Genomic DNA, 56,724 nt, shown 5'->3' on the forward strand with positions numbered 1-56,724 from the left:
GATGTGCACGCAGCGAACCGGGCCGCGCGGGACTGGTGTGTCGAGGTCAACACCCGCCGCCACAGCGACACACTGTGCGTGCCTGCTGAGCAACTCGATGTGGAACGAGAAGTGCTGTCGACGTTGCCATCTCTGCGGGCCCAAGTCGGCCCACCGCCGGTCACCCGAAAGGTCGATCGCCTCTCATGTATCCGGTACGCCTCGGCCCGCTACTCGGTACCCAACCGGCTCATCGGCACCACCGTGACCCTCATCCAGGACGGTGAACGGCTCCTGATCGCCGAACCCGCCTCAGGCGAGGTGATCGCCGAACATCTGCTGGCCGCACCCGGAGAGGTCGTCCTCAACGATGACCACTACGGCGGGCCACGCACACCGCCCAGTCGTGCACCACGACCCAAAACCGCAGCAGAGAAGCAGTTCTGCGCTCTCGGTGAGGTTGCTGAGCAGTTCCTGGTCGGTGCCGCCGCGATCGGTAACACCCGCCTAAGCGGTGAACTCGACGACATCCTCGGGCTCGTCACCTCCCACGGCCACGAACAGGTGCTCACCGCCCTGACCAGGGCGGTGGCATTCCGACGGTTCAAGGCCGCCGATGTGCGTTCGATCCTCGATGCCGGAGCCGGCACCCCCAACCCGCGACCGGCCGGCACAGCACTGCTCGGGCACCTGCCTACCGCGCCCACCCGCTCGCTGGATGCCTACAAGCTCGGCGCCGGCGACAAGGAGGTGTCATGACCACCACAACATCGACATCAGTTGCACCAACAGTGCCGCCACTACCGGCCGACCTCGACCAAGCGCTACGCCGATTGAAGCTCGCCTCGATCCGCCGCACCGCACCCGAGGTACTGCTCACCGCGAAAACCCAGCGATGGACACCCGAAGAAGTGCTGCGGACCCTGGTCGAAGCCGAGATCGCCGCTCGTGATGCCTCCAACATCCGCAACCGACTCAAAGCTGCCGGGTTCCCGGTCACCAAAACCCTGGAATCGTTCGACGTGGCCGCATCCTCCATCCCGGCCAACACCTTCGAATACCTATCCTCACTGGAATGGGTTCGAGCCCAACACAATCTGGCCTTGATCGGCCCAGCCGGGACTGGCAAGAGTCACACCCTGATCGGGCTGGGGATCGCCGCAGTACACGCCGGACACAAAGTGCGGTACTTCACCGCCGCCGACCTCGTGGAGACCCTGTATCGCGGACTGGCCGACAACACCGTCGGCAAAACCATCGACACCCTGCTACGCCAAGATCTGCTCATCCTCGACGAGATCGGATTCGCACCACTCGACGACACCGGCACCCAACTACTGTTCCGGCTCGTCGCCGGCGCCTACGAACGCCGCTCTCTCGCGATCGCCAGCCACTGGCCCTTCGAACAATGGGGACGATTCCTGCCCGAACACACCACCGCCGCCAGCATCCTCGACCGGCTCCTACACCACGCCACCATCGTCATCACCGACGGCGACTCCTACCGCATGACACACCGAACGGAGGTACCACCCACCTAGAACATCCCGCACAGGGTGGGGACTTTTACCTGGCCACCAGCGGGGACATCAAACTGGCCGTTGACACAGGCAATGTGGGCGCTGGCGCCCAGTGGAAACTATGGCTTTGACGACCGTCTCGCAGATCAGCCGATGCTCTTCGAAGACGAGGCCAATACCGCTCCGCTCCAGGATGAACTTGCTCAGCATTTCGCTGGCAGGACCGTGCCCATCGATGAGATTTCCCGTTATGTCGTCACTCAGACGGCGTTTCACAGTGGCCAGGTGAAGATGAAGACGCTCCGTCCGATGCAGTCTGCTGGACGCATTTCTTCTCCGAATCAGAAGCGGCCGGGACAGTTCCCAGCCGGAACCCTGATCACGTTCCCGGCCTGGGGATGACGGGCCTCAGCGCGCCACTGCAAGTTGCGGCATGTCATCCCACGTGCGCCCGCCGAGCTCGCGGCCGTTCGCTTTTGGCGTCCGCCCACCCCACTGCTTGAAGAAGAACGCCACGCCAGCCTCCATGCTCTGGTCGCGGATCTCCTCTACCCAGGCCGGGTCCATCGGACGGGCCCGCGGCCCGGACTCGCCGCCCGCAATCACCCAGTCGATGCCAACCAGGTCCAAGTCCGGCAGTGCGGTGAGAAGCGGCTCGCACGAGAGGAACCTCGTCGCTGCTGGAACCGACCGAAGGCGGTCGATGCGATCCACTACGTCGGCGGACTCCACCGACACGCCCATCCAGAGGTTGTCGGGCCATTCGAGCTTGTCGGCGACGCGGGCGAGCCGATGCGCGCGCTTGGTCAGCACCTGGTAGGTGTGCTGCGGAGTGGCGCGGATGACATCGAACACGTCCTCAATGAAGTCCAGCGGCACCTTGGCATGGAATAGGTCGCTCATCGAATTCACGAATACGACCTTTGGTGCCCGCCACCGCAGCGGCTGCTCTAGTGCGCGCGGATGGATCGTGACGCCGAACCCCGGTCCGGAGGTCCGCGGATCGCCGTCGATCTGGTATTTCGCAGCGCCCATCGCTTTGAGTCTCTTGGCCAGCGCGAGCGCATAGCAGTTGTCACACCCCGCGGCCACCCGGTCGCAGCCGGTAACCGGGTTCCAGGTGACCTCGGTCCACTCTATCGCGCTATTGGTCGCCACAGTCCCGCCTCTCACACCAGTCACAGGCAGTCTGTACGCCATCCGTTTATCTGGCAACACCGGGCGCGCAGTCACATTGCGTCTCGCATCCGAAGTGGGCGCCCGTCCGGGCTCAGGACAGCAGTTCGTCGTCGATCCATTCGCCTCCGCGGTAAATCGCGTCGACCATCATGCCCATTGACGTGTACCCCGTCGCAGTCATCGGCCCCAAGTCACCGTCGGTCGAATTACTCGAACCGTCGGGTGTTGCTCCCGCATCGATCTTGAGGAACTTCATCCGCGAGTCTGACCGGCAGTGCACCGCCACGGTCCCGCCGTCAGGGAAGTAGTGCTTCACGCGCTCGCCCACGACGTCGTCGGCCGGATCGTCGTCTATGCACACCACGGTGTTGCGCACCCATGGGTACTTGACATCGCGGAACTCCGCGTCGCGGTTGTGCTGCGCGAACCCGAACGTCGCGACCGCGCGCGGGGCCCGCGTCTCGTGCCGCGCGTCCCATTGGTCCGCGAGCTGCTTTAAGAAGAAGTCGTAACCCGAGTCCACCACGGCCCCGTCGCCGGCGTAGAGCCGCCGGACGACGGTTGTCTCGAAGTCGTCGGGACCGGGGCCCGTGCGCACCCGGTGCACGACGGCTCCCGGCTCGACCGAGAAGGAATCCATCACGTAACGCACCGGGTGCTCGCCTGTGGCGCGGAACGAGTCGACGTCACCCTCCCGTGCGATCAGCTCGATCGTCCAGTCGTAGTATCGGCCGCCTCGGACCCCGTACCGCACGTGCAGCTCGGTGTTCACCGGGTTTCCGTTGCCGTAGGGGCCCAGCGACCCGACGAATTCGTTGTGCTCGATACCGGCCACCGGCACTGCGTATGGCTTCTTCCCATTCATGCCGCCACGATATGACCGGCCTCCGACAATTCGGCCACACCTTCCCCCAATCATGTGTGCTACTGGGGTACACCCGTGCGGGACGATGCGCCGCCGGCAGTCGCTGCTGTGTCACAGGGTCTAGTTTGATACTTATGAAACGTTCTCCCGGGGGGTCTAGGATCTATTGATACAGATTCCGGGCGAAAGGGTCCCCTCATGGCTGATCGGATCGGGACGTTGCTGAATCGTTCGGGTGGCGAGGAGGTGCTCATCGTCAGCCGCGGGAAGGTGCGGACTCGGTTCCGTCGTCGGGATGAGTTGGGTTGGAACTTTCGGGTGGAGTCGACGGACTCGGAGAACGTCATCGAGGTAACGCCAAAGCCGAAGCCAGATCCGAAGCCGGCTCGCCGATCTTCGCATGCGCGTGGGCAGCGGGTGGCGTACGTGCGGGTGTCAGCCGCGGATCAGAACGAGGCGCGTCAGCTCGAGGCGGTGGGGGAGTGCGACCGGGTCTATATCGAGAAACAGTCGGCACGCTCGCGCGCTGATCGCGTAAAGCTCGAAGAGTGCATCAGGTATCTGCGGGACGGTGATGAGCTGGTTGTCGCGTCGATGGACCGACTCGCTCGTTCCCTGGTTGATCTCAAGCAGATCGTCGGCGAGGTCACCGCGAAGGGTGCGAGTGTGCGGTTCGTCCACGAGCGGGCCACCTACGCTGCCGGTGCCCAGGATCCTCGAGCCGACCTGATGCTCTCGCTGCTCGGGGCGTTCGCAGAGTTCGAGCGGGCCATCATTCGCGAACGCCAGGCCGAGGGTATCGCCATCGCCAAGGCGAAGGGCAAGTACAAGGGACGCAAACGCGTCCTGACTGAGGAGCAGATCGACAAGGCCCTTGCCCGTATCGAGGCGGGGGAGGGGCCGTCAGCTATCGCCCGGGATCTCGGGGTGGGTCGATCCACGCTCTACCGCGCACTCCAGCGAGTAAGGAAGTAGGCGCCGCCGACACGTCGCGTTAGCCCGCCCACTGCGCGACGAAGCTGGTGCGACACCCTTACATGACACCGAAGTCGTAGCCCTTGCGTCGAGATGCCGCGTTCGGAGATCCCCGCTACGGCATGGACGACGAGGGTTCGAGCACGCGTCAGTGAGTTCCGGTTGGAATGAGCTCCACCGTCTCGTTCGGCGCGACCTAGTGCGCGCCCGGGTGACCACCACTCGCCAGTGAGACCGCCGCGAAACGTCCGTAGACCACCGCCACCGCCACTTACCCGCGAAAGTCACAATCACAACCCTGCATAGCCACAGGATTTCACGCCAGCCACCACACCGGGCTCCTGCCACGAGGATTGTGCAGCAGTCTCCTAGTAAGCGGGGTGGTCCAGCTCGTCGAGCACGCGCTGGGCGATGCGGTAGGCCGCGTTGGCATCGGGCACGCCGCAGTAGATCGCCGTCTGGAGCAGCAACTCTTTGATCTCGTCGTTGGTCAGCCCATTGGTACGCGCGGCCCGCACGTGCATGGCCAGCTCCTCGTGATGGCCGCGGGCCACCAGGGCGGTCAGCGTGATGAGTGAGCGGCTGCGCCGGTCAAGACCCGGACGCGTCCACACCGACCCCCAGGCGTACTGGGTGATGAAATCCTGGAAGTCGGCGGTCAGATCGGTGATCGCCGCGGTCGCGCGGTCGACATGGGCGTCGCCCAGGACCGCCCGGCGCACCGCCATGCCGGCGTCGCGCACCCCGGCGACGGTCGTGGGAGCGGCAACCGCCTGCCCCGCGTTCGCGTGATCGCGGATGAGTTGGCCGACCTCGGACGGTTGCTCGGCCGGGGGCAGGTGCGCGACGCCGTCGAGGACGACGAGCCGCCCGTTCCGGACTCCGGAGGCGATAGCCGCGAGATCGGCCGGCGGAGTGGGGACGTCGAGCAGACCCGACACCGCCAGCACTCGCGGTTCGATCTCGCCGAGGCGGTCACGGACGTCGAAGCCCGCCAGCGCCTCGCACACCAGCGCATAGCCCTCGTCGTCGGCGTCCCGCAGGTCGTGCAGCAGGGCTGCGCCGATCTCCGGCTCCCGCTCCAGGAATCCGGGTGCGAACCAACGCTGGGCCGACCCTTCGATCATCGACGGGGTGCCCGACGCGCGCACGGACGTGGCCCGTGTCCGCCAGGCATCCGGCTCGCCGATCCGTGCGCCCGTCGACAGCAGGACAGCGGAGTCGATGCGCGCGGGTGCGTCCAGCAGCAGCTGCAGCCCGACGGCGCCTCCCACCGAGTCGCCCGCGTAGGTGAAAGTGCTGGCGAACGTGTCGCGCTGGGCCACCACGTCGTCGACCATCTCGAGGACACCGGCGGCCAGCTCGGCCATCGTGAACGGCTCGGCCGAACCGACATTGGATCCGTGCCCGGGCAGGTCCCACGCGAGGACCTCGAAGCGATCGGTGAGGCCGGCGGCGCAGCGCGCCCACAGTGACTGAGCCGACGTGCCCAACGAGGGCCCGAGGACGAGCAGGGGCATGGCGGGTGAACCGCCGAGCTGGACGGCTGTGATGCGAGGGACGGTCACTCGTTCTCCTCCAAGAAGGTCTGGGCCCGCTCCACGGCGCCCACGATGAGGTCCTCGGAGAACCCGCGGTAGGTGGTCGGGTCGGAATCGGCGGTCTTGTCCAGCAGCCCGGCGATCGTGCGGCGCTCGGCCAGCACGCTGTCGGTCGACCGGTCGAGCGTCGCGCGCATGCGCTCGGCGTCCACGTGCAGACCTTGCAGCAGCTCGGTGGTCTGGGACGCGGCGACGACGCTGCGTCGACCGAGCATGTGCAGGGTCGACCACTCGACGTGCCACGCGCCGTCCGGGCGCTGGTCGCCCGCGGTGGCGGAGGCGAGGTGCATCGTCGCGGCCAGAGCGGGGGCTCCCAGGGCTGCGCGGCGCACCAGTACGGAAAGAATCGGGTTGTTCTTGTGCGGCATCGTCGACGAGCCACCGCGGCCCTCGGCCGTCGGCTCGGCCAGCTCGCCGATCTCGGTCCGCGCCAGCGTCGCGACATCGGTCGCGACGTGTCCCCAGGCGTCCGTGCACGAGACCAGCGCGTCGGACGTCCGGGTGACCGTCGCCCGCGAGGTGTGCCACGGGCGGAGTTCCCGTAGCCCCAGGGCCGCGGCGGTGCTGGCGACCAGGTCGGCGCTGGTCCCCTGGGGATCCTCGTGCCCCCGCAGGTTCGCCAGCTCGGTGGCCGCCGACAGAGTGCCGACCGCCCCGCCGAGCTGCACCGGCAGGAGGGAGCGGGCGTCCTGGACCAGATCGGCGGCGTCGACCAGGCCGTCGAGCCAGCCTGCGGCGACGGCGCCGAACGTCGTGGGGACGGCGTGCTGGGTCAGGGTGCGACCGACCATCGGCGTGTCGGCGTGCTGCGCGGCGAGGCGTGAGAGCGCGGTCACCTGGGCGCGCAGCTCGTCGATCAGGCGATCGAGCGCATCGCGCAGCGCGAGCATGAGGGCGGTATCGAGGACGTCCTGGCTGGTGAGCCCGCGGTGCAGCCAGGTGGCGGCGGGCTGCGGCGCCCGCGAGCGGAGCAGGCCGACGAGCGGGACGACGGGGTTGCCGCTGCCCTCGGCTGCCGCCGCGATGTGCGGCAGGTCGTCGACGGTGACGAGCGGGGCGAGGTCGGTGGCGGCGGCGGACGGCGCGAGCCCGGAGGCCACGAGAGCGTCCAGCCACGCGGACTCCACCCTGACCATGGCGGCGAGCAACGCCTCAGCACTCATCAGGTCGCCGGCGCGCTCGTCGCCGGGCCAGAACAGGTCGGTCATGGCGTTCAGTGTGCCGCCCCGTGGCCCGGGAACGTCAGGAAGACGGTCTCGCCCTGGCCCTGCAGACGGATGTCGAACGCATGTCCCTGCGCATCGGCCTCCGCGACCAGCGTCGCGCGACGGTCCGGCTCGAGGCTGCTGAGAAGGGGGTCCGCAGCGAGGGCGGCCTCGTGTCCCGGCAGATATGCGCGTGTGAAGAGCCGATCGAGCAGGCCACGCGCGAACACCGTGAGCGCGAAGAACGGTGCGCCCCCGTCGACCCCACCCGGCGCGATCGTCGAGAACGAGTAGTGGCCGGCGTTGTCGGTCGACGACCGGCCCCAGCCCGTGAACGTCCAACCGTCGCGGCGCAACGAGCCCGGCTGCTGGACGATCGCGCCGGACGCGTCCGCCTGCCAGAGCTCGACCAGCGCGTCGGGGACCGGCGCACCAGAACCGTCGAGCACGCGGCCGTGGAACCGGATCGCACCCGGGCTGCTCGCAGGCACCAGTTCGGAGTCGCCGTCATAGGGGAGTGCGTAGTGGAAGAACGGGCCCACCGTCTGGCCGGGCGTGGGGTGCAGGCGGGGGCTCATGCGTGGTCCTTGTCGTCGTTGTTCTCGGTCCAGGTGCGGTGGGCTCCGGTGAGCACGATGTCCCACCGGTAGCCGGTCGACCACTCGGGTCGCGTCAGGTCATGGTCGTAGCGGGCGACGAGGCGGTCACGGGAGCCCTGGTCGGTGATCGACTGGTAGATCGGGTCCAGCGCGAACAGGGGATCGCCCGGGAAGTACATCTGCGTGACGATGCGCTGCGTGAACTCGGTGCCAAACAGGGAGAAGTGCACGTGGGCGGGACGCCACGCATTGCGGTGGTTCCGCCACGGGTACGGACCCGGTTTGATCGTCTGGAATGAGTAGCTACCGTCCGCACCGGTCAGGCACCGCCCGGCGCCGGTGAAGTTCGGGTCGAGCGGCGCAGGGTGCTGATCACGCTGGTGGATGTAGCGTCCTCCGGCGTTGGCCTGCCAGATCTCGACCAGCTGGCCCGCGACCGGGCGTCCGTCGCCGTCCACGACCCGGCCGGAGATCGTGATGCGCTCGCCGATCGGCTCGCCCGAGCGCTGAATCGTCAGATCGGCCTCGAGTGGATCGACGTCCCGGTGGCTGAAGCACGGAGACCACAACTCGACGCCTTCCGGATCGACCTGGTGCAGATCCTTGGTCGGATGCCGCAGGAGGCTGCTGCGGTACGGGGAGTAGTCGAGGCGGGGCCTGATAGCGGACGGGTCGGTGCCGGCGGACAGGTCGGCGATCTCGGCGCTGATCTCGGCTTGGGTCGATAGGTCAGGAGTGCTCACCAGCCCGACGGTAGGTGGCCGGGGCGTACGCTTCGAGCTATATCGTTCACTGAGTGAAAGAGGGCGACGATGGCCGGCAACACCTCCGACCCGGGAGCCAGTGTCGCCTCGCGCCTGCTGACCGTTCTCGGCGCCTTTGACGATGAGCACCGGGCGATGACGCTGAGCCAGATTGCGCGTCGGGCGGGTCTACCGCTGCCGACCACTCACCGATTGGTGGCCGAACTGGCCACCTGGGGCGGCTTGGTGCGGCGGCCGACCGGCGAGTACGTGGTGGGTCGCCGGATCTGGGAGCTCGCACTACTGGCGCCGACCCAGACCGGCCTGCGCCAGATCGCTGAGCCGTTCCTCCACGACGTGTACGGCGCGACGCTGGCCACCGTGCACCTCGCGGTGCGCGAGGGCGCCGAGGTGTTGTACCTCGACCGGCTGTCCGGCACGGCGTCCGTCCCGATCGTCAGCACCGTCGGCTCCCGACTGCCGCTGCACTGCACGGCGGTTGGGAAGGTGCTGCTCGCGCACGCGCCCGACGACGTGCTCGCCGAGACGCTCGGCTCGTTGACCCGGATGACGCCGTTCACGGTGACCCAGCCCGGGCTCCTGCGACAGCAGCTGGCTCGGGTGCGGCGCCATGGGTATGCGACAACGGTCGAGGAGATGTCCCTCGGGGCGTGCTCGGTGGCCGTCCCCGTGCTTCGAGACACCGCGGTCGTCGCATCCCTGGGTCTTGTGGTTCCCCGCTTGACGAGGGACAGGACCCGCCTCGCCGGAGTCCTCCAGGCCGCGGCGTTCGGTATCGGCCGGGAACTGGCGTCAGGCGGGTGATGGGAAGGAGATCTGACGCGGGCTAGAGGGACACAGGGGCCGACGCTGACCCATCTAGACCGATGTCCGGCGAAGTCGTACTTGAGGCATGAGAATTCAAAAAATCGAACCCCACGGAATCCGGGGCACACCAATGTGCCCATCAAACCCGGGGCACACCAATGTGCCCATCAAACCCGGGGCACTTCAGAAGCGGTATTGCTCGCACCACAGCCTTGACCTGGAAGGGCAGGAATGCCAGCCATGAACTTTTTACCGCCCTGCCCACGGGTGCGTAAGCGCAGCGTGCCGGAGATGGATGCGGCATCGGATGCCCCGGTGGCAGGTCACAGCGCGTGAGACATCCGGGCCGTGGATTCGCCGCTTTGGCTGTGGCCGTACTGGTGACTGTCTTAACAAACATGCCGGTGTTTCTCCTTGGGGCGCTGGCCACGGAGATCACCGCAACAATCCGCGTCCCGGCCTACGGGATCGGCCTGGCGGTAGGGGTCTACTGGGCTGCGGCCGCCCTCACCTCCGCGTGCACCGGTGTGATTGGTCGTGTGCTCAGCGAGAAAGGCATGGGCATCGCCGCCTTGCTTCTGGCGGTCGTGAGCCTGACCGGCAGCGCGTCCTGGATCTCTGCGTGGCCGTGGCTAATTGTATGGGCATCCCTGGGGGGACTCGGGAACGGTCTCGGGCACCCTTCCTCCAACCACTTGCTCGTCACGCACATCCCAGCCGCCTCGTGCGGGCTGGCCTTCGGGGTGAAACAGGCCGCGGTCCCTGTGACGGGGTTGGTCGCCGGCGTTTCGATCCCGTTGGTTGCGTTGACTCTGGGATGGTCCATGGCCTTCCTGCTGATGGCTGTACTGGGCATGCTCGTACTGGTCCCCGTGGCCCGGACCCGGACCATGCCGGTCGTTATGGGTACGACCCGGCCGGCGGGGCAATGGGATACCCAGATGCGTTCGGCGTTGGTGCTGATGGCCGCGATGACGATGTTCGCGGGCGGTGCCGTTACGTCCGCCGTGGCCTTTGCCGTGATCGGCGCGCTGGAGCGGGGGATTGCAGTCGGCCCGGCTGGTGTGATTCTGGCCGTCGGCAGCGCCTTAGGAGCCGCGACCCGTATCGTCATTGGCGGAGTCGTCGATCGAGGCGGCGTGTCAGCACTTTCTCTGATCCAGACAGCACTCATCGTCTGCGCCGTCGGGCTTTCACTCATGGCGATCCCCACCACCTGGAGCTACGTGGTAGGTGTCCTGCTAGCGGTGGGCCTGGGGTGGGGGTGGCCAGGTCTGGTGCACTTCCTCATCTCGCACATGGCGCCTGGGGCCACCGCAGCGGCCACCGGCATTGTCCAGACCGGCACGTACATCGGCAATACCATCGGCCCCGTGCTCACCGGGGTGGCCCTTAGCCCCGCTGATTCACGGGCCGGTGTGACTGCTGCTGTCGGGTGACGGCGGGATCGATTTCGTGGGTGGGCGTGCGTGTGTGCCGGCTGGCGCTGCCGGTGGGCGGGTCCCCGGGTGGTGATGTCGTGGGCGGGCATGTGAGGTCAGGCTGGTTTGGGGATCGCGGCGATCGTGTTGAACACAGCGACGATCGCGACGGCCCAGGGCCATGTTTCCGGGATCTTCACTTTTCGCCGTCGGCCGCTGCGGACCAGCCGGGCTGCCACGTGAAGGAAGCGGTAGCGCAGTGCCTTGGGCTCGCACAACGCCAGGACTGCGGCCTCGCCGGTGCAAGCGAGCATCCGCGTCCAGGCAACGAGGTCCGCTGCGATCATCACCGCGACGAGCCAGGCCTGGTTGAGCGCGAACCCCCGCGAAGGTAGCCGCCCGAGCCCGGTGTCCTTGGCGTGGCGTATCCGGTCCTCGACCCGGGCGTGAGCCCGATGCCTGGCCTCGAGGAATTGCAGCTGACCCGTGGCGGTGGTGTTGGTGACAAAAGCCTGGTAGCGCCATCCATCGATCTCCTCGAACATCGACAACTGAGCACCCGGATGGGGCCGCTCGCGGCGCACGATCACCCGCATCCCGTCTGGCCACTTGGCGAGCATCCGTTGGGAGAGGAATCCGGTCAGCTCCGCGATGTCGGCCCCGTCACGAATGTCCCCGTTGGGGTTGAGCGCTGGTCCCCACGCGGCTTCGGGGCAGGTCGCGATGGCCCGGCGAATCGGGGCAGTGATGGAGAAGCCGACCGAGTACTCCACCTGTCGACCACGGACGCGGTTCTGCTCGGTGATCCAGTCGATCAGGTCGTGGGAGGCGCCGGCACCGTCGGAGCGGATCAGCAGATCACGCCGATGACTGGCGGGGATCTGCGCGATTGCCTGGCCCAGGACGTCGATGTGGTCGGCGGCGGTGTTGGACCCGGCGTTGCCTGGGCGCAAGCTCGCGGCGAGGAACTCTTCTGTGTTGTCGCACCACACGCCGATCGGGTGGTACCCGAACGTGCGCTTATACGTCGGCGCAGCAAGCTCCTTCTCGCTGTGAGTGACCACAATGGTGGCGTCCACATCGAGCACGACCGTCGATCCCAGATCCCGCCCCGCACACGCCGATGCGGGCACTCCGCCGGGCAGGTGGGACCACACGTGCCGCCGCGTGCGAGCCCGCGCCACCTGGATCTTCTTGCGCTTGCCGGCAGTGACCTCATCGAGCGTGCGCCACACCGTCGGCGCCGACGCCACTGGGCCCAGGGCGCCGGACTGGTGGCGCAGGACGCCGATGTCGGAGATGGACTCGCCGCCATCGGCGAGCATCACCGCGGTATCGATCAACACCCGGCCGCGATCGTGGATCGGGATGAACCGGCGGCGAGCCATGGCCCCTGACAGCTCGGCGGTCAGACCGACCTGATCAGCCAGAAGTCGAGGCACGATAGCCCCGGCATGCGAGACCACCCCGACACCATCTGCAGTAACGGACAGACCGGCCGACCACGAAGTACGCTTCACCTACCGAGTGCTTTCTGCTGGAGAACATGGAACCTTAGACAAGTCCCAGTTTCCCCTGTTCAGGAAGCACTTCGGTCTATTTTCGCCCAGCGATCCGCAGATTCCCATGAATCACCCGGGTTAGCCTCGGTAACTCGACACTGACCTGGGCGATGCTCGTCACTATGGCAACCGTCGCCGTGGTCATTTCCTTCTTCTTCGGGCTCCGACTGCGGAGAATCGACTCTCTGGAATCGCCGCTGGCCTGAGGTGGTCCTGTCCACAGCACCACCGTCACCGGCCGTCGAGATCCTTAAACGAGCAAGTTCTGGATTTCTTTGGCGGCTGTCTGGAGCATAGCTCCGAGTTCTGTGCGGAGTTGTTCAGTCATGCGGTGAGCGGGCACGGATACATTGATCCCGTAGTATCCTCCGCTCGGGCTGGTGATGGGAACAGCGACTGACATGACGCCGTCTTCGCTTTCTTCCTGGCTCGTTGAGTACCCGGTTTGCCGAATCGTTTCGAGGGCACGCTCCAGATCGGAACGGGAAATGATAGATCCCTTGGTGAGACCCGGGAGCTCCTCATACGGGTACAGGGCATGCAGTTGTTCCGTGGTGAGTAGGCTCAGCATTGCTTTGCCCGTTGCAGTGCAGTTGGCAGGAAGCATCGCACCTTGACGTGAGGCAACGCGGACGGCACGTTGGCTTTCGATGGCCTCCAGAAAGTGTGCGTTCGAGCCTTTGAGCTCGGCAAAGTGCACCGTCTCTCCGGTTGCCTCGAATACCCTTTCCATTGCTGGACGAATTAGCGTTCCGATGTCGACGTGGCGCCGTATGGCGAAGGCGATGGAGCTGAGTGCTTGTCCGGGTTCGTACGCTTTGGTCTGAGGGTTCTGCCGTACGAAACCTCGGTAGAGGAGCATCCCCATGAGGCGATGGGCCGTAGATGACGCCACTCCGAGGTACTTGCTGGCATCGGTGAGCCGGATGCTCGGCCGAGTCTCGAAGAGCAGCAACAATCGGAGTGCGTTGTCGACGGATTCGATGGGGTACTGCGGAGGAGGGCCGTATCTGGAGTCGTCCTCCGCCCGTGATGCGGACATGAGCTTCATGTTACTGACCGGGGGTTCAGTCTCTGTCCGGCTAGGGCGCAGGCCATCAACGAGGCTCACCAAGTCGTGCGAGTTCATGTCTCCAAGCAGTCTCTGTGTTGAATGCTCCTCCGAGGTCGGGCAGTTCGGCCATATCGGCGTCGGGCAGATCGACGAGGTGCCCACCAGCCGAAGTCACTTGCAGTGCCAACCCGGACAGGCCGTCCACGCTGATGGCCTGGAGAACTGCTTGCTCGACGGTTTCGGCCGCGCTGGTGAGGCCGTGGCCCCGCAGCACAACAACGGGCCTTGTTCCCATAGCATCGGCCATTTCGGTGGCGAGCCGACGGTCGCGGATGAGTACTCCGCGGGGATAGACGGGCACCCCGTTGGCGGCGAGGCGGGCTCCGGGAATGTCGTACGCCCCTACGATGGGGCGTACTGCAAGCCCTGCCAGGTCGGCGGCAACCACTCGCGGGGGATGGGCGTGAACGACAGCCCGGATGTCTGGGCGGCGCCGGAAGAGCTCGGTGTGCAGCGGCAGTTCGTTGGGGACCGTGTATCCGCCCGCGAGCTCGCCGTCGGCGGCGGGATTGCCGTCGAGGTCCACCATGCGGATGTCTTCGGCTTGCGTATACGCCAGTCCGCGTTCGTACGGGCCGCGACAGCGCACCAGCAATGTGCTGTCGGTAATTTTCAGGCTGATGTGACCCAAGATTCCATCTGCAAGGCCCCGATGGGCCAAGACCCGGCAGGCGAGGGCGATACGTTCCCGGCTGACGCTCTCGGTCTGGGGCAGCAAGTTTCCGGGTGTCATGACGCCCTCCTCGGCGGTGGCTCCAACTGGGGTTCGAGCTTGGCGCGCAGATCCTGCACCGTGATGCCCCTGGCCATGCCCAGACGGCAGGCAATGAGGGCTTTGGGCCAGTTCACGATGGCTGCGCCCCGGACGGTGGTGCCGTCGATGGTGTAGAGGGCGGCGAACTTGCCGTGGACCTGCGGGTGTCCGATGAGGACGTGGTCGACATTGCCTCCGACGCGTCCCACGACCTGGATCTTCCAGTCGTGCTGGTCGCTCCACACGTATTCAATGGGCGTGTAGGCGCGCGGCTGTTCCGGATGGATGATGTTGTAGGCCACGCAGGCGGCCTGTTCCACCGCGTTAGTCCAGTGCTCGGTCCTGACGTCCTCGCCGTGCTTCTGGTGGCGCCAGCGGGCTACGTCGCCGACGGCGTACACGTTCGCAGCGTCGAGGGCTTGACAGTACTCGTTGAGCACGACCCCGTTGTCCACCAGCAGGCCGGATGCGCTAAGCCAGGAGTCATTGGGGATGACGCCAATACCGATCAGCACGGTGGCCGCCTGAACGCTCTCACCGTTGGTCAGGTGGAGGGAGAAGTTGCCCTCCTCGCCTTCGATAGCTTCCACTCCGGTGCCGAACATGGTGTCGACCCCGTTGTCCTGGTGAAGGTCTGCGAACCACTGGCCGATCTCAGGGTTAAAGAGGCGGCTCATGGGCACGGGCACCGGGTCGATGACGGTGACCTCCAATCCCAGGCCGCGGGCGGTGGCTGCCGCTTCGGCGCCGATGAACCCTGCCCCGATAACGGCCAGCGCCCCACCCCGGAGAAGGTCCCCACGTAGTTCGCGGGCGTCCTCAAGGGTGCGCAGCACGTGAATCCCTGGAGACTGGCCCCAGGGAGAGGGCCGGGGTGATGCTCCGGTGGCAATGACGAGGTTGTCGTAGCGAAGGGGGTCATGCCCTTCAAGCTTCAGCAGGTTCTCGGCGACGTCCAGATCGACAGCGCGGTGCCCCAGCAAGAGTTGGATGTCCTCGGCATCGGCCTGCTCCTGTGTCAGCAGCCGGATAGAGTCCTCGTCGGCGGATCCCGCAAGAACGGATTTCGACAATGGCGGCTTATCGTAGGGAAGTTCGGTCTCTTCTCCCACGAGGATGATCTCCCCCTTATAGCCTTCCAGCCGGAGGGACTGCGCGGTGCGCACCCCGGCAATGGAGGACCCGACGACGACGACGGTGCCCGGGCTCATGCGTCCTCTACCACCAGTGCGGAGACCGGGCAGCTGCGCGCGGCTTCGGTGACGCGGGCGCGGTCGGCTTCGGGGACTTCGGTCTGGAGCAGCACGACGATCCCGTCGTCGTCCAGGTCGAAGTAGTCAGAGGCTCCGACGACGCAGTTCGCGTATCCCTGACAGGCCTGCAGATCGGCTTTTACAACGGGCATGGTCGAACTCCTTAGCTTGAGACGGTGGTGCTCTGGCGGTTGGGGTGTTTATTCGTCTTCGGCCACGAGCGGCCCGAAAGGGTGTCCGATCATGGCCGAGAACGTGGCCGGGGCCTGCCAGGTCAGGGACTCCAGTTCCAGCGGACAGAGCGTTACCCACTGGCCCGAACGAGGAGATTGAATCATCAGCCGCGAACCGTTGCGGGTCTCGATGCGGGTGACCTGGACCTCCGAGAACTCGTTAGCGATCACGATCGGCTTGCCGGTGACGTGCTCTTCGAGCCGGCGGCGTTCCTCGGTGGCCTGGATCGCCGCGAGGCGGTCTTCCTCCTCGCCTTCCCATTCCAGTTTCACAGGAAGATCGCCAGGTTCTGCATGCGGATGACCGACTCGTCGACCATGATGGTGCGACGGGCCAGCTCCCACCCGGACCCGGATGAGGTACGGCGGAGGAGATCCTCGCGTCCTGCCGAGACAGTGGAGGACTCCCCGACGTCACCACGGCTGCGGAAGAGAAGAACCGCCGAGTCCACGATGATCTCTTGCGGGTCGGGGGTGCGGAAGGTGCGCACGTTGGTGATGTAGTGGCGCAGCCGTGATGGGGGGTCTTCGGTCCACGCGTGCTCGGTGGCGAAGCGTGCCACGCGGCGACTGAGCGAGTACTTGTTCTCGTCCCAGTGCGCCATCCCCGGTGAGGTGGAGTATCCGGCGCCCAGGGCAGTGGTGACGCGGACGGGCATGAGATAGTGCACGTCATCGGCGATCCGGGAGAGCCACTCGTCGTAGTCCTGGGCGTCCAACAGGTACGCCTCATCGACCAGCCAACGATGCGCCTCCAGGTGAAGTTCATCGTTGAAAGGCAGGGTCTGCCCCGTCCGCTGAGTACGCGGGGCGTGGGCTCCCAGCGCCGATTGTTCGGACAGCGTCAAGTTCTCGTTCTCGTGTGCCGTTCCAACACTCATGATCAGACCTCCTCGTGAAGGGTTGCTGCGGGCGCGGTCTCTGCGCTGCCGCAGGCCGGGCGGGCGGGCCCCGATCCGGCGGCCGGTGGCGCTTGCACCGGGTCCGAGCCCACGTGCACCTGCGCTGCGGCTTCTACCGGACGTTCGAGGTGATCGGCCCACCGGCGCAACAACTCCCGCTGGTTGTACTCGCTGTAGCCGACACGGGTGGCGCCGGGTCCCGAGTATTCCTCGGGGGACAGGGCCTCGACGACGTTCTCGCCGTTCTCGAGCATGCCCATCCGGCTGTTGAGCAGCAGACGCCGTGCCATGGAGCCGGCGGCAGTATTGGTGAGGGACACCCAGTTCTCGACGTCGTCCTGCTCGAACATGCCGCCACTGCCGAAGCACATGAGATACGCCTTGTAGGAAAGCGCTTTGTACTCCTCCGGCGCGTTCTTGTCGACGGCGAACCACGAGAGGACTTCCGTCTCGTTCTCGCTGATCGGCTGCCACACGCGGATAGAGATGAAGGGGAGCACCTCGTCGGAGCCCTCTTCGACCCGCGGCCAGTTATGGACGAAGCTCATGTTCGGGAACAGTGAGGCCGCCGAGATCATGAACCCGTCCTTGCCGACCACGTCGAGCTGCTCCTGGGTCCACTGCTCCTTCATCCGGGCGATCATCTCGTCCGGGTAGCCCACGTAGCGCAGGCGCTCCTCCAGGCCACCTTCGGGCAGCTTGTAAGTGGTGCCGCCACCGTTGCCAGCCCAGTACGTGGTGCCGTCCTTGCGCTTCTCCGCCTTGGGCTCGCGGAAGAGGCCGATCTCCACCACCGAGGTGTGGGTCTGGGGCGTGTGGTACATGTCCCCGGCGAAGTTCTCGGCCCCGATCTTCCAGTTCGCCTTGACCCGCCAACGCTGAGGGCCACGCAGCTCGATGCCGTCCGCGCTCTGCTTCGTGTAGTAGTCCAGGTAGAACTTGAAGTCCCCCAGGAACTCCTCCAGGGGCTCGGCATCCGGGTCCATGCTGATGAAGATCAGACCGTTGTACGTGGCCAGCGAGGGAGCAGGCAACAAGGTCTGGCCCTTCTTCTTGAAGCCTTCCTCCCCGCCGTATGCCTCCTTGTGAAACGGCAGGCCAACGAGGCGCCCGTCATTGCGGTAAGACCAACCGTGGTACGGGCAACGGAAGTGGGAGGCATTGCCCATCTCCGCCCGGCACACCTGCATGCCCCGGTGGAGGCACATGTTGAACAGGGCCCGGACCTGGCCCTGTTCGTCCCGAGAGATAATGAACGAGTCCTCGAGGACCCTGCGGACCACGTAGTCACCAGCCTCGGGGACCTCCGACTCGTGGGCGACGAACAGCCAGCTGCGGCTGAAGAGACGTTCCTTCTCGAGTTCGAAGAGCTCTTTGTCGTTGTAGATATGTGCAGGGATCATGCCCCGCCGTACGTCCTCGAGGACGCCGTGATGGTCTGCCATGGGAGAGCTCCTTCTCGATCATCGATCAGTCAGTCTGTAGAGCAGAGGTCCACTCTGTCGTGAAGAGGTTTCCGCATTTTGTGATCTACGTCAACCCCTCCCACTCTTCGTGCCAGGTACGGGTGGGTGCGGCAAGGGTCAGTGGCCGTTTTCGGGGGAGTCGGAGTCGCGGGCGGCGTTCTCTCCGCGGTCCAGCCTCGCCAGGGCGGCCATTTCCTCGGCAGTCAGGGAGAAATCGAACACCGAGATGTTCTCGACCAGCCATGCGGGTTTGGCGGCCTGCGGGATCGGGACGATTCCTTGCTGGACGTGCCAGCGGAGCAGAACCTGCGCCGGACTCTTTGCTGTCCGTTGCGCGATCTGCACCACGATGGGGTGGTCACGCAGTCCCGATTCGCGACCAATAGGGCTCCAGGCCTCGGTAATGATGCCCAGGTCCTGGTGCACTGCCCGCGGGGGTAGCCGTGCGAGATCGGGGCTGAGCTGGATCTGGTTCACGTCAGGAACCACGCCGGTCGCGGCAATGACCTTCTCCAAATGGTCCGGCTTGAAATTGGAGACACCGATCGCTTTGACACGGCCTTCGTCCAAGAGCTTGACGAGGCCTCTCCATGCCTCGGTGTACTGGTCCAAGGCCGGCACGGGCCAGTGGCACATGAACATGTCCAGGTAGTCCAGGCCCAAGGCTTGGAGACTGCGGTCGTAGGCCCTCTGCACACCGTCGACGCTGTGGGACTCCTTGTTGAACTTGCTGGAGACGAACAGCTCTTCACGCGCAACGCCGGCAGTGCGGACACCGCGTCCCACCGCGTCTTCATTGCGGTACTGGAACGCGGTGTCGACGAGCCGGTAGCCGCTTTGAATGGCGTAGCGGACGGCCGTCTCGCACTCTTCCCCCACCAGTGGCCAGGTGCCCAGGCCCAGATGCGGAATGCTATGCCCGTGCCGCAGTCGGAGCCTCGGGACCGTTGCGGGGTCATCGCTCGGATGGGTTTTCGTCGTCATGGACAGCCTCTCGTCGAAACGTCTTGCTTTCTTGTCACCGGAGGCAAATAGCGCGAGCCTCGGGGTCTGTGTCGGTCAGTCGACATCTTTGTTGGATCTCCAGGTGGTTGCAGCTGGGGTGATGATGAGCAGGCCCGCGGCCAGCAGGGCCGCGGTCACCGGAACGAGGGTGACCAGCCCGGCCATGCCCAGCGGTGAGAGGAAGAGCGCCGTGGCGCGGAAAGTGCCCGTCAATGCGAGGGCGTCTCCGCGTTCTTCTGGGTGCACCTTCTCCGCTGCGATGGCCGGACCGACGGTCTGCAGGACCCCGGCACCGATGCCGGAGATGGCCAGGGCAATGGCCACCGGGGCGGTCAGACCGGCGAACGGTCCCACTGCGGCCAGTCCCAGCCCTGTAGCTATCATCCCGATGACCAGAGACGCCCTGACGCCCCGGCGCCGGACCCACCCGCTGGCGGTACTACCGACGAGAACGGTGGCGTTGGCGATGGAGAGCAGGATACCGATGACTGCAGCCGGTTGGCCTGCCAGGGACAGGGCCAAAGGGACGTAGGAGTCCAGAAGGCTTTTCCAAACCCCTGCGCCCGTGTTCATCCAGCAGGCAGCGTTGACACCGGGTCGTCGCCACAGACGGACATCCCTGCCAGTGGGTGAAGAAGGCCTGGCCGCGAACGGGGGAAACCTGATCAACAAGGCCGCGGGGACGACGGCGACGGAACCTGCGACGATCCCCATCATGAGTGGCAGTTGCACCGAGGCCTCCCAGAGGTATCCGGCCACCGTGGGGCCGAGAAGCGCACCGATCCCCGCCGCCAGATTGACGTCCCGGAGGCCACTGACCGGTGCGGCGGATGTACGAACGGCGTGGGTCTGGCTGCTGGTCCAGAAGAACGCCCGGGCTATTCCCTGGACCAACTGGGACGCGACAAAAAACACGACCGCGGGAGAAATCGCGAGCAGTGCGCACGAGATCGCGATCATCAGCCCGGATCTTTCGAGCACGAAAGACCGACGAAGGGTTCTGCTAAAGCGAGATGAACGCACCAACCGCGGCGTTGAACTTTTCGCGCTGGTCAAGGAACACGTGATGACCAGCGTTGTTGATGAGATAGAGCGAGCTATCCAGGGTGTTGGCAGCGATCAGATCGAAGAGCCCCTTACCCATCGACACCGGCGCCGATCGATCATTGACTCCCCACACAACCAGCGTCGGCACCGGGATTCCTGCGTCGGCAAGCCGTTCCTGAACCCAGCGCCTGCCCTCGCTGAGGCTAGGCAACCAGTGCTCCTCCGCATTGCGTGCATATCCGGCGACAGCGTCGAGCTGCTTTTCGCTCTCGAGCCACTTTGTGGCGATCCCGATGTAGTCCTCGGGCAGATCTCCCTCATTAACCGCCTGGGCAGCATGATAGTGACGGATCAACTCGGCCGAACCTCCGGGGGCAGTCCTTTCGAGTCGCTCGTAGAAGTCCATGTCGGTTCCGACGGGCGGCGCCGGTGCCGCAGTCGCACTGCTGATGATGACCAGCTTCTTTACCATCTCAGGGTACTTCAACGCGAGAAGGACCGCCGTCATGCCGCCGCGCGAGTGACCCACCAGGGTCAGGTTCTTGAGCCCCAACTGAGTTGCAAAGTTCGCAACGTGTTCGGCGACCGCGTCGACAGTCCAGTCTTCGTCATTCAGCGGGAGACCAGTCTCGCCCTGACCGAGTTTGTCGACCGCGAGGACACGGCCGTACTCGCCGAAATCCTCTAGAACGTTGCCCCAGGATTCGATTCCGACCGGTATGAAGAACCCGAAATGCCCCCCATGGATGAGGAGGATCGGATCCTTGTCCTGGCCGTCGTCGAAATAACGCGTCTGAACCCCTTTCACATCGACGGTATGGAACTTCTGGGTGATTGAAGAGCTTGGCAAGGGTAACGCCTTTCTGTGCACGATAACGATTGAACAATTCATCGCAGTTCGACCCCTACCGACGTGGTAGTTCTGGCCAGTAGAAATCTCTTCTGCGTGTGCCTGAAAGCTACGCGCCTCCGCATCGACTGTCAATAGAAAGGGCCCTTCCGGATTCAGAGTGCATTGATCCGATCCTGAAGCTGTCCGGAGTGGATCAGTGACCGCAAGATGTAGTGCTTGAGGTTGCGGAAGCCCAGGGCGATTCCGCGGAGGTGTTCGAGCCTGCCGTTGATGGCCTCGACGGGGCCGTTGGAGGCACCCACGTCGAAGTAGGCGAGGATCTCGCGGTGCCGCTTCCATAGCGACCGGCCGAGCTGGGCGAGCTCGGGCAGCTCGGTGGGCACCCCGGTCCGGATCGAGCGCAGGAGCTTGTACATCGCGATCTTGCCCTCCCGCTTGCCCGAGGCCTCGTAGGCGGCGATGAGTCGCTGGTAGACGCCGTAGGTGACCTCCACCGCCGCGTGCGCATCGTTGGCGGTGAACGCCTTGAACAAGCGCACTTTCTGTTTGTCGGTCAGCAGCCCTGCCCGGGTGTTGAGCGTCCTGCGGATGCCGTACAGCGGATCGCCGGTGCGGCCCCGGTGCCCGGTGGTGGCCTGCTGGATGCGTTGGCGGCACACGGTGAGCTTGTCGGCGGCAAGATGCACGACGTGGAACGGGTCCATCACCGTGCGTGCTGCGGGCACGGCCTTGGCTGCGGCGGAGTGGTAGCCGGCGAACCCGTCCATCGTGACCACCTTGACTCGGTCTCGAAATGCCTGGTCGCGGGCGTTGAGCCACTCGGTGAGGACCTTCGCCGAACGGCCCGGGACCATCCTTTGGCGCGGCCGAGGAACTTGTGCCCGCCGCCGTCGGGGATGCGTCCGAGCTTCTTGATGTCCACGTGCACCAGATCGCCCGGTGCGGCGTGCTCATAGCGCTGCGGGCGTCGCTTGGTGGCGCGCACCGGGGCGCCGGTGGCCGGGTCGGTGAACGCCAGGCGCACGCACCCGAAGCGGGACAGGATCTTGTGCACCGTCGAGGGGTGCATTCCCAGGTGGTAAGCGATTCGGGCTGGCCCCCACCGGCGCGATACGCGCAGGCCGATCACCCGGCGCTCCCGACGACGCGGGGTGCGGTGGGGGCAGGTGTGCGGCCGGCTGGAGCGGTCAACCATGCCGGCCTTGCCCTGCTCGCGATACCGGCTGGCCCAGCGTCGGGCCGTGGTGACCGAGACACCGAACCGTTCCGCAGCTCGGGCCGGGGGCCAGCCGTCTTCGACGACACACCGGGCCAGGCGCAGTCTTCCCGTGGGCGTCAAGGTCGCGTTAGCGTGGGACACGAAGACCTCCGTTGTGGGTGTGGTTGCTTGGTCGCTTTCACACCTCACACGGAGGTCTTCCTCATTTCATCTCGCCATGCCGACCGGAGACACAACCTCCGTGGTCAGTACATCTAGCCGACTGGGCCAGTGCCCGAGGTGCGGCAGGAAGGCAGGCCGGTATCCTCTTGGGCGTCAACGATATGCCCGCCGCGGCGACCAAATGCTGTACGCGTGGCAGCCCGGGATGCTGGCATCGAGCCCCGGATCGCGAGTCGCCCGGTCTGACAACGTGGTCGTTGACCCGCTCAGCGATCGGCCATTGCGGCTGCCACCCCTCCAACCGAGAGCGCGAGCGGAGAGAACCTGCTGAACGGCGCAGCCGGCCGCTAACGTCGGTGGTAGCACGTTCACGAACCGGGGCACAGGGCGTACCGGCCACCGCCGCCCGACGGGGTTCGTTCTCGACCGCGGTTGCCACCGCGTCCGGCGAAACTCCGTCGGTCACCGGCCGCGCCGCGGCAGCGATGGTTCGTCCACCAGGGGGTCGGAGACGGTGATGGCCCGCATCGGGCAGCTCGCGGCGGCCTCGAGCGCTAAGGCGCGGGTGCGGGGGCCACCGTCAACAGGCTCCAGAACGACGGCGACGCTTCGCTCGTCATCGAGGTCGAAGAGCTCGGGCGCGGTCACAACGCACGAGGCGAAGCCCTCACACCGCTCGAGGTCCACCGTAATGTTCATCATGTTCATCGTCCCTCCGTGGTTAAGTCATGGGCAGTCTGTTCGGCGGCGAAGCGCCGCATCGGATCGATCCTGAGCGCGCCGGCCAGCTGCATGATCAGCAGTGGGTGGGCGCCCCTTTGCTGGAGGGTGACCAGGTCGCCCTCCAGGACGGCCGCAAGATCGGCCAGCCGTACGCCTGCGAGGTCGGCCGCGAGCTGGCCCGACTCTTCCGCAATAGAACGAAACTCCGGATCCCGGACGACCCGGCGGATGACCTGGTCCAGGGGTAAGTTCACGGTTCCTCCTCGGGGGCCAACCGAGCCAGCGCGATCCCGGTCGCCCAGTCCGGGACGGACTCGTATGCCAGGACGACCCCTCTCGGCCCACGGGCCGTCCGCTCAGGCTCCGACACTCCCCAGCCCTCCTGACGGGACGCGGCGGCCATCGCGGTGACCCAGTTGCAGATCTCCGGGGCACCATTGCCGGCCTCAGCGAGGACGTCGGCGGTCTTCATGGCGAGGATCGCGCCGAGGTCCCCTGCGCGCACGTGCTGCAGGAATCGCTCGTCGAAGGCGGAGTTGATCTGGCCCATCTCCGGCGTGCCGACCCAGTGGGAGAGCCCGCCGGTCCCGAGCACGACCACTGTTTCGGCTGCGGGCCGCCGCGTAATGACGTCGCGCAGCAGTTCCCCCAGTTGGGCGCTGCGCCACAGGGGTGGCAGAGGCTCGGTGTTGGCGTTCTGGAACACCGGGACCACCGGGATGTCCATCTCTGGTCGGATCAGGGTCAATGGTGCCATGAACGCATGGTCGATCTTCGGGTTGGCGGAGAACGCGAGGTCGAATCCGGCGGCCACCCCTTCGGAGAGCAGCTGGGCAGCGAAGGCGCCAGCAAGTGGGACCTCGGCGCTGGCCACTCCTCCATCGCCCCAACCGGTGGCTATCTCTCCGATTCCGACGCATATCTGCGGAAAGCTGTCGTAGCTGAAGGATGCTAGGTGCTCGCTGCTGACGACGACGAGCACGTCAGGGGACAGCCGGTCAATTTCCGCACGCACCTGAGCGAAGGCCTGATGGACTGCGGCGTGCACGTCGTTGTCCGGTTGGAGCTTTCGGATCATCATCGCCGTGTGGGACGTCGCGTACGCACCTACCAGCCTGCCCATCAGCGGGCCGCCCGTTGCCGGTTGGTGGCCGGATCCGTGGGGCCGCCGTCGCCGTCGCCGTCGGTGCGCCCACCTCGGCGCCCCGCGGTGACCGAACGCACGAAACCGCCGACGACAGCGTGGAATTCCGCCGGCTTCTCGAACTGCGGCCAGTGACCGGCGTCCTCCATCAGACGGAACGTTGCATCGGGAATGATCCGGCTGGCCGCCTCCCCCACCGTCCACGGCATGGTCGGGTTCTGCCGGGTCCACAGCACGAGCGTCGGGCAGTTGATCGTCGCGAGCCGCTCGGCGGTCAGCAGTTCCTCCGGCCGGGGCCGGGAGGTGAATGCGGCGACCATGTCACCGGCGGTGGCGGCGAAGTCCGGGCTGGCGTAGATCCGGTACCGGGTCTCCACCAGTTCGTCGGTGACCACGGACGGGTCATGGACCAGCCATTCCAGCCGAGTCCGGACCTTCTCCCGGGTCGGGGTGTCCAGAGCCTTGGTGGTAGCCTCCGCGACCTGCCGGCCGACGTTCTCGGTCAGCGTGGCACCGTCGGCGTCCACCTGCAGCCCCGCCCCGGTGACGCTGACGAGCGAGGCGACCCGCTCGGGGTGGTGGACGGCGAGAAACGCCGCGACCCAGCCACCGAGAGACTGCCCGACCAGGTGGGCTCGCGAGGCGCCGATCTCGTCGAGGAAGCCGAGCACGTGCTCGGCGAGCGCGCGGATCGAGTACTCGATCTGCGGCTTGTCGGTGAAGCCATGACCCAGCATGTCAATGGCATGCACGCGGAAGTCCCGGCCGAGGACGGCGACGTTGCGCACCCAGGTCTCGGCGTGCCCGCTCACGCCGTGCAGCAGGACTACCGGCTCACCGGCGCCTGCCTCGATGCTGCGGGTGCGGTAAGAGCTCGCCTGGCGGTACCGGACCTCGGTTCCCAGCAGGTCCACCCAGAACGAGTTCCCCTGGGGCTGGGCCATTCCCCCTTCAGTGCTCGTCACGTTGAAGCTCCTCTCTGTTCGGCCGTGCGGCCGGTGCGGGATGGTCGGTCACTCCGGTCCGAACGGCTCGGAGAGCAATGTCGTGTAGGCCCTCTCGTCGAGCCAGGTGAGGCTCTCCAGCTGCAGCGCGTCAAGGAAGACCTCGCGGCCGGTGCGCAGGCTACGGATGGCCAGGCGAAGGTCGTTGCCGTCTCGGTCGGCGCGTACCCGCACCCGGGCGAACTCGTTGCGGACTACGAGCTCGCCGTCGGCAGAGCCGATGCGCAGCCAAGAACTCGGCTCTGGTGCGCCATCAGCCCCGACGTCCCGACTGCCGTCGAGGTCAGCCGCCTGGGCCTCAGAAGAAGATGGAGATGGCACGGGGCAACACCCGGTGGTCGAGGAGCACGGTCCGTTCGGCGATCTTCCAGCTCTCACCGGAGGTCACGATCCGGTCGCGACGGGAGCCGACGAAGAACTGCTCGGAGTTGGCTCGCCGGGACTGGAAGATGATGAAGTTGCACTCCGCTACCAGGTCGCCGTCCGGCCCGGGGGTGACCAGGACGTTGCTGATGAACCGGCGCGTCCGCGACCGCGGCTGCTCCGCGTGGGCAAGGCCACCGGCCAAGCGCTCCATCCGCTTGGCGAGGAAACGGGCGTCCTCCTCCATGAGCGACCACTCGCCGGGGACGTGGTCCCGGTGCTGCCGCACCTCACGGGTCTCCGTGATCGGCATCCAGTAATGGACATCCTCAGTGAACAGGTCGAGCCACTCGTCGTAGCGTTGCTCGTCGAGCATCTTGGCCTCGCTGTAGAGGAAGTCCTCGACGTCGCGGCGCAGATCGGTGAGGGAATTGGTCATTTCTGCTCTCCCGGGGTGGTCATGAGTTCGAGCCAGTAGCGATAGAAGTTGCGGTGGTTCTGCTCCGAATAGTGGGGCCCCAAATGGCCGGGGTATCCCTCCTCGTGGATCTCGCCCTCGTGCCCCAGGCCCATCGCGTAGTTGAAATCCCGGGTCTGGGAGACCACCCCTCGGGCGGACTCGGTGATTTGCTCGAAGTTCTCGCCATCGTCCTGGCCAAAGATCCCGGCCGCGGCGTTCTCCTGGGACATCTGGGTGCGGGCGAAGTCCTTGACCGACTGCGGCGCGTCGCGGTCGAAGAGCGCCGTCTGCCAGACCTCGATCTCACCCGGTCCCCTCGGGTGCCATTGGAAGAGCCCGAAGACGTGGAAGACGCCGAACTTGATCCATGACAGGTTCGGGAAGATATTGCCCTGACCGAGCCCGTGCATCTCCGCCTGCAGCGGGGAGACCCGGGCCTTGAGCCGCTCGTGCACGGCGTTGACGTACTCGATCGCCTCCGGCCCGAGGAGCTGAGCCATCCCGACGTCGTTCTGATAGGCCCGGCCGGGCTTGCTGATGTCGCCCATCCCGTGGCCGTGGTCGAAGTATGCGATGTAGTCGCCGAGCGTGTCGTAATCGGGGAGGAAGCCGATCTGGAAGGCCGACCCATGTGTGTAGAGCACGTGGTAGTCGTCGCCGGCGAAGTTCTCCGCCGCCAGCTTCCAGTTGGCCTTGATCCGGAACTTCATCGTGGGGCCGATCACCTCGAGCCCGCCGAGCGGCGCCTCGAAGGCCAGGTCCAGATACCAGAGCTGGTCAGCGCCGAGGTAGTCTACCAGCGGGATGGCGTCCTCGTCCCAATTGGCGAAGATGAAGCCCTTGTAGTTCTCCACCCGCGGAACGGCCTTCAGACCTAGGCGCGGCTTGTCCAGCTCGCCATGGTAGACGGTATCTGCGCGCGGTGCACCGATCAGATCGCCGTTGTTGCTGTAGGTCCAGCCGTGGTAGGGGCAGCGGAAGAACTTCGAGGACCCGGCGTCGGTGCTACACACGGCCATGCCCCGGTGGGCGCAGGAGTTGAGCATCACCCGGATCACTCCGTCCGCACCGCGAGTGGCGATCACAGGGTCCTCGCCCATGAAGTTCGTCAGGTAGTCGCCCGGCTCACTCAACTGGGACTCGTGGCCGATGAACAACCACGTCTTGGTGAATACCCGGTCCAATTCCTTGCGGTAGGTTGCCTCGTCGACGAAGACTGTTCTGCTGACGGCACCCTCGTCGGGCTTCACCAGGTCGTGCAGTCTTGCGGCGGCCACGTCAACGGGGCGTTCGCTAATGCTGGTCATGATCGGGTCCTCTCGGGGTCTGACGGGTTGCGTGAGGTGAGATGGGAGGGCGGACCCGAACGGCCCACCTGTAGGCGGATCGTCTGGGCGTCTGCGGTATCACTGAGCGCTGTCATTGCTGGTCCAACTGTTCTGGGCCCCGAGGTTTGCCATGCCCGCGGCGTACAGGGCACCCTGCGCGTCGAAGGGGAGGTGGGCCACGCCGGCCCGCTCGTATGACGGGGTCGCGGCTTCCAGCCGGCTGTAGATCTCCTCCATGTCCGGAGGCAGCTCATGGTCCTGCCAGGCGGCGTAGTCCCCGTAGCCGTGGTCGTAGTTCCACTCCGGCACGTAGTAGAGGCGCCCGGACGTCCCCGCGCTGTCCTGGGCGGCGAGGAAGAGCGAGATCGGCAGCAGGTGCTCGGGAATCGCCGGGCGCATGAAGTAGGCAATGCCCTGCTCGTTGAAGGCCCGGGCGGTGGCGTCGAACCACGACGCTCGGGTGTGCCCCGGCATGATCGCGTTAACCGCGACCCCGTCGCCGCGCACTTCCTCGGCGAGGTAGAAGGTCAGCGCCATCACGGCGGCCTTGGTGGCCTGGTAAGGCATCTCGACCGTCCACGGGCGCAGCCCGTGGTAGCCGCCGCCGGCGGCGACGGCCAGGACGCCACTGCTGACGACGTTGACGATGCTGCCCCGCTGCTGGGCCCGCATCGGCTCGATGAACCGGCGGATGGCCTTCAGCGTGCCGAACACGTTGACGCCGAACATCACCTCCCAGTCGCGGTCGGTCGTGTCAAGGGTGTTCCGGTGGCCTGTGGGCGGGAAGAGGGTTTCGGAGACCAGAGACGCGTTGTTCACTAGGACGTCGACGGTCCCGAACCTGTCGATTACAGCGTCTCGGGCGGCGTCGAGGGCGTCGTCGTCGGTGATGTCCATGTCGACGGCCATGCCGCTGCCGTCCGACTCCAGCTGCTTGCGGAAGTCGTCAGCGTCGTCCCACGTCAGGTCCGCTGCAACGACCTTGGCGCCGGCGCGCAACAGTCCCTCGCAGAGGGAACGGCCGATGCCGCGGGCTCCACCGGTGACAACGATGACTCGACCCGCCGCCTCGCCCTGCCACTCACCGAGTGCCCGCTCGACCAGCTGACGCTGCCGCGCAGTGGCCACGGTTTCTCCACCAGACTCCGACATCCAATTCTCCTCAAGTTAGGACGGCTTTCTGCATTGCAGTACACATAAAAGAGTATGACCTTCATCACAGGCTGTCTATGGGCTATTTTGGTATCGAGCTATTCACTGGTGAAACTAGGAGCCGTGCGTGGAGCTGCGTCAACTCAGGTATCTCGTTGCGGTGGCCCGCGAGGGGTCGTTCCTCCGCGCCGCCGCCACCCTCGATGTGCCGCAGCCCTCGCTGTGGCGTTCGATCAAGGCGCTGGAGGCGGAGCTGGGCATCGCCCTCTTCGAGAGGTCCGGCCGCGGAGTACAGCTCACCGGTGCCGGGAATCAATTGCTGCCCCGCGCCCATTACCTGCTGAATCGAGCGGAGTCGGTCTCCCAGTTTGCCCACGAACTCGCTCGCGGTCGAGCGGGCGTCGTCACGGTGGCCTGCGCATATCCGCACGTGTCACGGTTCCTCGCGCCCCTGATCGGCACCTTCCGGTCGGCGCATCCCGCTATCCACGTCGCCGTCCACGAGTACTCGGGCCTGCCCGCGATCGAACAGGTGCTTAACGGGGACGTCGATCTCGTGACGGGCCTCGGGCAGGCCGACCAGCGTCTTGCGGGCCACCAGCTCGGCGACGTGCGGCTGGCGGTGGTGACCTCCGACGACCACCCGTGGCGGGGCCGGAGCCACGTCTTGGTCGCTGAATTGCGTGGCCAGCCGGTGCTCACCGGGCACGCCGATAGCCTCACCCGGCGCCTGCTGGAGCCGGCGCTGCGGGCAGGGGGCTTCGGGCTCGACATCACGTCGGAGAGCGTCAACGCCACCACCATCGTTGCGCTCGCCCGGGCAGGGCTGGGCGTGGCCGTCATCGCCGACGACAACCTCAGTGCCGACGACTCGGCCAGATGGCCAGTGCTGGTCGACGAGCACACCCCGATGAGCGCCCCGCTGTGGATCTACTGGTCACGCGAAGGAGGCATCGCCCCGGCGGTACGGTCCTTCGTGCGCCACGTCCAGGGGACCGGCAACCGGCTGGACCGGGACGGCGGGCAGCCCAGTCCAGCCTGAGGCCCAGCCGACTTCGGCCTGACCACGCCGATCAGAGCAGGAGATGGTCGATCTCCTCCGCCGCAGCTACCAGCCGAGTGAGGATGTCCTGCTCGGTCGCCGAGCTCATGCGACTGAGCGGCAGCGAGGCCTTGACAGCCAACCGCGGAGAGCGGGTCGAGGCCAGTGCGACGGCGAGGGAGGCGACATCCTCCTCGCTCTCCTCCTTGCTCGACGCGAACCCCCGGGAACGGATCGTGCGCACCGCGTCGAGAAGTTCGGTCCGGGTGCCTAGCGAATGGGCTTTACCGCCTGGTGGACGCCGCCTACGAGAAACGTGCCATCGCGATCAGCTCGAACCTGCACCCGGCCGGTTTCGACGAACTCATGCCCAAGACCATCGCCACCGCGACAGTGGATCGGCTACTGCACCGCGCCCACGTCTGCCAGACCAGCGGCGACTCCGTCCGCCTCTCCGAAGCACTCGCAGGCCAGGGAGTGAAGCCCTTGTCCTGACAACCCGAAAACCCGAGATGGCCAACTTCTGGGCAGATCCCATTGAAGTGCCCCGGGTAATCGATGTCTCCATCAAACCCGGGGCACTTCAGCGGTCAGGTCGTCGGTGAGGCAGCATCGTGCGCACAGTCCTCGGCGGTGGGGTTCGTCCTGGTCTCCGCAGCGGGTGCAGGTCAGTCGGGGGTCGTCGATTCCGGCACAGTCAGTGCAGATGGGCTGGTCGTTGGCGAGGCCAGGCAGCAGTCGATCCGGGCGTTGGCAGCGGGGGCAGGTGCCGCGTCGGCGGGTGGCCTGTTGGTAGCAGCGGCGGCAGACGAAGCCCTCGGGCCAGCGCACTCCGCGATGCTGCTGCTCGTCGTTGCACCGTGTGCAGTGGTACTTCGATGTGTCAGCCATGTGTCCGCCGCCTGCCTGGGGGTCTACGCCGTCGGTCCGGGTCGGTGGATGTGTGCCCGCTTCGGTCGCAGTGGCACGTCGGTTGCGGGGGAGGCGTCGGTGGCTGTGGCGGTGCGTCTGGAGGGGGAGGTGTCGACGTGGAAGACGCAGAGGTCTTCGACGGTGCAGTCCAGGACGTGGCACAGCGCTCCGAGTAGGGCCAGGGGCAGTCGCTCAGGGGTGCGTCCCAGGAGGCGGTAGAGCTGGGAGGCGGAGAGTTCGATTCCCACGTCGTGCAATGGCGTGATCAGGTCGGACAGGGTGTGCATATCTCGGTCGGTCATGACCTGGCGTAGTCGCCACTGGTAGGCGATCCGGTGTTTCATTGCTGGTCGGTCCTTTCGGGCAGGCGTTTGGCCGCGGCGCGAAGTGCGGCGGCCACGACACGGCTGCGGTAGTCGGGGGAGACGAAGGTGTAGAGCGAGGTGGTTGAGGCGTACTTGTGTCCGACTTGTTCCTGGATGAAGCGGGTGTCGTATCCGGACTCGACCAGCAGCGTGACGTAGCTGCGGCGCAGGGAGTGAAAATCCAGTCCGGGATCGGTCAGGCCGGCGGTGTCGCAGAGGTCGGCGAAGCTATGGGACAACGCGCCGTTCGAGATGCGCTCGGATCGCTCGGTCGGGAACAATGCGGTCCCGACCGGGTGGTCAAAGGTGGTGCGGCCCTGGTCGATCCATCGTTTGAGGCAGTCGATCGCCCAGGCGGTCTCCGGGACCGTCAGGACGCCACGCCGCTTGGCCGCAGATCCCTTGCCGGGTTTGCCGTGGCGGACGTAGCAGAACCCGAACTGGCCGAACTGTGGTGCTCGAGGGTTCGGTCCGAAGTCTGTCAGATCCAGCATGCGGACTTCGTTGCGACGCAGGCCCCACGCGTAGGCGACCTTGATGATCGTCGCGGTCCGCAGGGCCACCATCGCGCCCTTCGAGCCAGCCTCGAAACGGTGGTTGACCTGATCGTCCGCGAAATCGCAAAGGTCCTGCAGTTCATCGGTGGTGTAGGCCCGTTTGAGTGGATTGTCGGGGCCCTCGTAGGTGTGGCGGGCCGAGTTGGCCTCGGTGATGATCTGTATCGGATGCGTGTCGAATCGGTCCTGGCATTGCTGGGTCCACTCGTAGGCCGGATCGAGCAGGTAGTCCATGAAATGCCGCAGTGCACCCTGGTAGCTCAGCACCGTGCCCAGGGCCAGGCCGTGGACCCCGCGCAGTTCGGTGAACCAGTCATCGACCATCGGGGCGTCCAGTGCCAGGGGCCGGCGACACCGCAGAAGTCCTGGAACCGCCGGATCGTGGCGACCTGGGCCGCGATCGTGCCAACGGACAGGTTCCGGGCCATCTGCTGGTGCGACCACCCGGTGACCATCGCCTCGAACACCGCGGCTTCCGGCCGCAGGACAGCGATGCCGTCGGCCAATTGCAGCCGCGCCGACCCCGGCGGAGGATCCTGATCTGCCATCTCGCACCACCCAAACATGGTTCGCGATATATGCGAAAGTATCGCACTTTGCGCGAATCAACACAAGAGGTCGCAGGTAGCGGCATTGCCAGTCAGTCCGCGGAGGTTGGGCCACTGCACTCAGAGGCGGCCCCGGGAAGCGGTCCGTCACGTGACGACGTGCCGGTCAGTCGGGGTGCCGGACAGGGCGGGCGAGAGAATGTCCGGGAGGTGTCGAGTTCGCAGAACTTACAACTCAGCACCCGCTACTTGTCATAACGTACATTATCGGCGCGAACTAGGACGAGTGAAAGTGATTGTGAGGCAGTATATTTACCGCTTCTTGAGTGGCTACCGTAGCCGCCACACCGCAAGCCAACAGCGGATCTGTTGTGGCCGTTATCGTTTCCTCAATCGCAATCCGATGAACTGTTGGTGATCCTCATGGCGCGGCCATCGCGCTCGGTGAACTCGTGTCGGTTGTCGAATGTCGGCAGCTGGCGTCGTTGGTGCGCGAACTCTGCTGCCACCGTCTGGCGAAGGGCCGCGGGAGCAGCCGCGATCGCGTGTTGCTCTACGTGGGAACGAAGGTGCTCAAACAGGTCCCATCCTCGCCGGTGCTCACGCTGACTCATCGGTGAGTCCGGGTATCGACGATCTAGGAACTCACTCAACGGCACAGGTAGTTGCTCACGCCCGAACCGACCCAGAGCGTCAATGTCGCGCCAGCGTTTGAGCAGGACAAAGATGTCGACGCCGCGTTCGGCTAGTCCATCGAGTCTGAGTAGGTCACGCCAGGTGAGAATTGCTGGCACGTGGACTTTGGTGATGTTGGGATTCTCGTTGTACTTGACTACCAGGCCGAATGCTCTGGTGTACACAGCGTTCTCGACCGCGATGTCGCCCGGGATTCCCGCGTCGGGAACAACCACGATCGGGACGAATCTGGTGCGGCCAGTGACCGCCGTACGCAGCCTGTTCCAGCCTCGGTTCATGAAGAGTTCGACGGTGCTGAGTAGCTGTCGGAACTTGGTTGTCGTGAACCGCTGCTCGATCTCGAGTTGCAGCGATTCGATCGTCGCCTCACCTTCCGCGAACGGTTGGGGCAAGTTACGCATGTTGGCGTCGATCAGAATGCAACCGTGCCCACGGAAGAGTGCGAAGTCGCAGATCTTCGGCAGCGTCGACTTTTTCGTTCGCCAGACTCGCTTCATCTCGGCTTCGTCAACAAGGACTGTCTCCCCCGATTCGTCGTAGGTACAGATGCGTTGGAGGACCTCGCCAACGCGTTCCTCGAAGATGTTCCGCATTGCCTCCGCGTAGTGGTCGGCCTTCTTCGAGTCGGTCGCACGCAACATGTGTTCGGTCTCGAGGTAGAGATGGTCTCCGAAGATGCGCTGGATCACGTACTGAAATCTGATAGGCAGCAGTGTGCCGTCGTCGATACGCACAAACGGGGTCTGTTGCAGCTTGTACCGAGTCCACAGCGACGCATTCTCGGATCGTTCCTGCGCCAGCTGTGCGCGCAGGTCTGCGAGCGACACCGTGCAATGGTCCATCAGGAAGTCGACGGCCGCTGGTGGAGCGGCGTATCGAGCGAAGAATTCAGGCTCAATACACGTGAACCCTTCGTGCTTCCAAAGGTTGTAGAACAACCACCCGAGTGACAGGAAGTCGTCTGCTCTGGAGTTGCATGCGACGACCCACCCTGGTCACTCAGCCACGCATTGAGCTCAGTAACTCGTGCTTCCCACTGCTGACGAGTAGGTCGTACCTCCCACTCTGACCTCGCGGACCTCAACACTTCTGACGCCTTTTCCAGGAGCTGCGCTGCACGAATGAACGACGCGGCGCGATCGGAGTGTTCCTCGACGTTCAGGAGCCCGGACGTAAGTCCGCGCAACGCTGTCGACTGTTTGTTCGCTCCGAGTTCAATCTCGGTCGCCAGTTCCTCCGCTGACGCGGATAGCCGGAGTCTGCTCTCAAGCGCCTCGAGTTCCTGGTATTCATCACTTGCCTTGAGCTGCTCGAGATGGCGCAGACGACCCCGCACCTCTTCCAGCTCGCCTCGAATGCGGTCGGCCTTCTCCAACTCGGCGAGCAACTGCCGCAGCTTGTTTCGCTCAGCCTTAAACTTCAGCTGGAGCGATTCATACTCCTCGTCCCACTCTGGTCGCCGAATCTGCGGCATATCATCGAGGATGGTCAGGAAGCTCTGCGGCTCTGATGCCAGCTCATAGATCTGCTTTTGACTGAACACGCGAACCGGCACCCGGTCGGACACACGCCCAGCCTGTGGCTGCCATTGGGATCCGTCCCAAAGCTCGATCTTCGATTGCGTTGGATCAGACCCGGCCCACGTCACCTTCAATGAGCGTCCGTCTCTGACGTACTCGACGGTGATTCGAGTCTCGCTGGTCCACCACCGATGATCCGACTCGACGACGGGATCAAATCTAACTAGATCACCGGCAATGCCTTTTGGCAATTCGCTTGTCCGGCCGAGCGCGAGCCGGAGGAGCTCGATGACAGTTGACTTGCCCACACCGCGGCCGCCGATGAGGCAATTCATCCACGGGCCGAACTGGTACGTTTCGGTGGCTCCTCCGTGGCTCACCTCGAGCGAACGGATATAGCCGTGGTCAACGTCGTTCGGATCGTCGTAGTCCTTGCGGCACCGCCGGATCGACTCGAGCGGATCTGTAAGCGCCAAGCGCAGACCCTCAAGGTCGAGGCGTTCTGCCTTGACGAGGGTGAGGTGCGTGCCGGGTGCCTTAGCAGAGTCCGGGTCTGAGTGAGACCCAGTGGTGAGATGGTGTGCGTCGGAACCTAGGAGCGGCACCCAGCCTGAGGCGTCGGCAGTGCTCAGCGCACTATCATCGATCACCTCAACGGCGTGAATGTGAGGACTTTCACGCAGGACGGCCAAGTCGCGTGGATCGATCCCGAAAACACCCTGCTTCTTGTCTGCATGAGCAGGTACGAACAGTCCACCTAGCTCGTTGACGATCTTCGCCGCAGTTGCAACCGTCACATCGGCCGTTTGGTCACTGCCTCCCCGGGTGCCCTTGTACTGGCACAACGTCAGCGTCTGGTTGACAACCTCGGCTGGGCTCTGGGGATCGAAGATCGCGAGAACGTGAGTCCCATTAGTCACCGTCACCTCGACACCCGGGAAGATGACGAACGGCCTGAGTCCTGGATTCTCGGCCTTAAGATCGGCCAGCGCATCACGCGCTTGCTCGATACCTTCATGAGTGTTGTGATCGGTGACGACGATGCCATCCACGCCGGCGTCGATATAGGCTTGAATCCACTCCTTGAAGGTTGGCTTCGGAGCGCTGCTCCTCACGTCGGCGATACCGCCGTAATCAAATGACGCCGGGGAGTGCGCATGAATGTCAAGACTCCACCAACGCGCCCCCACACCCACCACACCCACCCCTTGATCCGTCATAGCATCGGTTCCGGATTCGTCGGAAACTCCAGCCTGCGTTCGCCCATGCTGAATGTTGTCACGCTAGATGCACTTTCGTGAAACATCCTCGTGCGCATGTTTCGAATCCGTCGAATACCCCGTCCTCACCGTAGGCACCAGGGCCCTTCGGTGTGGCCAAGCGCCCAAGCCCAGGGAGGCCCCAATACTGTTACTCCAAATGCGAGCGGTACCGAAGTGGTGGAGGACAGAGATGTGAGATCCAGTTGGAATCTCGCAAGTCGCTAACAACACCTCTCGGCCATGTCCGGCACCTCTTACGTAATCATCGAACACTGCCGTGCAGCTGTCTATTTCATGGTCTCGTCGATGAAGGAATGCGGTCAGGCCTTCCACCGGCATCTCCACTAGTCACGAATGCGTGAGGAAACTGAACAACATCGAAGATAGACCGACGTATCGGAGTAGGTTTCAGAGTTCAACCGACCCCGTCGACGCATGGCGACTTGAGGAAGACAGCCATCACGCGGTGACGGTGTACAAGCCTGACGTCCACCACACGATCCCATACGGAATGGGGATTCGAGCTTCGGGATTCCGCGTCGGAACGCCGATTTGAGTGATCTGAAGTCTTTCCGACTCGTCAGTCCAGATAGACATCGCCGACATGTCCTGGCGGGGCTCCCTGATCGACCGCGTCGACTACGCCTACGTCGACGGAGCACGCGGCATCGTGCCCATCGGGAGCGGACATCAGGGACTCGTGGTGACTAAGTATCAAGCAGCCGGACAGCGTGTTGCCGTGATCTGGTGGGCAATCTTTCAGTTCTTGGTTACGGTGGCCTACTCTGCGGAAGCGATCCTGTGCATCTCGGCGCGGGCGATCAGTTTCAGGCGTGCCCTGCCGAGAGCGTGTCCGGCGTCCAGTTCGGCGTTGTTGATCCGTTGCCAGCCGTCCAGCCCGATTGGTTGTGTTCCGCGGCCGTCGAGCAGCGAGACGAGGTCCTCGCGGTAACCCTCGCGCGGTGTGTGAATTGGCCTGGCCTGGAAGTCGTCGATCACCGCCCTTGCTACCTCCCGCGCGTCGAGTTTGTTCATGCCTATCCCGCCGGTCGACCCTCGTCGTATCCAACCGGTCACGTAGATGCCATCCATCACGGTGTCGTCGTCTTGCAGCACCCGTCCGCCATCGTTTGGCACGGTGTTGGTGGCCGCGTCGAATGGCAGTCCTGCGATCGATGTTGCGGCGTAGCCGATTGACGGAATCACGAGGCCTGCAGCGGTGATTGTTTCCTGGCCGTCTGGCGCATGGAAGGTGATTGAGTCGACCTGGCCGTCGCCGCAGATCTGTACCGGCGTCGCGTTGTAGTGCAGCCGGACTCGCCGTCCATCGTCATGTGTAGGTCGTGTGCACTGCTGCAGTAGGTCGACCTTGGTCTGGATCGTCGAGTCCGCAGCAGCCTTCATATCGGCAAGAGTCTCCGGATCGACGACGACACTCACCCCGGGCGTTTCCATCAACGCCGCCAACTCTTGGTTGGTGAATGCGCTCTCGCTGGGGCCGCGGCCTCGAGCGAAGTCCGGCCAGCTAGTCTCGCCCGCCTGTTTACTACCTCCGCAAAGCGATGACAGCAATCCCGCCGCCGCGCAGCCTCAGCGCCGCCCTGGCCCGTCGGTCGCGGCCTGACGATGGTTTCCCGGCGCCGCATCTCCCGGCTGATCGTCGCTGGCGAACGGCCCAGTATCCGGGCCTGCCGGTAGCCGGCGTCGGTCAGTTTCTCGATCCGGACGCGCTCGAGCCAGGTCAACGCGTCCGCGCGAGGAACCCCGGCGGGCGATGGGGTAATCGAATGTGGTGGCACCACTTGAGCGTCCCTGACCGCTTCGGCCAGCCGCGTGCGGCCCACTGACACTCGGTGGCCGCCGAACACCCCTGCGACTAGGCCGGTCTCGGTCGGGGCTGACGCCGGCATCGATCTCGTCGAAGAATCGGGCCTTGACCAGTGGCGGCGTTCGGCGGCCACCGGTAATCGCCGGGACGATGCCGAACACACGCGTCCAGATCAGCGCAAGGGTCTGGGGCACACCCGCTACCGATACTCGACCGCGGTGCTGCAACTCACGAAAACCCGCTCCCGAACCTCAGGCGGCAACGGTAGTCGATCTCTGCCTGGCATACAGCACTCCAATCAGGAATGTCGCAGTCACCGATTGAGCCAAGACGTAGCGCCACCGCAAAGACCAACTGCGGCAACTGTATTGTGCAGGTTTCGCCTGCAGTACCGGCGCGGGTCGATATTGCCATTGGTGTGAAATGGACCTGTCCGACATCGGTGCAGACTCTTGGACGGTAGATGTCCAACAGGTGTAGTCACGTGTTAGCGCAACCTTCTATCACCGATTAGGCTATGAAGGCTCCGCTGTGCGAAGTCCTTCTGGGGCTCCGACATTGGCGCTGGCGCGGACGATCAGTTGCGGCTTGCACGTCTTTTCGGTATCGAGCTGAGCCCACATCGCATCGATCATCGGCTGCAGGAACAGATGTCCCAGCTGCCGCACCATCAGCCCGACCACCTGATCGGCGACTGGTCGGCTGGTCGATGCGGCACCTGCCGTGCGCAGTTCGATGACCTGGTTCCGCGATAGGTCGGTGAGCCGTTCCAGCAACCGGCCGTCGCCGCTCGGGTCGAGTAGCGCGCGACGCATGTAGCCGATGAGCGCCGGGTGCTCGTCGAGCATGCGCCGCACCGCCCCATCACGTGCGGCCGCCACTTCGGCAGGAGCACCGTCGCCCGGCACGGACGCGATCGCCGCGGCGTGGCGGTCGACGATGTACTGCTCGACCGCCGATCGCAAGCCGTCCTTGGTCTTGAAATGATGCTGCACCAGTCCGACCGCGACACCCGCGCGCGCCGCCACCGCTCGCATGGATACCGCCGAAACCCCTTCGGCGGCAAAGAGTTCCAGCGCAGCGTTACGAATGCGCGCCTTGGTCGTCAGATCGCTGTCGATCGGCTCCCCGCTGGACATGTCACCTCCACTCGAATGGACATCATACAGATTTCCGCATTTCAGTACATTTGCTCATATTCTAGGACATTCGTATAGTACGATGATCGATACCGTAGCAGGAGGATTTCATGGCAGCTCGAGAAGCAGTGATCGTGGGAGCGGTCCGCACCCCGGTCGGACGGCGAGGCGGCGCGCTGCGCAACTGGCATCCAGTCGATCTGCTCGGCCAGACACTGCGCACGCTGGTCGATCGGACCGGCGTGGACGCATCGCTGATCGATGACGTGATCGCCGGTTGCGTACTGCAGAACGAGGAGCAGGGCGGCAATCTCGGCCGGCACGCGGTCCTGGCCGCGGGACTGCCCGAGTCCGTGCCCGCGGTGACGGTGGACCGGCAGTGCGGCTCCGGACAACAGGCCGTCAGTTTCGCGGCGCAGGCGATCGTGGCCGACTGCGCCGATCTCGTGATCGCCTGCGGCGTCGAGTCGATGTCCCGGGTGCCGATGCCACCGGCGATGAGGCCGGGCGCGCCCCTCGGCCCGCAGTACAGCCCGCGCGAGCTGGTCCGCTATAACGTCGATTCGGAGCGCGGCGAGCTGATGGCGCAGGGCGCGTCGTCGGAGCTGATGAACGCCCGATTCGGCCTGACCCGTGCCGAGCTGGACGACTTCTCGGCGCGTAGTCACGAGCGCGCCTGGGCCGCAACACAAGCCGTCAACAACCGGTGAACAGCTAGACGCCGAACTCAGCCAGTGAATTATCCGCCGATGGTGGCGCTCTGGTTCAACCCCGTGGCGTTGCGATCCACGCTCTGCATGAGTGCGACGCAGCACACTATCCCTGGTTGGCTAACACCCGATTTCTTAAACGATTGGAGTAAGTGATGAAAATGCAAGCAGCGGTTCTCTGGGGTCCCGGTGAGGACTGGAGCGTCGAGGATGTCGAGCTCGACGGACCCCAGGAAGGTGAGGTGCTCATCCGCTACGAAGCGAGCGGGCTATGCCACTCCGATGATCACGCCCGCACTGGTGATATGCCGATCGCGGTACCCACCGTCGGTGGTCACGAGGGTGCAGGAGTCGTTGAAGAAGTCGGTCCGGGAATCAAGAACCTGCAGCCCGGCGACAAGGTCGTCTGCTCGTTTCTGCCAGCATGCGGGCATTGCCGGTGGTGCTCGACTGGGCAACAGAATCTTTGCGACATGGGCGCGTTCATCCTCGCCGGCACCATGCTCGACGGCAGCTACCGCCGCCGCGCCCGTGGAAAGGACCTCGGCGCCCTATCGTTGCTGGGAACCTTCGCTGAGTATGGGACGGTCCACCAAGAATCCGTGGTGAAGGTCGACGACGACGTTCAGCTTGATCGAGCGTGTCTGCTCGGTTGCGGAGTGACGACAGGTTGGGGGGCAGCGGTCAACACCGCAAAGGTCCAACCGGGCGACACAGTTGTCGTCATCGGCTGCGGCGGCATCGGCGCCAGCGCGATCCAAGGTGCCCGAATAGCGGGCGCCGAAAATATCGTCGCGGTGGATATCGTCGAATCAAAGAAGCAGCAGTTAATACCGCTCGGGGCAACACATTTCTGCACGAGCTTCGAGGAGGCCACTGCGCTTGTTGCAGACCTCACCCGCGGTGTGATGGCCGACTCAGCGATTCTCACAGTGGGGGTTGTCGCCGGCGAAATGATCGGACAGACGCTGGAGTTGGTGCGAAAAGGCGGCGTCGGGGTTGTTACTGGTGTTGCCCCGGCAACTGAGAACACTGCAACCATCCCGTTGATGATGTTCACGCTCTTTCAAAAGCGTTTGGCTGGAAGCCTCTTCGGCGAAGCCAACCCGAGAGCAGATATTCACCGGCTGCTCAGACTGTACCGAGACGGCCAGCTGAAGCTTGACGAGACTGTCACCGCCGAGTACCAACTCAGCGATATCAATCAGGGATATCAAGACATGTTCGATGGCAAGAACATTCGCGGGATCATCACGCACAGCCACTGAGATGCAAGCACGCACGGAGGAACACATGATCGACCAGAACACGCTGTTCATCGGCGGTACATTGTCACCAGCCCACGCGCCAGAGCGGATCGAGGTATTGTCCGCGGCCACCGAAGAAGTCATAGGAAGCGCACCAGCAGCAGATGCGGACGATGTCGACGCCGCGGTTGCCGCGGCACGACGTGCATTCGACGATCCTCGCGGCTGGTCGGCGTGGAGTCCCGACGAGCGCGCAGCAGCGATCGAGCGGTTTGCTGATGAGTTGGAGGCGCGTGCGCCGCAGCTCACCGAATTGGTCTCGTCCCAAAACGGGATGCCGATTGCCATCGCCGGAATGCTCGAGTCCGGGCTTCCCGCGACCGTATACCGGTATTATGCGAACCTCATTCGGACTACGGAACTGGAGCAGACACGTCCAGGCCTACTCGGTGGCCGCGCGATTGTTCGCCAGGCCCCAGTCGGAGTGGTCGCCGCGATCGTGCCGTGGAACTATCCGAACCTGGTCACTGCACTGAAGGTGGCGCCTGCGTTGGCCGCCGGCTGCACCGTAGTGGTGAAGCCCAGCCCAGAAACAGTCTTGGATTCCTACATTTTCGCCGAAGCGGTCGTTGCTGCGAACATACCGGCGGGAGTCATTAACATCGTTCCTGGGCGGGCGAGTACTGGCTCATACCTCGTATCCCACCCAGGCGTCGATAAGGTCACGTTCACCGGATCGACCGCCGTCGGCCGTCAAATCGCAAAGACCTGTGGCGAGCTACTCCGCCCAGTCACGCTCGAGCTCGGTGGAAAGTCGGCAGCGATCATCCTCGACGATGCTGACCTCACTGCGAACATCGAGGGACTTTTTCAGGCGACGCTACTGAATAACGGTCAGACCTGTGTGCTGAATAGCCGAATTCTTGTTCCTCGCACGAGGTTCGACGAGTCCCTCGAACTCTTCGCCGGACTCGTCAACGGTGCCGTCATCGGTGATCCACTTGATCCGAGTACACAGGTCGGACCGTTGGTCAGCGCTGCGCACCGCAACCGAGTGGAGGCACACATCGCAAAGGCCAAGAGAGACGGTGCGAACATTGTTGCCGGCGGCGGTCGGCCAGCCCACCTCGATCGTGGCTGGTATGTCCAACCCACCCTTTTCTCAGACGTTGATCCGTCAAGTTCCCTTGCACAAGAGGAAGTATTCGGACCGGTACTCGCTCTTATGCCATACGACGATATCGGTCAGGCGGTTCAGATCGCCAACGACTCCGCATACGGATTGGCTGGCACCGTATGGACCGCTGATGAGTCTCACGGTATCAAGATCGCCGAACAAATCGAATCCGGCACGGTAGGCGTCAACTACTACATGCTCGATCCCGTTGCGCCATTCGGCGGTATCAAAGCGAGCGGCTTAGGCCGCGAACTCGGTCCCGAAGGTCTCGCGGCGTGCATGCGGACCCACACGACGTATCTGTCAACGAGCGCGTAGCCGCCCGCGTGTCGTTCCTGCCGCACTGTCCACCGCGCGCAGGAACGACACCGCACTGATCGTGAGGTTATTTACATGACGGCGACCCACAACGACTGGCGCTACGGCGACAAAGTCATAGTGCCAGCACCGTACGCAGTGATACCGGCGTTTGGCTACGTCATCGGTGAACCCGACCGTCTCGGATCCATCCCCATTCGCATGGACGACGGATCCGCCAGCTGGTACCACGCAGACACACTCGTCCGGCTTGCAAGATGATGACGTAACCGCGAGGGATGTCCCGGCGATCTTGTGAGACTTTCTTACTGCTAAGAGCTGCGCTTCGCACGGTGCCGGAACCGTCGGTGATGAATCATCCGGCCAGCATCCGTCAACTGACGAAGAACGCCGACCCGATTCAGTACCAACGACTCGCCACCATCCGGTGTCAACGAGCTCTGTCTACCTCTTGGGATGGTCGCCAGCAACACTGACCCCGGCCGTCGACGAGTACAGCTCGCCCCCTGGGCGAGCATCAGTGTGGCGCCCGAATGCCGAAGTTTGTTCGGATGCTAGTGACCAAAGCCGCCCGCGTGGCGAGCCGAGAGAACGTGTGGCTGAGGTTGACTGAGTCCACTGGCGTGCCGACCTCAGTGGAGCACAACGGCCGTGCCCGTGCCTTGCGCTGCCAGCTTGCAGTTTCAGATCGGTCAGACGGCTGCATTGCCGACGCAAGATCCCGACTAGTCTCGGCGTCAGGCACAACACCCGGCTAGAACGCCTGGTCTCGATAGCAGATGCTCTTGTGTATGTCAGGTTGGTTGGCGTGTTTGTGCTGGTAGGACGGTGTTGTAGACCTCGCGGGCAACGTATCTTTTCAGGCATCTGATGGCTTCGCGTTTGGTTTTGCCGTCGGCGATGCAGCGGGCGAGGTAGTCGCGGGTGGGTTGGTGGCGGCGGAGCCGGACGGTGACGATGGTGTGCAGCGCCCGGTTGGCTTGCCGGTTCCCGCCGCGATTGAGGCGGTGTCGCACGGTTTTCCCGCTGGATGCTTCGATCGGCGCGACGCCGCAGAGTTTGGCGAACGCGGCTTCGCTGGTGACGCGGCCGGGGTTGTCACCGAGCGCTACCAATAGGGTGGCGGCGCTGTTGGGTCCGACGCCGTACACGGTGAGCAGGGCTGGGCAGGCGTGGGTGGCGAGGCGGCCGATCTGATGTTGCAGGCTGTCGGCTTCGGCGGCCAGGTGCTGGTACCGAACCGCGAGCCGGTATAGCACCAACAGCACTGATTCTGTTGGGGTGGAAGGATTGTCAGCGAGGCTGAGTTTCGCGCAGGTCGACACCAGGCGGCGTGGGCTCAAACCGGAGAGCTGTTCACGGACCGGGGCGGGTGCGGTGACGAGTAGGTCTTGCATGGTGGTGATGGCGACAGTTTTAGCATGCACGGCACTGGTGCGGGTGAGCGTGAGGATGCGGAGCATCTCGATATCGGCGCTTGTGTGGATCATCGACGATCGATCGCCGCTCGATCGGCGCACTACCCGCGCTTGAGGCCTGCAGGTGCGGCCAGATGTGGCCGGCCTCGACGCCCAGAGCGGTGGCGATGAGGTAGGCCGATTCATCGCTGATCTTCTCGCCCCGCCGCGCCCGCGTGAGGGTGCTGTCCGACACTCCTAGTCGGCGATGCGGTCCACGATCGCACGGCGCTCCATCTCATCCGGTTCGACAGAAGTACTGGAATTGCCCGACGACTCGGCATGAGTCTGCGTGGATGCCGCGCCGCCGTGGTGGTCGTCCGATGCCATGCCCGGCCTTTCTGTCGTGATCGCTGGAGCCGATGGCGCTCACTGTAACCGCTCGGCCGGTGACCATAGTTGGTCCATGTCATAGACCAGCGGCGGGTGGGCCCTTACTGGTCACGCAGCGGCGTGTCGCTGACGTCTGGCTGACTGGTCGGTGACGGCAATTGACAGCCGCTGACCCGAACTGACCTCTGATTGATATGGAACTGACAGCACGGCGTCCTGTTGTGTGGGTTGTGCACCAAACATGGTGCATACCAACTACATTCACTCAGGAGATGCAGTCATGCGTTTGAAAATCGATACGACCGATTCCCGGTTTCTGGTGACCAAGGTTCCGGAAATCAAACTGAGCTTCGATACCGGTGCGCCCCGGCTGGACCCGGCAACAGGGCTGGCCCAGTACGTCGTGCAGATGCTCGCCCTCGACGAGAGCGGCGGCGAAATCCTGAACGCGACGGTCGTGGGTGATCCAAAACTATCTGTCACCCAGCAGGTTTCGGTGACCGGCCTGGTTGCGATTCCCTGGAGTCAGGGAGACAGGTCGGGCCTCGCATTCCGCGCCGCGTCCATCACCCCCGCCGACACCACCGCGGCAACGCGGCAGAAGTAGCAGGTCGGCCAGGACGATCCTGATACGACCGTCCTGGCCGGCCATCGCCGGGCCACGTGTGGGCCCGCACACCAGTCCTCACGTCTCATCGAGACCTCGTTTCGCCTGCGCACCAGAGGAAACCACCTCATGAACAACACCCCCTCAACACCCAGCAGCGGTACACCCGATACCACTGCCGACGACATCGCCGGATCGATCGTGACCGGCGTGTGGCGACTGGTCCGATTCATCCTGGTGTGGGCTTGGCGCCTCCCCGTGGTCTCGGTGCCCGCGATTAGTCTTGGTGTCCTGAACTGGCAGACCGGACTGTTCTGGACCATCTTCGGCGCGGTTCTGATGGTCGTGGTCGTTATTGCGTGGGCGATGTGGTATCTGGCCTCGTTACGACAGATCACGATTGACCGCGTCAGATTCCACCATCTGGTGTGGCGGCGCTACCGGTCCTGGGCCGCCATCTGTGTCGATTGCGGCCTCGCGCGTACCTCGGCCGATCAGATCGCCGTTCCACAACTCGTGCGCGTCCAATTCACGCCGACTGATGATGTGCTGACGGTACGGCCGCTGCGCGGTCAGACCATCACCGATTTCCGCAAAGCCGCCGAGGCGCTCGCAGACGCATTCACCGCCGACAGCGTCACCGTGATCCGTCCGAGTCCGGCAGTCATCACGCTGGCCGTCCGACGCGCCCAGCCGCTCGCCGAACCCATCACCCCGGCCCCGACTGCCTCACCGGCGGCCAGTCGTGGTGGGTCGCGGCGGTGGTCATTGCACCTCGGGCAGCGCGGCGACGGGTCGCCGTGGCGGCTGTCGATCCTGGGGACTCATCTGCTGATCGGTGGGGTCACCGGCGCCGGCAAAGGATCGGTCCTGTGGTCGCTGATCGGCGCCGCCGCACCCCTGACGGCCGCCGGCGACGTGCAAGTGTGGGTGGCTGATCCCAAGGGCGGCATGGAATTCGGCGCCGGTGCACCGTTGTTCGCCCGATTCGCTTACACCCCCGAGGCGATCGCCGAGCTCCTTGCCGACGCTGCCACACTGATGACCGATCGGGCGGGGCGTCTGCGCGGGGTTACCCGGCTACACGCCCCGACATTATCTGACCCGTTGATCATCATCGTGATCGACGAACTCGCGGCTCTGACCGCGTTCGCCGACCGCAGCACCAAAACCGCGATCGACAAGCACCTCGGACTGCTGCTCACCCAGGGTCGCGCAGTCGGTGTGAGTGTGGTTGCCGCCGTGCAAGACCCATCGAAAGAAATCGTGCCGATGCGGCAGCTGTTCCCGGCCCGCCTCGCTTTGCGGATGGCCGAGGCCACCCAGACCACGATGATCCTGGGTCCAGCCGCGGCTGACCGCGGCGGGCCGGCGCATCAGATTCCGGACGATCTGCCCGGGGTCGGCTACCTGGCCCTTGATGGTGCCGCCGCACCAATCCTGGTGCGTGCCTTCCACTACACCGACCGTCACATCGACGACCTGGTCCGCCGCTACGGCCGCGCCGCCGACGACGCCAAATAGGAGATCGGGACAGTGCCGTCACTATCGTCACCCGTACTGCTGCCCACACCGGCAGCGGACTTGGACGCCGCCACCGTGCGGGAAATGCTGCGCCGCGCCGGCGGTCAGCACTACCTGCGGTGGGCAGCACGGGTTCGGGCGACCTGCTACTGCCTGCACCCGATTCACTTGCACCGCCGCCACGGCCTGGTCGCCGCTGACCGGTTCACCATCCGCTGCGGCAACCGCCGTGCCGCTGTCTGCATCTCCTGCTCGCGCCTATATGCCGCAGACACCTGGCAACTGGTGCACGCCGGCATTGTCGGCGGGCACCACAACATCCCCGACACGATCACCGCCCACCCCCAAGTGTTCCTGACGTTGACCGCACCCTCGTTTGGGCAGGTGCACCCTCCTGAGCACCGCACCCGCGGCGGGCAGCCCCGCCGCCCCGGCACCTACGACTACCGCGGGCATGTGCTGTTCAGCTGGTGGGCGCCGACCCTGTGGCAACGCTTCACCATGCGCCTACGGAGACTGCTGGCCGCTCAGCTGACGACGTTGGGGTTGCCGAAAGATACTGTGCGGCTGTCATTCCTGAAGGTGCACGAGAACCAGACTCGACTCATTCCGCACTACCACGCGGTCATCCGCCTCGACCGCCCCGACACCACCAGAAGGCAATGCGACGCAGTCGATTTCCCGGTCAGCAGCAGCGAACTTGCCGCACTCGCCGTCGAAGCCGCCCGCTGGACTCGTCAATCCCGGTCCGGCAGCGTCGCAAGATCGCCGGATACCTCGCCAAGTACGTCACCAAATCAGTCACCGATACAGGGATCAGCCCACGCCCCATCAGCCCAGCCGCCTGCGACGACCCGACCATCGCGACCCAAGTGAGCCCGCACATCCGCCAGATCTGGCGCACCCTGCACGACCTCGCCGATCAGCAGCCCGACGAATACGCAGCGATGGTCCGGTGGCTGCACACCCTCGGCTACCGCGGGCACGTCACCACAAAGTCCCGCCGCTACTCCACCACCCTTGGACACCTGCGCCAGATTCGTGCCCTCTGGCGCCAGCAGCAGACTCCGGCCGACAACGCAGACGAGAGCACCAGCCACCAAGACGACACCGACGCTATCGGTGAGAGAAATTGTGATCCATGGGAATTCGCGGGCACAGGACATCTCACCCACGGTGACTACCAACTCACACTAGCCGCCGCGCACCAACACCTCGAACAACTCTGGGCACGCCGCGATAACTCCGTCCCGCCGGGTGGACCGCCATGACCGCGCCCGCCACCGACGACCGCGCTTCGGCGCAGGTGCCCCGCCGTGATGAGGAGGAATTCCGTGTCTGGCTAACCGAATCCTGTGCACGCCAAGGAGTCCCACTGACCATCACCGACCCCACCATCATCAACCAGGTCGCTGTCCTCCTCAAACACTGACTGGGCTGGACCACAATCGTCGAGGGCAAGTCACCGCTCGCGGTGACGCGGCAGCACCGGCTTGTCAGACGTGCGCGTAACAATCATCCATGCCGGGCATCGCCCCCGATGCCCGGATACCAAACCGATGAATAGGAGCGAATATGCAGGTCAATGTACACACACGGAGCTGGTCACCGTCCCGCAGATTCTTCTGGTGGTTCCCGGCAATCAGCGGCGCGCTTGTCCTGACTGTCAGTGCCGGATGGGTGATGCTCGGAGCATCGGTGCTCGCGCTGTTGCACATCACCGGCACGGCCGGCCCGATGCATGTCGCGGACTATTCACTGGGTTTCGTTGGTCTCGGCGTGGTCGCCGCGATGATCATGTTCGGCGTTGCGGCACCGTATTCGATGACCGCACACCTGAGCAAAGGTGTGGTTGTGTCCACGACCGGCGGCCCTCACACTCGGCATCGCCGGCATCCTCGCCGCTGCCACCTTGGCCGCGTGCGGCGAACAAACCGTCAATGAGGGCATCCCGCCCCTCGAATCGGCCACGGCCACCTCGACCGCCCATGCGGACTCGATTACCGACACCTCTGACTTGCGTAATCTGATGGCGATCTCCACACACGTCTTCAGCGGCCGTGTCGAATCAGCTGCTGGCGCCAAGGCACTCGGGCCGCTCCCCGAAACTCAGTACAGCGTGCTCACCAAAACAGCGATCAAGGGCGAAGTCTTCGAGAGCGTGGTAGTCAACCAGCAAGGCGGAGTCAAAGACGGTGTCTACATTTCCGTCAACGGCGACACACCACTCAAGGTCGGCCAGTGGTACCTGTTCGCCACCCGCTACCTCGAGTCCGAGGAGTGGTACACCCTCATCCCGGTTGACGGCCGCAAACCGGTGACCGAACAGCAAGCCCGCGGCAGAGCCTCCGCGCCCCTGGCCGAGGCTGAGGCCGCGGTGCGCGCCAACCCCCAAAGCCGGCTCGCACCACCGGACCCACCGAGCCTGTCGATGACCTTCCCGATTCCCCAACCCGGCGACCGCAACCCACCTCCACCCTCACCGGCGCCACCCGGCTGAATCATGAAGTAGCCAGTGGCGGCATATGGAAAGCGTTGGGGGAGATAGCTTGCCAGGCTCGATCGAGTTGACATAAGGCTGTCGGTCACGAACCGAGGTGTTCCGATGGTTCGAGATTACTCGGGGACGTCATCCTTCGCTGAGCCGGATGCTCGCGAGCACCCCGTGATGATCGGAGCCCGGCAGATCGATCCGCTGGAACGATGTCGGTGTCGGGCCATTGCGTGTCAGCACCCGGTCGAGCGCAAGCAGCGACGGGTAGGGCCGGCCGGCAGGATAGGTCGCGACGACGCCCGATCCGAGATGCTCGGCGGCGTCGGTCAGCTGGGGCGAATCCGGCGGTCCCGACAGTAGCTGCCGGAAGGAGCGGTGATCGTAGGTCGAGTTCGCATCGGCGCCGATGATCAGTGGATCTGTGTCGGCGAAGAGGATCGAGTGCAACTCGCGGAGCTCGGCATCCCAGCGCCACGACGGTTCGGGATACGGCGGCAACGGGTGCAGTGCATAGATCGAAATTGGCGATCGGTTCGGAAGCAACAGTCGCGCACGAAGATTCGACAGTTCGAACCCACGCAAGAGTTGCCCGTCGGTCAGCGGGGCCCGCGCATAGATGCCAGCTCCACCTCCACCGTCTCGGGGACGAAGAAACGCAAACGGCAAGGCTTGCCGCAACCCGGCGCGCTCGAGGGCTCCCACCGCCTCAGACGTCAGCTCGACCACCGTCACGACGTCAACGCCTGAGTCGCGCACCCGCGACACTAGCGCGTCCGGATCAGCCTGCCCGAGATAGATATTGGCCTGCATCACGGTCAGGTCCGAGTCCGAGACTTGTTCGTCCGCCCCCCGATACAGCGGGGCCTGCGCCGTCACGCCCACGGCGATGACGAGCACAGCTCCCGCCGCGGAGAGCCAGGCGCGCGCAGCGAGCAACAGCAGCAGACCGACGACGCCGACGATGATCAGCACCGGCGTGAACGCCGCCACCCGGGACACGAGATTGCTGACCAGGCCAGAATAGTGGGCAGCAATCCCGGCAGCAGCGGCGAGGACCGCACCCCACCCGAGCGCTCGTAGCAGTCCACGCATGCGGCCGATCATGCCAGGACCGCTGTCGCGCTCTCTGGCGGGTGATCGTCGAGTGCAGGCTGTCGGCGACAGGGGCTGTCAGCCAAGCCACCAGTCGGTTCGATCTATGGTGACCGTTACGAGCCGGACGCTTCGTTATCGACGCAGTTGCCCAGGCGAGAACTTGCGCACGCATTGACGCCGACGCGTAGTCGGCCACAATGTACCCGCTGGTCAACCAAGCGCACCGTCGGAGCTGCGCAGAGCTCGAAGAATCGATTTTGGGGCCAGCGGGGAGAAACTAACCTGGATAGTAGTAACCTGTCTGTGGCTCGTTCGATATCGAACTGTTTTCATCCGGACTGACGCTTGGACTGAAGGACTCCTCTTGGCACGGCATCGCAAAGCTGATCCCAGCCCGCCCTCCGCTGGTATCTCTGCGTTCCGGCGCGGCGCATCGGCGAGCCTCACCCCTGGACTCGCGGGGCCCCAGCATTCACACGTCGTGCATGCGGCCGGGCGACACCGAATGCCTGTCCAACCCGAGGTGTCGGCTGGGTTCACGCGGCCCATCTTCTCGGGCGCCCCGGTGCCCTCCTACTCGCCGCATGCTCGATCGACGACGGCGCCCGGGGCGTCGCTGTCATACCCACCTCGCAGTGGCCGTCCACACACTGCGCGCTCGCGTACTGCCTTGCCCCGCCAAGCCGGGCCTGGCCATCGAGCTTTCGGGCCGCCTCGCTCACAGCGCCCGCTCGACCTCGGCAGGCATCCATCGGCAGCGCCTACCGCACCGTGGGAGCGGGCGTTGTGGGTCGTTGAACCTCAGTCCAGCGAGCAAGCTCAGTCAGGCTTTCTCGAGGTGCTCGAGGGCGAGGAGGTCTCGGGCACCTCAACTCGGTCGGCGGCTGCGGCCGGGTTGGGTGGATCACTCATGGCCGCGGTGGTTCTATGCGCTGCCGGCGGGACTGCGGCCACTGCGGTCGCCGATCGACACGACCTGACGGTCACTCCCCTGACTCAGGCTGGCGTGCCCGTCGACGTCCAGCCCGCAGCAGCCCCACGCTCTGTAACCGTCGGATCGGTGGACGAACAGCGAAGCCGCACGTCGGCACGTGCATCGTCACGCGATGAGCTGACCTCGGCTATGCGAGAACTGACACAGCCAGATCGCGCGCGGCCGCCTGAACCCCCGGTGCCGCAACGGCCGCGGTCGGCGGCACCGACCTACGGCACCGTGACCTCGAGTTACGGAGCTCGATGGAGTACCACGCACTATGGCCTCGACATCGCCAACACGATTGGCACACCGGTGGTCTCGACCAGCGACGGGCAGATCATCGAATCCGGTCCGGCTGATGGCTTCGGTCTATGGATACGAGTGCTGCAAGACGACGGCACGATCGGCGTGTACGGGCACATCAACGAGACACTGGTGAGCGTCGGACAGCGAGTCCTGGCCGGCGAGCAGATCGCAACGGTAGGAAACCGCGGCTACTCCACCGGCCCACACCTGCACTACGAGGTCTGGCAGCAAGATGGACCCAAACTCGATCCTGCACAGTGGCTGAGAACCCGGGGAGTCTACGTCGTCGGATGACCCGCCTCATCGGCGCGGGAGGTGTGACGACGAGTGGTCCCGCTCAGGTGTCGCGAGCTTCGAGGCGGGACTAGGTCGGGCCAAATCCGCGGGCGCAGTGATCGGTTCGACGGCCACACAGATGGGCGCCTACCCCGATCGTTTGAGAGGATCGGTGTGCGGGTGGTTGTGGTCATTGAGGGTGAACTGCGTTGGTTTCACCGATCCGGCAGACTGCACTGCATGTTCCGGCACCTGTCGGACAGGCGGCCTGCTGACCATGTTTGCTGGTCTGATATCAACCTATGGCGCGTCCGGTCTGGCGAGTCCCTTCTTGGTTGCTCGGCGGGAGTCCATTGCTTCGGCCCGGTGATTGATACGAGTTCGTAGGGGTTTGAGGACGATCATCGAGACTGGACTACTGAGAATCACGGCGAGCACGACGGCTACGAAAAACGGGACGTCCACGTCAATTAGGTAGGCGACCAACAGAACTAGTCCAGTTAGCGCAGCAGCGAGTGCTAGGCGCGCGACGTTGTACAGCAGCGTGATGGCGACCAGGGATCTGGCTGAAGAGGCTGGCGTGGTGGTGGCGCTGTGAGAAGTGTTTGTGCGCATGGTCGATGTGGCTCCGTGTGGGGTGAATGCGATCGGGATGGATTGTGACGCGACAGTTGGCTCGGTGCCGCGTCCTGCAGCGGGGGCGGTTCATGAGATGAGATCTGTACGGATGTGAAAGTTCATGGCTGATGTGCGCGCCGTGGTCGGCGGTTTGTCGGCCCTGGCTGGGTCAGCCATCGCCGCGCCTGCTGGTCGAAGTCCTCGCCCCACCCGGCCTGATCGGTGCGGGCCAGTCCCGCGATTGTTACTGCGGTGCGTCGTTGGCCGTCGACTTCGACGGGCACTAGCCGCACCCAGATTCGGCGACGCCGGACAAGTAGAGACACAAGTAACCCAGCCAGCATCACGGTCGCCGACAACAGAACCCAGTTCTGTGCCGGCCCGTGTGATACCTGCATGGACACGAAGCGTTCATACCCATCAAAGCGCACCACGGTGCCATCGGCGATGGTGTGAGTCTGTCCCGGGCTGAGATTGACCTGTGCCCGCTGCTGGAGCCGACCCTGCTCGATGAGCGCTCGGTTCAAGGAGTACGCATTCTGCGGGCGACCGGTATCCAGTCCGGTGTCGCCTTGGTAGATCCTGATCGCCACATACGGATCATTCGGCACGGGAAACGATGAGGTGAGCAGGGTTCCTTGGAATGCTGCGGTGGGCGCGAATAGGCCCTCGATCGCGATCTGTCGATTGCGACGTTCGTCTGGGTCGGGGTAGAGGCCGGCTGGGGTATCGAAACGGGCCGCGCCGGAGGACAGCATCGTCTGCAAGTTGTCGGGAATGAAAAGTACTGTCTGAGTGCGTTGCTCACCGTTGGGGAACGTCACAGTGAACGTCGGTGCGAAGCCGTTGCCGAGGACATAGACGCGGTCGCCAGCTACTCGCAGCGGTTCGTTCACTCGGACGCGTGCAGTGCTCCACGTATCGGGATCGGACTGTCGCACGTCCCCGGTGTAGGTGACGTCGGCTTCGTACATGTCGGGCTGACCGCTCGGCAGGAACCGGGCATCGAAGCCCTCGACGCGGACACAGAATGGTGAGAGATCGGTGCCATCGACGAGGCTGCCTGCACGGAATGAGTCATAAACCGCGGTCGAGGTGTTGCACAACCCTTGTGTGCCATCGGCGACGAGACTGCGGGTGCCTTCGTAGCCGTAGAGTTTGTCGGCCGCGATCGATATCAGCAAGGCGAGTAGGGCGAAGTGGAACACGAGGTTGCCCCACTCGCGAAGGTAACCCTTTTCTGCGGAGATCTCTACGGCTGCGGTGGGTCGGTGCGCATTCGCTGGTCGTGTGGTGGTGGCTCGGCGCCAGCCCCGGAGGTTGGCGTTGATGAGGGTAGCAACCTCTTCGGGTGTTCCTTCTACGGTGTCCTCGAGGTGCCGCGGCAGGCGGGTGAGGTTGCGCGGCGCGGGAACTGGACGGGCTCGGACCGCTCGCAGATGCTCGAGGATCCGGGGAGTGAGGCATCCCACAAGCGACACGAACAGCAGGACGTAGATCGCGGTGAACCACGAGCTGGCGAAGACGTCGAAGAGCTGCAGTCTGTCCATCCAAGTGCCGAGGGCGCCGCGGTCGGCAATGTACTGGGCAGTCTTCTGCTCGTTGAGTGGGCGCTGCGGCAGCAGAGCGCCCGGGATGGCGGCCGCAGCCAACAGGAACAGCAGCACGAGTGCTGTTTTCATCGACGTCAGCGAGCGCCACAATCTGCGCAGGGGGCCAAGCGCCGGGTGTACTCGTCGCGGCGTCGGCGCTTCGATGGTGCCGGTGTGCATCATCGTCGTCGTATGGGTAACGCCGCACCCGGGAAGTCGTCATCCCTCGCGAGAGAACAGAGTGCGCGGTCGGCGACGTGATCCTGAGCTGTCTGCCAGTCGACTCCCAGCATCATCGGCCGCCGGGACTTCCTCGCCCGCATCGCCATCCGGGTCCCACCTGCTCTTCCTGCCCACATCAAAATACTACGTAGCGTAGTATTTCGACACGCAGATGACAAGCAGGGATGCGCCCCGCTGCGGCGCACTCGTACTTGCAGGCCGTCGAAGACGTCACCCCACCAACCAAGCTCACGAAGCCTCGTCATGTGCCGCCCCATCAACTACGGTGTACCGAATAGTTGTATTCGGTAGACCGAACTTTGTGATTGAGGGGCGGCAATGCGAGAGGTCATGGCTTCGGCTCGTCCGCGGTTCGCGCGAGCTCGGTCTGGGTCCCTACTGCTCGGTCCGGCCTTCGTCGCAGCCATCGCCTATGTTGATCCCGGCAATGTCGCGTCCAATATCAGCGCTGGCGCCCAGTTCGGCTACCTCCTCGTGTGGGTGATCGTGGTTGCGAACGTGATGGCAGGGTTGGTGCAGTTCCTTTCTGCCAAGCTCGGGGTGGTCACGGGCAGGTCATTGCCTGAGACGGTGCGTCTGCGCGCGTCGCGGACCGCCAGGCTCTCCTACTGGGTGCAGGCTGAGATTGTCGCTATGGCAACCGATCTCGCCGAAGTGGTGGGCGGAGCTATCGCGCTGAATCTGCTCTTCGACCTGCCGTTGCTCATCGGTGGCGTCATCACAGGTTCGGTGTCGATGGTCTTACTTCTTGTCCAAGACCGCAGAGGGCAGCAACCGTTCGAGCGGGTGATCATTGGCTTGCTGGCTGTCATTGCCATCGGTTTTCTGACAAGCGCCGTGGTGGCACCACCTCCCCCCGGGGCTGTCATGGGGGGCCTCTTGCCGCGGTTCGATGGCACGGAAAGCGTGCTGATCGCGGCCGCCATGTTGGGTGCGACGGTGATGCCTCACGCGGTGTATCTGCATTCAGGTTTGGTGCGGGATCGACACGGCCATCAACCGGAGGGGCCGATCCGGTCGCGGCTGTTGCGTGTGACGAAGATTGATGTCGGTCTGGCGATGCTGCTGGCGGGCGCGGTCAACCTGTCCATGCTGCTGGTGGCAGCAACCACTTTGCGTGGCCGTGAAGGGGTCGATTCGATCGACGGAGCGCATGCGGCGGTCGCCGACACCTTGGGGCAAGTGGTGGCGTTGCTGTTCGCGCTGGGGCTTCTTGCCTCGGGGCTGGCATCAACCTCGGTCGGGGCGTACGCCGGCGCGATGATCATGGACGGGCTGTTGCAGCGCAGGATTCCGCTCATACTCCGACGCCTGATCACCCTGGTACCTGCCATCACAGTGTTGGCCATCGGAATTGATCCCAGCCGAGCTCTGATTGTCTCGCAGGTCGTTCTGTCCTTCGGCATCCCCTTCGCACTGGTTCCGTTAGTGCGTTTCACCAGCGACAGGATGCTGATGGGCGAGGATGTGAACAATCGACTCACCACGTCGCTGGCCTGGCTGACTGCAGCGGTCATCATCGTGCTCAACGTCGCCTTGATCTACCTGACAGTCACCGGTTAAGCGAGTCCGCGCGACGGTTCGATCCCCTAGGTGTCGCGCGGAGCTGACCAATCTTGCCGCAACACATCTAGCACGATCAGGACGACGCCGATGGTGATGAATGTGTCCGCGAGGTTGAACGTGGGGAACCAGCCGGTATGGAAGTAGTCGGTGACGACGCCGTCGGCGGCGCGGTCGATCAGGTTGGTGAGTGCGCCGCCGAGGACCGCGGCAAATCCGATCCGGCCGGCGACCCCCGCGTCGGGTGCGACGTGCACTGCGTAGCCGGCCAGTGCGAGGGTGATGAACCCGGCCACGGCGAGTATGGCCCAGCTGGGCAGCCGATCACCGAGGCTGAATGCAATACCGGGGTTGAACGCTAACCGCAATTGGAGCACTCCCAGATCGGCCGCACTGCCCTCGGTGAGTCGGCTGACAACGAAGGAGTTGACTGCCAGCCCGACGGAGGTCACCACGACAACCAGGGCCATGAGAACGCCTCGGGGGTGGAGTGTTTTCGTCACTGCCGGCGTCGCGTCGGTCACGTAAAGGCTCCAGCCGGGGTAGGACTCGCTGACGCTGCGGCGGCGTCGCCGGCATAGTTCGGGCACAGCGCTACCGCGCTACCAGTGGCCGCCAGCAGGGTCTCCGCCGAGGCCAGCAGATCCATCAACTCGGGCCGAGTGAGGCGGTAGAACACCTGCCTACCTTGTGGGCGTCCCTCAACTAGCCCGCAGTCGCGCAGACATGCCACATGCGCCGACACTGTCGACTGCGCCAAACCCAACTCCCCTACCAGGTCGGCGACCCTGACCTCCCCGCCGGCAAGACGACGCACAATCGACAAACGGGTGCTATCGGACAGGCTGTGAAACAACGCCACCGCCGCGTCCACATTCGTTCCGGCTCTCGACGTTCGACACCCATCCATGCTATTGATCGTCACCAGACGATAATAAGCGGTCGCTGCCGATGAATGTGGGAGGGTGGTCACCAATGTTGATGAACCGCGTGGAGACTGTTCTGGTGAACTCGCCGCCCCGGCGGTGGCTGCAGCGCTACGAGGCGCGTGTATTGACCGCGTTGGGCGGACGGACCCCGGGGGCGCACGTTGCCGAGCTGGGGTGCGGGTCGGGGTACGGCACCCGGCTGATCCTCGACGAGTTCGGCGCCGCGCGCGTCGACGCGGTAGACCTCGATCCGGCGATGATTACTCGCGCTCGCCACCGCCTGCGCCGCCACACCGGCAGGGCACACCTCGCCCGAGGTAGCGCAACGGACCTGCGTTCAGCATTGCACGACGTTGGCGGCGGGCAGAACGGTACTTATGACGCAGTCTTCGACTTCGCGATCATTCACCACATCCCGAACTGGCGGGAAGCCTTGGACGAGGTGGCCCGCGTACTCAAACCGGGTGGGCGGTTCTTCTTTGACGAGGTCACCGCGACCGCCCTTGCTCGGCCGACCTACCAAGTGCTGTTTGACCATCCGAGCGAGGATCGGTTCACCGCCGGTGAATTCCTGCACGAGTTGTCCCACCACGGTCTCGAGGTCGGCGAGCGGTGGCGAACACGCATCGGCGGGGACTACCTGTTGGGTGTCGCCACACGGCAATAGTGAGGTCGACGTGGTGTCTCGGCGGTCGCCCACCACGACGACGTTTCGAACCTTCTCTCACGCG

General features: G+C 64.6%; 55 protein-coding genes and 8 pseudogenes. 20 read left to right on the forward strand and 43 right to left on the reverse strand.

Annotated features, from left to right (window positions below; genetic code table 11):
• The 3 genes and pseudogenes from NWF34_RS11625 to NWF34_RS11635 all read left to right on the forward strand — a co-directional run.
• Positions 1-738: pseudogene (locus NWF34_RS11625) on the forward strand (IS21 family transposase); the annotation flags it as partial.
• Positions 735-1,520, forward strand: a complete 786-nt coding sequence (gene istB, locus NWF34_RS11630; protein ID WP_006361228.1) for an IS21-like element helper ATPase IstB — start codon at positions 735-737, stop codon at positions 1,518-1,520. The pseudogene NWF34_RS11625 and the gene istB, both read left to right, overlap by 4 nt.
• A 60-nt stretch (positions 1,521-1,580) precedes the next feature.
• The gene (locus tag NWF34_RS11635) at positions 1,581-1,901 is read left to right on the forward strand and encodes a hypothetical protein (protein ID WP_258325134.1); all 321 of its coding nucleotides are present in this window, start codon (positions 1,581-1,583) and stop codon (positions 1,899-1,901) included.
• 6 nt (positions 1,902-1,907) lie between these two features.
• On the opposite strand, the gene NWF34_RS11640 is transcribed toward NWF34_RS11635, so the two are convergent.
• Together NWF34_RS11640 and NWF34_RS11645 are read right to left on the reverse strand one after the other, a co-directional pair.
• A complete protein-coding gene (locus NWF34_RS11640) occupies positions 1,908-2,657 on the reverse strand; it encodes a DUF5131 family protein (RefSeq protein ID WP_020171240.1) in 750 nt (249 codons plus the stop codon).
• Positions 2,658-2,769: 112 nt separating this feature from the next.
• On the reverse strand, positions 2,770-3,543 hold the full coding sequence (locus NWF34_RS11645) for a hypothetical protein (protein ID WP_082207419.1): 774 nt from the start codon (positions 3,541-3,543) through the stop codon (positions 2,770-2,772).
• A 198-nt stretch (positions 3,544-3,741) separates the two neighbouring features.
• Between NWF34_RS11645 and NWF34_RS11650 the strand changes: the two genes are divergently transcribed.
• Entirely contained in the window at positions 3,742-4,518 is a 777-nt protein-coding gene (locus NWF34_RS11650; RefSeq protein WP_020171242.1) for a recombinase family protein, read from the forward strand.
• Positions 4,519-4,886: 368 nt separating this feature from the next.
• Here the strand turns inward: NWF34_RS11650 and pcaC are convergent, their stop codons facing one another.
• From pcaC to pcaH, 4 genes are read right to left on the reverse strand one after another with little or no spacing between them, the layout of a single operon-like run.
• Positions 4,887-6,086, reverse strand: a complete 1,200-nt coding sequence (gene pcaC / locus NWF34_RS11655) for a 4-carboxymuconolactone decarboxylase (RefSeq protein WP_016895384.1) — start codon at positions 6,084-6,086, stop codon at positions 4,887-4,889.
• A complete protein-coding gene (locus tag NWF34_RS11660; RefSeq protein ID WP_016895385.1) occupies positions 6,083-7,327 on the reverse strand; it encodes a lyase family protein in 1,245 nt (414 codons plus the stop codon). Before NWF34_RS11660 ends, pcaC begins: the two co-directional genes overlap by 4 nt.
• 5 nt (positions 7,328-7,332) lie before the next feature.
• On the reverse strand, positions 7,333-7,902 hold the full coding sequence (pcaG, locus tag NWF34_RS11665; protein ID WP_006898355.1) for a protocatechuate 3,4-dioxygenase subunit alpha: 570 nt from the start codon (positions 7,900-7,902) through the stop codon (positions 7,333-7,335).
• Positions 7,899-8,666, reverse strand: a complete 768-nt coding sequence (gene pcaH / locus NWF34_RS11670; protein WP_006898356.1) for a protocatechuate 3,4-dioxygenase subunit beta — start codon at positions 8,664-8,666, stop codon at positions 7,899-7,901. Before pcaH ends, pcaG begins: the two co-directional genes overlap by 4 nt.
• Positions 8,667-8,735: 69 nt before the next feature.
• Between pcaH and NWF34_RS11675 the strand changes: the two genes are divergently transcribed.
• Complete coding sequence (locus NWF34_RS11675) at positions 8,736-9,491, forward strand: IclR family transcriptional regulator (RefSeq protein ID WP_016895386.1); 756 nt, start codon at positions 8,736-8,738, stop codon at positions 9,489-9,491.
• 371 nt (positions 9,492-9,862) lie between these two features.
• Complete coding sequence (locus tag NWF34_RS11680; RefSeq protein ID WP_016895387.1) at positions 9,863-10,933, forward strand: MFS transporter; 1,071 nt, start codon at positions 9,863-9,865, stop codon at positions 10,931-10,933.
• Positions 10,934-11,031: 98 nt separating this feature from the next.
• Here the strand turns inward: NWF34_RS11680 and NWF34_RS11685 are convergent, their stop codons facing one another.
• The 21 genes and pseudogenes from NWF34_RS11685 to NWF34_RS11785 form a co-directional block, all read right to left on the reverse strand.
• Positions 11,032-12,435 carry an IS1380 family transposase gene (locus NWF34_RS11685; RefSeq protein ID WP_006897051.1) on the reverse strand — a complete coding sequence of 468 codons (1,404 nt, stop codon included), beginning with the start codon at positions 12,433-12,435 and terminating at the stop codon, positions 11,032-11,034.
• A gap of 292 nt (positions 12,436-12,727) precedes the next feature.
• Entirely contained in the window at positions 12,728-13,528 is an 801-nt protein-coding gene (locus tag NWF34_RS11690) for an IclR family transcriptional regulator (RefSeq protein WP_016895390.1), read from the reverse strand.
• Positions 13,529-13,574: 46 nt separating this feature from the next.
• The gene (locus NWF34_RS11695) at positions 13,575-14,324 is read right to left on the reverse strand and encodes a class II aldolase/adducin family protein (protein WP_006897053.1); all 750 of its coding nucleotides are present in this window, start codon (positions 14,322-14,324) and stop codon (positions 13,575-13,577) included.
• Positions 14,321-15,556 carry an NAD(P)/FAD-dependent oxidoreductase gene (locus NWF34_RS11700; RefSeq protein WP_006897054.1) on the reverse strand — a complete coding sequence of 412 codons (1,236 nt, stop codon included), beginning with the start codon at positions 15,554-15,556 and terminating at the stop codon, positions 14,321-14,323. The genes NWF34_RS11695 and NWF34_RS11700 overlap by 4 nt, the downstream gene beginning before the upstream one ends.
• Entirely contained in the window at positions 15,553-15,750 is a 198-nt protein-coding gene (locus tag NWF34_RS11705) for a ferredoxin (RefSeq protein WP_006897055.1), read from the reverse strand. The genes NWF34_RS11700 and NWF34_RS11705 overlap by 4 nt, the downstream gene beginning before the upstream one ends.
• Before the next feature lie 48 nt (positions 15,751-15,798).
• Positions 15,799-16,104: a hypothetical protein gene (locus NWF34_RS11710; protein WP_006897056.1), complete on the reverse strand. Its 306-nt coding sequence runs from the start codon at positions 16,102-16,104 to the stop codon at positions 15,799-15,801.
• Complete coding sequence (locus NWF34_RS11715; RefSeq protein ID WP_006897057.1) at positions 16,101-16,712, reverse strand: 3-phenylpropionate/cinnamic acid dioxygenase subunit beta; 612 nt, start codon at positions 16,710-16,712, stop codon at positions 16,101-16,103. Before NWF34_RS11715 ends, NWF34_RS11710 begins: the two co-directional genes overlap by 4 nt.
• A 2-nt stretch (positions 16,713-16,714) precedes the next feature.
• Positions 16,715-18,178, reverse strand: a complete 1,464-nt coding sequence (locus tag NWF34_RS11720; RefSeq protein ID WP_006897058.1) for an aromatic-ring-hydroxylating dioxygenase subunit alpha — start codon at positions 18,176-18,178, stop codon at positions 16,715-16,717.
• A 138-nt stretch (positions 18,179-18,316) separates the two neighbouring features.
• On the reverse strand, positions 18,317-19,183 hold the full coding sequence (locus tag NWF34_RS11725; protein WP_006897059.1) for an aldo/keto reductase: 867 nt from the start codon (positions 19,181-19,183) through the stop codon (positions 18,317-18,319).
• A gap of 75 nt (positions 19,184-19,258) precedes the next feature.
• Positions 19,259-20,164, reverse strand: a complete 906-nt coding sequence (locus tag NWF34_RS11730) for an MFS transporter (protein ID WP_068971511.1) — start codon at positions 20,162-20,164, stop codon at positions 19,259-19,261.
• Between the two features lie 43 nt (positions 20,165-20,207).
• A complete protein-coding gene (locus tag NWF34_RS11735) occupies positions 20,208-21,122 on the reverse strand; it encodes an alpha/beta fold hydrolase (RefSeq protein WP_258325135.1) in 915 nt (304 codons plus the stop codon).
• Between the two features lie 134 nt (positions 21,123-21,256).
• A pseudogene (locus NWF34_RS11740) lies at positions 21,257-21,958 on the reverse strand (ISL3 family transposase); the annotation flags it as partial.
• A pseudogene (locus NWF34_RS11745) lies at positions 21,958-22,464 on the reverse strand (helix-turn-helix domain-containing protein); the annotation flags it as partial. The pseudogenes NWF34_RS11745 and NWF34_RS11740, both read right to left, overlap by 1 nt.
• Positions 22,465-22,947: 483 nt before the next feature.
• Positions 22,948-23,193: a ferredoxin gene (locus NWF34_RS11750; RefSeq protein ID WP_006897064.1), complete on the reverse strand. Its 246-nt coding sequence runs from the start codon at positions 23,191-23,193 to the stop codon at positions 22,948-22,950.
• On the reverse strand, positions 23,190-23,462 hold the full coding sequence (locus NWF34_RS11755; protein WP_006897065.1) for a hypothetical protein: 273 nt from the start codon (positions 23,460-23,462) through the stop codon (positions 23,190-23,192). Before NWF34_RS11755 ends, NWF34_RS11750 begins: the two co-directional genes overlap by 4 nt.
• On the reverse strand, positions 23,459-24,331 hold the full coding sequence (locus NWF34_RS11760; protein ID WP_006897066.1) for an extradiol dioxygenase: 873 nt from the start codon (positions 24,329-24,331) through the stop codon (positions 23,459-23,461). Before NWF34_RS11760 ends, NWF34_RS11755 begins: the two co-directional genes overlap by 4 nt.
• Positions 24,331-25,317, reverse strand: coding sequence for an alpha/beta fold hydrolase (locus tag NWF34_RS11765; protein WP_137809379.1), 987 nt, complete (start codon positions 25,315-25,317; stop codon positions 24,331-24,333). The genes NWF34_RS11760 and NWF34_RS11765 overlap by 1 nt, the downstream gene beginning before the upstream one ends.
• A 48-nt stretch (positions 25,318-25,365) precedes the next feature.
• On the reverse strand, positions 25,366-25,677 hold the full coding sequence (locus NWF34_RS11770) for a hypothetical protein (RefSeq protein ID WP_006897068.1): 312 nt from the start codon (positions 25,675-25,677) through the stop codon (positions 25,366-25,368).
• Positions 25,655-26,158, reverse strand: coding sequence for an aromatic-ring-hydroxylating dioxygenase subunit beta (locus NWF34_RS11775; RefSeq protein ID WP_006897069.1), 504 nt, complete (start codon positions 26,156-26,158; stop codon positions 25,655-25,657). The genes NWF34_RS11770 and NWF34_RS11775 overlap by 23 nt, the downstream gene beginning before the upstream one ends.
• Positions 26,155-27,486: an aromatic ring-hydroxylating dioxygenase subunit alpha gene (locus NWF34_RS11780; protein ID WP_006897070.1), complete on the reverse strand. Its 1,332-nt coding sequence runs from the start codon at positions 27,484-27,486 to the stop codon at positions 26,155-26,157. The genes NWF34_RS11775 and NWF34_RS11780 overlap by 4 nt, the downstream gene beginning before the upstream one ends.
• 99 nt (positions 27,487-27,585) lie before the next feature.
• A complete protein-coding gene (locus NWF34_RS11785; protein WP_101841495.1) occupies positions 27,586-28,635 on the reverse strand; it encodes an SDR family NAD(P)-dependent oxidoreductase in 1,050 nt (349 codons plus the stop codon).
• A gap of 151 nt (positions 28,636-28,786) precedes the next feature.
• Here NWF34_RS11785 and NWF34_RS11790 point away from each other — a divergent pair, with 151 nt between their 5' ends.
• A complete protein-coding gene (locus NWF34_RS11790) occupies positions 28,787-29,701 on the forward strand; it encodes a LysR family transcriptional regulator (protein ID WP_006897072.1) in 915 nt (304 codons plus the stop codon).
• A 31-nt stretch (positions 29,702-29,732) separates the two neighbouring features.
• On the opposite strand, the pseudogene NWF34_RS11795 reads toward NWF34_RS11790, so the two are convergent.
• Positions 29,733-29,957, reverse strand: a pseudogene (locus NWF34_RS11795) (IclR family transcriptional regulator C-terminal domain-containing protein); the annotation flags it as partial.
• 17 nt (positions 29,958-29,974) lie between these two features.
• Between NWF34_RS11795 and NWF34_RS11800 the strand changes: the two are divergent.
• Positions 29,975-30,196: pseudogene (locus NWF34_RS11800) on the forward strand (ATP-binding protein); the annotation flags it as partial.
• Between the two features lie 527 nt (positions 30,197-30,723).
• Here NWF34_RS11800 and NWF34_RS11805 read toward each other — a convergent pair.
• The 8 genes and pseudogenes from NWF34_RS11805 to NWF34_RS11835 all read right to left on the reverse strand — a co-directional run.
• Positions 30,724-30,957, reverse strand: a pseudogene (locus NWF34_RS11805) (helix-turn-helix domain-containing protein); the annotation flags it as partial.
• A complete protein-coding gene (locus tag NWF34_RS11810; RefSeq protein ID WP_006897077.1) occupies positions 30,954-31,859 on the reverse strand; it encodes a tyrosine-type recombinase/integrase in 906 nt (301 codons plus the stop codon). The gene NWF34_RS11810 and the pseudogene NWF34_RS11805, both read right to left, overlap by 4 nt.
• Positions 31,796-32,083, reverse strand: coding sequence for a hypothetical protein (locus NWF34_RS11815; RefSeq protein WP_006897078.1), 288 nt, complete (start codon positions 32,081-32,083; stop codon positions 31,796-31,798). The genes NWF34_RS11810 and NWF34_RS11815 overlap by 64 nt, the downstream gene beginning before the upstream one ends.
• Positions 32,084-32,472: 389 nt before the next feature.
• Positions 32,473-33,606, reverse strand: coding sequence for a hypothetical protein (locus NWF34_RS11820; protein ID WP_258325136.1), 1,134 nt, complete (start codon positions 33,604-33,606; stop codon positions 32,473-32,475).
• Positions 33,607-33,620: 14 nt separating this feature from the next.
• Entirely contained in the window at positions 33,621-35,504 is a 1,884-nt protein-coding gene (locus tag NWF34_RS11825) for an AAA family ATPase (RefSeq protein WP_258325137.1), read from the reverse strand.
• A gap of 837 nt (positions 35,505-36,341) precedes the next feature.
• Positions 36,342-37,001 (reverse strand): hypothetical protein, encoded by a 660-nt coding sequence (locus NWF34_RS11830; protein ID WP_182374531.1) that lies wholly within the window; start codon positions 36,999-37,001, stop codon positions 36,342-36,344.
• A 14-nt stretch (positions 37,002-37,015) separates the two neighbouring features.
• On the reverse strand, positions 37,016-37,471 hold the full coding sequence (locus NWF34_RS25440) for a helix-turn-helix domain-containing protein (RefSeq protein WP_350339598.1): 456 nt from the start codon (positions 37,469-37,471) through the stop codon (positions 37,016-37,018).
• Positions 37,472-37,904: 433 nt separating this feature from the next.
• Positions 37,905-38,528 carry a TetR/AcrR family transcriptional regulator gene (locus tag NWF34_RS11835; RefSeq protein ID WP_182374529.1) on the reverse strand — a complete coding sequence of 208 codons (624 nt, stop codon included), beginning with the start codon at positions 38,526-38,528 and terminating at the stop codon, positions 37,905-37,907.
• A gap of 110 nt (positions 38,529-38,638) precedes the next feature.
• On the opposite strand from NWF34_RS11835, the pseudogene NWF34_RS11840 reads away from it, so the two are divergent.
• The 3 genes and pseudogenes from NWF34_RS11840 to NWF34_RS11850 form a co-directional block, all read left to right on the forward strand.
• Positions 38,639-39,223: pseudogene (locus tag NWF34_RS11840) on the forward strand (steroid 3-ketoacyl-CoA thiolase); the annotation flags it as partial.
• Between the two features lie 170 nt (positions 39,224-39,393).
• Complete coding sequence (locus NWF34_RS11845) at positions 39,394-40,506, forward strand: NDMA-dependent alcohol dehydrogenase (RefSeq protein WP_258325138.1); 1,113 nt, start codon at positions 39,394-39,396, stop codon at positions 40,504-40,506.
• Positions 40,507-40,531: 25 nt separating this feature from the next.
• The gene (locus NWF34_RS11850) at positions 40,532-41,980 is read left to right on the forward strand and encodes an aldehyde dehydrogenase (RefSeq protein ID WP_182374527.1); all 1,449 of its coding nucleotides are present in this window, start codon (positions 40,532-40,534) and stop codon (positions 41,978-41,980) included.
• 794 nt (positions 41,981-42,774) lie between these two features.
• Here the strand turns inward: NWF34_RS11850 and NWF34_RS11855 are convergent.
• Complete coding sequence (locus NWF34_RS11855) at positions 42,775-43,470, reverse strand: transposase (protein WP_182374526.1); 696 nt, start codon at positions 43,468-43,470, stop codon at positions 42,775-42,777.
• Positions 43,471-43,635: 165 nt separating this feature from the next.
• Positions 43,636-43,767 carry a hypothetical protein gene (locus NWF34_RS11860; RefSeq protein ID WP_258325139.1) on the reverse strand — a complete coding sequence of 44 codons (132 nt, stop codon included), beginning with the start codon at positions 43,765-43,767 and terminating at the stop codon, positions 43,636-43,638.
• A 283-nt stretch (positions 43,768-44,050) separates the two neighbouring features.
• Between NWF34_RS11860 and NWF34_RS11865 the strand changes: the two genes are divergently transcribed.
• The 6 genes and pseudogenes from NWF34_RS11865 to NWF34_RS11895 all read left to right on the forward strand — a co-directional run bounded on the left by NWF34_RS11865 (position 44,051) and on the right by NWF34_RS11895 (position 48,401).
• On the forward strand, positions 44,051-44,377 hold the full coding sequence (locus NWF34_RS11865) for a hypothetical protein (RefSeq protein ID WP_182374525.1): 327 nt from the start codon (positions 44,051-44,053) through the stop codon (positions 44,375-44,377).
• 129 nt (positions 44,378-44,506) lie between these two features.
• Positions 44,507-45,901, forward strand: coding sequence for an FtsK/SpoIIIE domain-containing protein (locus NWF34_RS11870; RefSeq protein WP_182374594.1), 1,395 nt, complete (start codon positions 44,507-44,509; stop codon positions 45,899-45,901).
• 84 nt (positions 45,902-45,985) lie between these two features.
• Positions 45,986-47,172, forward strand: a pseudogene (locus NWF34_RS25445) (replication initiator).
• A complete protein-coding gene (locus NWF34_RS11885; RefSeq protein WP_182374591.1) occupies positions 47,169-47,333 on the forward strand; it encodes a hypothetical protein in 165 nt (54 codons plus the stop codon). The pseudogene NWF34_RS25445 and the gene NWF34_RS11885 overlap by 4 nt, the downstream one beginning before the upstream one ends.
• Before the next feature lie 143 nt (positions 47,334-47,476).
• Positions 47,477-47,845, forward strand: a complete 369-nt coding sequence (locus NWF34_RS11890) for a hypothetical protein (RefSeq protein WP_258325140.1) — start codon at positions 47,477-47,479, stop codon at positions 47,843-47,845.
• Entirely contained in the window at positions 47,814-48,401 is a 588-nt protein-coding gene (locus tag NWF34_RS11895; protein ID WP_258325141.1) for a hypothetical protein, read from the forward strand. The genes NWF34_RS11890 and NWF34_RS11895 overlap by 32 nt, the downstream gene beginning before the upstream one ends.
• A 129-nt stretch (positions 48,402-48,530) precedes the next feature.
• Here NWF34_RS11895 and NWF34_RS11900 read toward each other — a convergent pair whose 3' ends face one another.
• The gene (locus NWF34_RS11900) at positions 48,531-49,499 is read right to left on the reverse strand and encodes an endonuclease/exonuclease/phosphatase family protein (protein WP_211540800.1); all 969 of its coding nucleotides are present in this window, start codon (positions 49,497-49,499) and stop codon (positions 48,531-48,533) included.
• A gap of 1,162 nt (positions 49,500-50,661) precedes the next feature.
• Here NWF34_RS11900 and NWF34_RS25450 point away from each other — a divergent pair.
• The gene (locus NWF34_RS25450) at positions 50,662-51,066 is read left to right on the forward strand and encodes a M23 family metallopeptidase (RefSeq protein WP_375295651.1); all 405 of its coding nucleotides are present in this window, start codon (positions 50,662-50,664) and stop codon (positions 51,064-51,066) included.
• Positions 51,067-51,348: 282 nt separating this feature from the next.
• Here NWF34_RS25450 and NWF34_RS25455 read toward each other — a convergent pair whose 3' ends face one another.
• Together NWF34_RS25455 and NWF34_RS11910 are read right to left on the reverse strand one after the other, a co-directional pair.
• Entirely contained in the window at positions 51,349-51,663 is a 315-nt protein-coding gene (locus tag NWF34_RS25455; RefSeq protein ID WP_211540798.1) for a DUF4229 domain-containing protein, read from the reverse strand.
• A gap of 122 nt (positions 51,664-51,785) precedes the next feature.
• Positions 51,786-53,441, reverse strand: coding sequence for a cytochrome c biogenesis protein ResB (locus NWF34_RS11910; protein WP_249146427.1), 1,656 nt, complete (start codon positions 53,439-53,441; stop codon positions 51,786-51,788).
• A gap of 378 nt (positions 53,442-53,819) precedes the next feature.
• Here NWF34_RS11910 and NWF34_RS11915 point away from each other — a divergent pair, with 378 nt between their 5' ends.
• Entirely contained in the window at positions 53,820-55,064 is a 1,245-nt protein-coding gene (locus NWF34_RS11915) for an Nramp family divalent metal transporter (protein ID WP_211540797.1), read from the forward strand.
• Between the two features lie 26 nt (positions 55,065-55,090).
• On the opposite strand, the gene lspA is transcribed toward NWF34_RS11915, so the two are convergent.
• Both lspA and NWF34_RS11925 read right to left on the reverse strand, forming a co-directional pair.
• Positions 55,091-55,534 carry a signal peptidase II gene (gene lspA, locus NWF34_RS11920; RefSeq protein ID WP_211540795.1) on the reverse strand — a complete coding sequence of 148 codons (444 nt, stop codon included), beginning with the start codon at positions 55,532-55,534 and terminating at the stop codon, positions 55,091-55,093.
• A 50-nt stretch (positions 55,535-55,584) separates the two neighbouring features.
• Complete coding sequence (locus NWF34_RS11925; RefSeq protein ID WP_249146435.1) at positions 55,585-55,974, reverse strand: metalloregulator ArsR/SmtB family transcription factor; 390 nt, start codon at positions 55,972-55,974, stop codon at positions 55,585-55,587.
• Between the two features lie 95 nt (positions 55,975-56,069).
• Here NWF34_RS11925 and NWF34_RS11930 point away from each other — a divergent pair, with 95 nt between their 5' ends.
• Positions 56,070-56,660 (forward strand): class I SAM-dependent methyltransferase, encoded by a 591-nt coding sequence (locus NWF34_RS11930; protein ID WP_307848128.1) that lies wholly within the window; start codon positions 56,070-56,072, stop codon positions 56,658-56,660.
• The last annotated feature ends 64 nt before the right edge of the window (positions 56,661-56,724 follow it).

The organism is Gordonia sp. GONU, assembly GCF_024733855.1.
Classification (GTDB): Bacteria; Actinomycetota; Actinomycetes; order Mycobacteriales; family Mycobacteriaceae; genus Gordonia; species Gordonia amicalis.

Coding starts and splice junctions, on each gene's coding strand:
- NWF34_RS11900 (WP_211540800.1), bottom strand. CDS start 49,499: ATGATCGGCCGCATGCGTGGACTGCTACGAGCGCTCGGGTGGGGTGCG.
- NWF34_RS11760 (WP_006897066.1), bottom strand. CDS start 24,331: ATGGGCAGGCTGGTAGGTGCGTACGCGACGTCCCACACGGCGATGATG.
- NWF34_RS11775 (WP_006897069.1), bottom strand. CDS start 26,158: ATGACCAATTCCCTCACCGATCTGCGCCGCGACGTCGAGGACTTCCTC.
- NWF34_RS11925 (WP_249146435.1), bottom strand. CDS start 55,974: ATGGATGGGTGTCGAACGTCGAGAGCCGGAACGAATGTGGACGCGGCG.
- NWF34_RS11835 (WP_182374529.1), bottom strand. CDS start 38,528: ATGTCCAGCGGGGAGCCGATCGACAGCGATCTGACGACCAAGGCGCGC.
- NWF34_RS11810 (WP_006897077.1), bottom strand. CDS start 31,859: ATGGTCGATGACTGGTTCACCGAACTGCGCGGGGTCCACGGCCTGGCC.
- NWF34_RS11695 (WP_006897053.1), bottom strand. CDS start 14,324: ATGACACCCGGAAACTTGCTGCCCCAGACCGAGAGCGTCAGCCGGGAA.
- NWF34_RS11700 (WP_006897054.1), bottom strand. CDS start 15,556: ATGAGCCCGGGCACCGTCGTCGTCGTCGGGTCCTCCATTGCCGGGGTG.
- lspA (WP_211540795.1), bottom strand. CDS start 55,534: ATGGCCCTGGTTGTCGTGGTGACCTCCGTCGGGCTGGCAGTCAACTCC.
- NWF34_RS11870 (WP_182374594.1), top strand. CDS start 44,507: ATGAACAACACCCCCTCAACACCCAGCAGCGGTACACCCGATACCACT.
- pcaG (WP_006898355.1), bottom strand. CDS start 7,902: ATGAGCCCCCGCCTGCACCCCACGCCCGGCCAGACGGTGGGCCCGTTC.
- NWF34_RS11660 (WP_016895385.1), bottom strand. CDS start 7,327: ATGACCGACCTGTTCTGGCCCGGCGACGAGCGCGCCGGCGACCTGATG.
- istB (WP_006361228.1), top strand. CDS start 735: ATGACCACCACAACATCGACATCAGTTGCACCAACAGTGCCGCCACTA.
- NWF34_RS11675 (WP_016895386.1), top strand. CDS start 8,736: ATGGCCGGCAACACCTCCGACCCGGGAGCCAGTGTCGCCTCGCGCCTG.
- NWF34_RS25440 (WP_350339598.1), bottom strand. CDS start 37,471: ATGCCGGCGTCAGCCCCGACCGAGACCGGCCTAGTCGCAGGGGTGTTC.
- NWF34_RS11690 (WP_016895390.1), bottom strand. CDS start 13,528: ATGAAGCTCATGTCCGCATCACGGGCGGAGGACGACTCCAGATACGGC.
- NWF34_RS11885 (WP_182374591.1), top strand. CDS start 47,169: ATGACCGCGCCCGCCACCGACGACCGCGCTTCGGCGCAGGTGCCCCGC.
- NWF34_RS11815 (WP_006897078.1), bottom strand. CDS start 32,083: ATGGCAGATCAGGATCCTCCGCCGGGGTCGGCGCGGCTGCAATTGGCC.
- NWF34_RS11915 (WP_211540797.1), top strand. CDS start 53,820: ATGCGAGAGGTCATGGCTTCGGCTCGTCCGCGGTTCGCGCGAGCTCGG.
- NWF34_RS11715 (WP_006897057.1), bottom strand. CDS start 16,712: ATGAGTGTTGGAACGGCACACGAGAACGAGAACTTGACGCTGTCCGAA.
- NWF34_RS11730 (WP_068971511.1), bottom strand. CDS start 20,164: ATGATCGCGATCTCGTGCGCACTGCTCGCGATTTCTCCCGCGGTCGTG.
- NWF34_RS11855 (WP_182374526.1), bottom strand. CDS start 43,470: ATGATCCACACAAGCGCCGATATCGAGATGCTCCGCATCCTCACGCTC.
- NWF34_RS11860 (WP_258325139.1), bottom strand. CDS start 43,767: ATGGCATCGGACGACCACCACGGCGGCGCGGCATCCACGCAGACTCAT.
- NWF34_RS11720 (WP_006897058.1), bottom strand. CDS start 18,178: ATGGCAGACCATCACGGCGTCCTCGAGGACGTACGGCGGGGCATGATC.
- NWF34_RS11750 (WP_006897064.1), bottom strand. CDS start 23,193: ATGAACATGATGAACATTACGGTGGACCTCGAGCGGTGTGAGGGCTTC.
- NWF34_RS11725 (WP_006897059.1), bottom strand. CDS start 19,183: ATGACGACGAAAACCCATCCGAGCGATGACCCCGCAACGGTCCCGAGG.
- NWF34_RS11645 (WP_082207419.1), bottom strand. CDS start 3,543: ATGAATGGGAAGAAGCCATACGCAGTGCCGGTGGCCGGTATCGAGCAC.
- NWF34_RS11850 (WP_182374527.1), top strand. CDS start 40,532: ATGATCGACCAGAACACGCTGTTCATCGGCGGTACATTGTCACCAGCC.
- NWF34_RS11650 (WP_020171242.1), top strand. CDS start 3,742: ATGGCTGATCGGATCGGGACGTTGCTGAATCGTTCGGGTGGCGAGGAG.
- NWF34_RS11890 (WP_258325140.1), top strand. CDS start 47,477: ATGCAGGTCAATGTACACACACGGAGCTGGTCACCGTCCCGCAGATTC.
- NWF34_RS11845 (WP_258325138.1), top strand. CDS start 39,394: ATGAAAATGCAAGCAGCGGTTCTCTGGGGTCCCGGTGAGGACTGGAGC.
- NWF34_RS11705 (WP_006897055.1), bottom strand. CDS start 15,750: ATGCCCGTTGTAAAAGCCGATCTGCAGGCCTGTCAGGGATACGCGAAC.
- NWF34_RS11910 (WP_249146427.1), bottom strand. CDS start 53,441: ATGATGCACACCGGCACCATCGAAGCGCCGACGCCGCGACGAGTACAC.
- NWF34_RS11865 (WP_182374525.1), top strand. CDS start 44,051: ATGCGTTTGAAAATCGATACGACCGATTCCCGGTTTCTGGTGACCAAG.
- NWF34_RS11780 (WP_006897070.1), bottom strand. CDS start 27,486: ATGACCAGCATTAGCGAACGCCCCGTTGACGTGGCCGCCGCAAGACTG.
- NWF34_RS25455 (WP_211540798.1), bottom strand. CDS start 51,663: ATGCGCACAAACACTTCTCACAGCGCCACCACCACGCCAGCCTCTTCA.